The organism is Photorhabdus sp. CRCIA-P01 (genome assembly GCF_003545805.1).
Classification (GTDB): Bacteria; Pseudomonadota; Gammaproteobacteria; order Enterobacterales; family Enterobacteriaceae; genus Photorhabdus; species Photorhabdus antumapuensis.
This window is the reverse complement of the sequence record NZ_NMQR01000023.1, coordinates 1-57,671: the sequence shown is the minus strand read 5'-3', so window position 1 is coordinate 57,671 and position 57,671 is coordinate 1. Positions and strand designations below refer to the sequence as shown.

Here is a 57,671-nt window from a genome sequence, read left to right as displayed (position 1 = left end):
AACTATGCACGTTTTCTGTGCAACACAACGTTGCTATCTATCTAGCGGCGGATGAAACTTCACTTGAATCGCTGAATGAACCGCCGGAACCTTGGTATCAGGTAGGTGGCCTAAAACTGGTTTTCAGTCCAAGAGATTTTATTCAGGTTAACGATCAGGTGAACCAACAAATGGTTGCTCAGACGATGGAGTGGCTCGATTTACAACCGAATGACAGAGTACTCGATCTGTTCTGTGGAATGGGGAATTTTACCTTACCTATTGGTCGCATAGTGCAATCTGTGGTCGGAGTCGAAGGGGTTGCCACGTTGGTAGCGAATGGGCAATATAATGCCAGATTAAATAATTTGGATAACATATCTTTCTGCCATGAAAACCTGGAAGCTGACATACATCATCAACCCTGGGCGAAACTGGGGTTTAACAAGGTCTTATTAGATCCGGCGCGTGCTGGTGCGGTAGGCGTCATGTCACACATTGTTGAGCTGGCGCCGGAAAAGGTGGTCTACGTCTCTTGTAATCCAACAACATTGGCGCGGGACAGTAAGATTCTGCTTGAGGCTGGCTATCAAATTATCAGTGTGCGGATGCTTGATATGTTTCCGCATACGGGGCATCTGGAGTCAATGGTACTATTTAGTCGTTAGATCGTGGTTGGGTAGAAGCTATGAAGTCGTCGGGAGAGATTTATGGTTGCGGTAAGAAGTGCTCATTTAACCCCTGCGGGAGAGTTTGCAGTAAACAAGTGGATCGCGAGTTTAAATGTAGCGAATCTTCAATTGGGTGAAACATTAGCCGAAACCTGGCGTTATTGTCACGAAAAAGCGCAAAATCATCCTGATTCAGAACTTCTTTTATGGCGTGGTGTAGAGATGGTTGAGATCCTCTCCACGCTAAGTATGGATAATGACAGTATGCGTGCTGCGCTACTGTTCCCGCTGGTGGATGCCAAATTACTTGACGATCAAACCGTCACCGAGGCGTTTGGTAGTGTGATTACCAATCTGGTGAAAGGCGTTATGGAAATGGATGCTATTCGTCAGTTGAAAGCCACTCATCACGATTCAATCTGTTCCGTGCAGGTTGATAATGTTCGCCGGATGCTACTGGCAATGGTGGAAGATTTTCGCTGTGTCATTATCAAATTGGCAGAGCGGATTGCCCATTTGCGGGAAGTTAAAGAGGAGACTGAAGATGAGCGTGTATTGGCTGCGAAAGAGTGTTCCAATATTTATGCGCCGCTCGCTAACCGACTAGGTATTGGTCAACTTAAATGGGAACTTGAGGATTACTGCTTCCGTTATCTCCATCCTGATGAATATAAAAAAATTGCCAAATTACTGCATGAGCGCCGCATTGATCGTGAGCAGTATATTGATTACTTTGTCAATACATTACGTAAGTATACGCTCAAAGAGGGTGTCACCACTGAGATATACGGGCGTCCTAAACATATCTACAGCATCTGGCGCAAAATGCAGAAAAAATCGCTGGCATTTGATGAGCTGTTTGATGTTCGGGCTGTACGGATTGTAGTTGAACGTTTGCAGGATTGTTATGCGGCACTGGGGATAGTACATACTCACTATCGTCATTTACCGGATGAATTCGATGATTATGTGGCTAACCCGAAGCCTAATGGCTACCAATCCATTCATACCGTCGTGCTTGGGCCGGGTGGTAAGACACTGGAAATCCAGATTCGCACCCGTCAGATGCATGAAGATGCAGAATTGGGAATAGCCGCCCACTGGAAATATAAAGAGGGGGCAATGGCGGGCAGTCGTGCGGGATATGAAGGACGCATTGCATGGCTACGTAAATTGATCGCATGGCAGGAAGAGATGGCTGATTCTGGTGAGATGCTGGATGAAGTTCGCAGCCAGGTGTTTGATGATCGGGTATATGTATTTACACCGAAAGGGGATGTTATTGATCTCCCTGCCGGCTCTACGCCGTTGGATTTTGCTTACCATATTCACAGTGATGTGGGGCATCGTTGTATCGGTGCGAAAATTAGTGGTCGTATTGTGCCATTCAGCTATCAATTGCAAATGGGCGATCAGATTGACATCATCACGCAGAAACACCCGAACCCAAGCCGCGATTGGCTGAATCCAAACTTGGGTTATGTCACCACAAGCCGTGGTCGGGCGAAAATCCACAACTGGTTCCGTAAACAGGATCGGGATAAAAATATTATCGCGGGTCGTCAGATGTTGGATAACGAACTGGCCCATCTGGATCTCAGCCTAAAAGAAGCGGAAAAGTTGCTGATTGCCCGTTATAACGTCCATACACTTGATGAAGTGTTGGCGGGCATTGGTGTGGGTGATATCCGCATTAACCAGTTAACCAATTTCTTGCAAAGCAAATTTAATAAAACCACCGCAGAAGATGCAGATCGGGAAGCGCTTCGCAATTTAGAGAGTAAATCACATCCTCAGCGCAGTTCTGCTAAAAATGATGGGCGGATTGTGGTAGAAGGTGTGGGTAACTTGATGCATCACATTGCCCGTTGCTGCCAGCCAATTCCCGGCGATGAGATTGTCGGCTTTATCACTCGTGGTCGGGGTATCTCTATCCACTGGGTTGATTGTGAACAACTGGCTGAGTTGCAGGAAAATGCGCCGGAAAGGGTAGTAGATGCGGTTTGGGGAGAGAGTTACTCCAGCGGTTACTCACTAATTGTGCGTGTCGTTGCGAATGATCGCAGTGGATTATTACGTGATATCACCACGATCCTGGCGAATGAGAAGGTGAATGTGCTTGGGGTGAGTAGTCGCAGTGATGTAAAACAGCAGATTGCTACCATCGATATGAATATTGAGATTTATAACCTGCAAGTACTGGGACGGATCTTGGCGAAAACCAATCAGTTACCGGATGTTATTGAAGCCAAACGTCTTCATGGCAACTGACCGCAGGAAAATTTGGATAAAAAATGAAATCATTTGCTATATACCTAATAGATTTCGAGTTGCAGCGAGGCAGCAAGTGAACGAATCCCCAGGAGCATAGATAACTATGTGACTGGGGTGAGTGAAAGCAGCCAACAAAGCAGCAGCTTGAAAGATGAAGGGTATATACCCTATGGATTTCAAGATGCATTGCGACGGCAAGGGAGAGAATCCCCGGGAGCATAGCGAACTATGTGACCGGGGTGAGCGAGTGCAGCCAACAAAGAGGCAACTTGAAAGATGACGGGTATAAAACGGTTATTAGAGATTATGGCGCGGTTGCGCCATCCTCAACAGGGATGTCCCTGGGACAAACAACAGACATTCAAAACTATCGCACCTTATACATTAGAAGAGACTTATGAAGTCATTGATGCCATTGAGCGTGGTGATTTTTCTGATCTGAAAGAAGAATTGGGTGATCTATTATTTCAGGTGGTGTTCTATGCTGAAATGGGCAAAGAACAGCAGTTGTTTGATTTTGATGATATCTGCCATGCGATTAGCGATAAGCTGGAGCGCCGCCATCCACATATTTTCGGTCAGCAACAGAATATCAGCAGTGATGTCGCTACTAGTGGTTGGGAAAAACATAAGGCGCAGGAAAGAGCGCAAAAGGATCTGCATTCGGTCCTTGATGACATTCCGACAAGTCTGCCGGCATTGATGAAAGCGTATAAAATACAGAAACGTTGTGCCGTGGTTGGTTTTGACTGGGATACGTTGGGGCCAGTGTTGGGCAAAGTTTATGAAGAGATCGACGAAGTAATGGATGAAGCTCATCAGGCGGTTGTTGATCAGCAGCATCTGGAAGAAGAGATTGGCGATTTGTTGTTTGCCGTTGTGAACTTATCCCGTCATCTGGGATACAAACCGGAAATTGCATTGCAAAAAGCATGCAATAAGTTTGAGAACCGCTTTAGAGAAGTAGAAAAACTTATCCTGAACAAAGGCCACACCTTGGAAGCGGCGACATTGGAAGAAATGGAACAAATGTGGCAACAGGTTAAGAAGCAATAATCGCAAAACTGAGATTTTCAGTTTCTTGCAGTAAGGCGATTTTTCTTAAAGAAACTAACCTAATGAATTTAAATAATAATTAGGGGAGTTTCTTGATTAAGGCATGGTGGAAAATACCTGATTGCGTTCAGATTATTTGTGGCAAATTTAAGGTTCGGGTATACTGCTTTCCCGTCTTGGTTATATCCATCATCTTTAAACCTAAACTTTCAGGTTCAGCATGAAAACTAATTATATTTTTGTGACCGGCGGGGTCGTATCCTCTCTGGGTAAAGGCATTGCTGCGGCCTCTTTGGCGGCTATACTCGAAGCCCGTGGACTCAATGTCACTATTATGAAACTGGACCCGTACATCAATGTCGATCCAGGTACGATGAGCCCAATCCAACATGGGGAGGTCTTCGTTACCGAAGACGGCGCTGAAACTGATCTCGATTTAGGTCACTATGAGCGTTTCATCCGCACTAAAATGACTCGCCGCAATAACTTTACGACGGGGCGGGTTTATTCCGAAGTTCTGCGCAAAGAGCGCCGTGGCGACTATTTGGGGGCGACTGTTCAAGTTATTCCTCACATCACCAATGAAATCAAAGATCGCATCATCAGTGGTGGTGAAGGTCATGATGTGGTGCTGGTGGAAGTCGGTGGTACTGTCGGTGATATTGAATCTTTACCATTCCTTGAAGCGATTCGCCAAATGGCAGTAGAAGTTGGCCGTGAACACACTTTATATCTGCATCTGACACTGGTGCCTTACCTGGCAGCGGCTGGCGAAGTCAAAACTAAACCTACTCAGCATTCGGTAAAAGAACTGCTTTCTATCGGTATTCAACCGGATATTCTGATTTGCCGCTCAGATCGCGTCATTCCTGCTAATGAGCGTGCAAAAATTGCTCTTTTCTGTAATGTACCAGAGAAAGCGGTTATCTCCCTAAAAGACGTTGATTCCATTTATAAAATCCCAGGGCTATTGAAATCTCAAGGCTTAGATGATTATATTTGTAAACGATTCAGCCTCGATTGTCCGGAAGCAAATTTGTCCGAATGGGAGCAAGTCATTTACGAAGAAGCTAATCCTGCCGGTGAAGTCACTATTGGGATGGTGGGTAAATATGTTGAACTGCCTGATGCATACAAATCCGTGATTGAGGCATTGAAGCACGGTGGATTGAAAAATCGCCTGACGGTTAACATCAAACTGATTGATTCCCAGGATGTTGAAACTCGTGGTGTTGAATTATTGAAGGGGCTGGATGCGATTCTGGTTCCTGGTGGTTTCGGTGGCCGTGGTGTGGAAGGCAAAATCATGACAGCCCGTTATGCTCGTGAGAACAAAATTCCTTATCTGGGGATTTGTCTCGGCATGCAGGTAGCATTGATTGAGTTTTCTCGTCATGTTGCGGGCTTGGAAAAAGCCAGCTCAACAGAATTTGAACCTGATTGCCGGTTCCCTGTTATTGGTCTGATCACCGAATGGCGTGATGAAGACGGTAATTTAGAAGTGCGTAGCGAAGAGAGTGATCTTGGTGGAACGATGCGTGTGGGTGGTCAGCCATGTCACCTGACAAAAGATAGCTTGGTGCGCGCTTTGTATGGGGCAGATACGATTGTTGAGCGTCATCGGCATCGTTATGAAGTGAATAATTTACTGCTGAAACGTATTGAAGATGCTGGTCTGCGGGTAGCAGGTCGTTCAGTGGACAATAAATTAGTAGAAATTATTGAGATCCCAGACCATCCTTGGTTCGTGGCTTGTCAGTTCCACCCAGAATTTACTTCCACTCCTCGTGATGGCCATCCGTTGTTTACTGGTTTTGTTAAAGCCGCCGGTAAATACCAGAAAGGCCAGCTCAAATAAGATGTGCAGTGAGTGACGGTATGAAGTATTCCGTCACTTATCTGAAATGTAACTTGTACTGAGGAAAACCTAATGTCCAAAATCGTTAAAGTGATCGGTCGTGAAATCATTGACTCCCGTGGTAACCCAACCGTAGAAGCAGAAGTGCATCTGGAAGGGGGTTTTGTGGGTTTAGCGGCTGCACCCTCTGGTGCATCTACCGGTTCTCGCGAAGCGTTGGAACTGCGTGACGGTGACAAATCCCGTTTTATGGGTAAAGGTGTACTGAAAGCTGTTGATGCAGTAAATGGCCCGATTGCACAGGCAGTTATCGGTCAGGATGCTAAAGATCAGGTTAACATCGACAGAATCATGATCGACCTGGATGGTACTGAAAATAAATCTAAATTCGGTGCTAATGCGATTCTGGCGGTTTCTCTGGCTAATGCTAAAGCCGCAGCAGCAGCGAAAGGCATGCCGTTGTACGAGCACATTGCTGAATTGAATGGCACCCCGGGTAAATTCTCTATGCCATTGCCGATGATGAACATCATCAATGGTGGTGAGCACGCGGATAACAACGTTGATATCCAGGAATTTATGATTCAACCGATTGGAGCAAAAACGCTGAAAGAGGCGGTTCGTATCGGTTCTGAAGTTTTCCATAACTTGGCTAAAGTTCTGAAAGCAAAAGGCATGAGTACTGCGGTTGGTGACGAAGGTGGCTATGCGCCTAACCTGGAATCTAACGCTGCGGCGCTGGCTGCTATTAAAGAAGCGGTAGAACAAGCAGGCTATGTTCTGGGCAAAGATATCACTTTGGCTATGGATTGTGCCGCTTCTGAATTCTACAACTCAGAAACCGGTAACTATGAACTGAAAGGGGAAGGTAAAACTTTCACTTCTCAGGAGTTCACCCATTACCTGGAAGATTTGACCAGAAAATACCCGATTGTTTCTATCGAAGATGGATTGAATGAATCTGACTGGGAAGGCTTTGCTTACCAGACGAAAGTATTGGGCGAGAAAATCCAGTTGGTTGGTGATGACCTGTTCGTGACCAATACTAAGATCCTGAAAGAAGGTATTGAGAAAGGCATTGCTAACTCCATTCTGATTAAATTCAACCAGATTGGTTCTCTGACAGAAACACTGGCAGCGATTAAAATGGCAAAAGACGCAGGTTACACAGCGGTAATCTCTCATCGTTCTGGTGAAACTGAAGATGCGACTATTGCTGATCTGGCAGTAGGTACCGCGGCAGGTCAAATCAAAACCGGTTCTATGAGCCGTTCTGATCGCGTTGCTAAATACAATCAGTTGATCCGTATTGAAGAAGCTTTGGGTAATCGCGCTCCTTTCTATGGCCTGAAAGAAGTAAAAGGTCAGGCTTGATCGGTAATTAAGTATTAGTATTAAACAGGAGGGGTAAAACCCTCCTCAGATAATTGGCTACCAAGTCATATTTATAATCTTTTGACGTGTGGCTACAAAAAGGCTACGGTGTTCTAATCAAACACACAGGGGAGCATTTACTATGACTGATACTGTTGTCAGAGCCAGGGTGTCACCAGCCTGCAAAGCGGCGGCAATGGCAAATGCCAAAGCACTTGGGCTCGATTTATCTACCGTTATACGTATGGTTATTAATCGATTAGCCGCAGAAGGTCGGCTACCGGATGGGTTGCTGCAACCGAATAGCGAGACGTTACAGGCAATTCATGATCTAGAGAACGGGATAGGTGTTCACCGTGCCAACACGCTTGATGAATTAAAAAGTGATTTAGGCTGGTAACAGTGTTGATTTTCGTTTATCAGAGCCGATTTAAAAGGGATGCCAAAAAGTACGTCAACAATAAAAAAGCGCAAGAAATCATTATGAAAACCCTTGCGCTTTTGCAAACCGGCCAGCCATTACCACCGAAGTATAAAGAACACCGCCTGAATGGTAACTATATTGGTTATTTGGAATGTCATGGAGCACCGGATTTACTACTGATTTATCGACGTACGGACACTGAATTGATCTTGTATCGAGTTGGTAGCCATGCTGATTTATTCGGATAGTAAGAGGATAACTGATGGATTTTTAAATATGTTTGTTGAGCGGAGAGCTAGCTGTGATTCGAAGAGAAAAAATTAAGTTGAGCTGTGTGTAATAGGTTGATGTTTGAGCATGACAAACCTGAAATAATTTTATTCTTCCAAATGAAAGGCTAAAACCCTCCTTCATAAGGGTAATAGCCTGATAACTTCTACAACGTCAATTTTTGAGTTTTCCTGAGGCAGTCGGTCGGTGCAGCCATGTTTTCACATATGAAACTTTTCGCCGATGGCTTAATAGCGAGAATCCCCCCTTTAATGTTGCTGAGAAGATTTACCTTGATATAACGGATTTTAGTTAGCTGTCTCAACAACAGTTCGGACATATCCATACTTGGCAACTGGACCTTGTATTGGTGTGACAGAATTCCCCGGTAAACTGAGAGCGGGATGATGTCCGATGGTCTGGCTCGGAGCTACGGCTGCAAGGTCAAAAAGAAAAAATGTTTAAACAAGACGAAGATCTATTTTTTGATAAAAAAGATACGCTAACCTTTATCCAACTTCTTTTATGGGAATTATACCCTTGTCTAATATCATACATACTTGTTTTATAACCGGGATCGTAAGAGAAAAAGGTATTCAGCGTACGTGAAATTATAAAGATCTCCTTATATTCCATACGTTATATCAATCACTCTTTAAGAACTCCCCTGCTCCAAAAATTAATGGATCCTTCGGGCATCCTTATACATATGATCCATCATGGTAAAGGATATTGATGAAAATGAATCAGCGAGAAACTAACGTAAGTATACTGGCAGGGAATTCACGAGTTTATCTTAATAAGGATAGTGAGATAGTTGTCGAGGCTCAGTTGAAAGCCTTTGAGGCTGCTCTGATGTTCGCCAAGCGAAGCCAAGATGAATGTGGTCAATTACCGAGGATATCCGTGGCGTTCGATCATCATGGGATATTCCGCCTCCAGTTCCTGATAAATAACCTCACTAATTCTCAAAAACGGAATCCCCGTCTAAGTCATCTCCACGCCTCGATCGGGAATATCTTCTTGCCTGTAGCAGAAAAATATCAGATCCCGCTCAGTGAAATACGTGTTATTCACGAAGATTCAGCCAGGCAGCACCTTGTCCACATCCTAGCCTCCGGAGAAATACCCGAAACTATCACACGGCGGATGGTGTCCAAAAACCTCGCTGACGGCAAACCGCCGACATCAAATGTTTCTTACGAAGAGCCGACTCAGAAACTCACCTGTGCGGCAATTACGAAGGAGTATTTTGAGAAAGCCGCAGGTGATCACAAAGGCTCAGATGCTATTCTGGAAGTGTTTTTTGAGGACTGCGCTTGGTCGAGAGCTTTGGCATATGTGCGTGGGCTACAACTCAGCCATATGCTTGGTGTTTTAACTGCCATTCGTCTTAATCTTGTTAATGAAGAAGGGGAGGTGAGTAAAGGTGATGTAATTACTGCCTAGCAGATATAGTCAAGATAATAAAAAAATAACTTCATCTTTGTTTATTAAGGGGGAAAATTATGTACAACTTAACCCGGCCGATATATTTGGATAATAATGCTACAACGCTATTAGATCCCGACGTGCTCCAAACTATGATGCCCTATTTTACCTGCGCTTATGGAAATGCTTCCAGTAATAACCATGCATTTGGGTGGAAAGCTATGGAAGCTGTTGATAATGCAAGAAAATTGATATCAACATCGATAAATGCGACGAGTTATTCCGATATTATATTCACGTCTGGCTCCACCGAGTCGAACAATCTTGCAATCGCGGGCCTTCAACATCGGGGCAAAAAGGGGCATGTCATCACATCGACAATCGAGCATAAGGCTGTTCTTGATTGTTGCGGTAGGCTCGAATCAATGGGAACGGAGGTGACCTATTTACCGCCGCAAAGCGACGGCATCGTATCCCCAGACTCAATATCTCGTGCAATAAGAGATGATACCTATCTTGTTTCGATTATGGCCGCTAACAACGAGATTGGTTCAATACAAAAAATTGAAGAGATAGGCGCGATCTGTAAGGAACATGACATTCCTCTTCATACAGACGCCACGCAAGCGCTCGGCAAAATAAAATTTGATGTACAGCGCATGAATATAAGCCTTGCCTCATTTTCCGCGCACAAAATATATGGACCAAAGGGGGTTGGTGCACTTTATATTGATTCCCGCAATAAGAATATAACACTCGCTCCTCTCATTGTTGGAGGAGGACATGAGCGAGGCTTACGCTCTGGAACCCTTAACGTCCCGGGAATAGTAGGCTTCGGGCGCGCCGTCGAACTGTCTGTTAGAAACTTGCCTGATGAGTCGATGAGATTACGTTATTTACGGGATTTGCTTCGATTGTATATTATCGAGAATGTGGCTGACGTTCGGATAAATGGCCATCTCACCGAATGCCTTCCTGGTCTGTTAAATGTCTCCTTCAACGGCTTGGATGCTGATTCGCTGTTGCTGGAGCTCTCCGAGGTTGCGTTGTCCTCTGGGTCTGCATGCACATCCGCTAACAGAGCTCCGTCACATGTATTAAAGGCAATAGGGGTCAGTGATGCTCAGGCTCAAGCCAGTGTGCGCTTCGGACTGGGCAGATTTAATAATGAGGATGAGATACGGTATGTTTGTCTCCGTCTGGAAAAAGCGGTGAATAAACTGAGGTCGATGGCACCAAAGCCATTCGGCATCCTATAATATTTAAGATGGAGTTTGACTCATGCGAACAATGTCGGCACTTTTTCTCCTGTTCGGAACCCTGTTCACAGCGGGGGGATATGGCGCCACCTTTCTTATTTCCGCGTATTTTCGGTCACAAGGGGGGAGTGACATTGACACTGGGACAACCCTTGGCGTGGCTTTGGTCGGTACTTTGATTGGTGTTCCTTTGGTCGGATGGTTTGCCGGGCAACTGGAAGCATCGCGCCTTGCAGCCCTCGCGGCCTTGGCGATGTCTTGTGGTTATTTTCTTTTAGGCGGTTTCAGCGGTGAACTGAGTTACATCCCGCGTATCGCGGCGTTCTTGATTGGGCTCGGTTGGGGAATGTTCTATATCAGTGGGCCTATGGCATTGTCGGAGCGTGTCACTGACGCTGACAGAGGTCACTGGTTTACTCGTTTCAGCGCGTTTCAAATGGCTGGAATTTGCGGCAGTCCCATCCTCCTCGCCGCAGCGGTTGAACAGGCAGGAGTACCCATCCGAATAACGTTTCTCTTTGTTGGCGTCATTGGTATCCTCGCTTCACTACTTCTGGCGACTTTTGGGATCAAGGAGCCGCATGGTCAACGGGAGTTATCACTGAGACCTTGGGTGAAAAAAATAACCAAGATTGCTGCAAGTAGTGCGATCCGTCCCATTGTGATGGTAGGTCTGGGAGGCTGCGTATTCTCCGGAATGATGTCGTTCCAAAGTTCGCTTGTCGAAGGGACTCGAGCAAATGCAAGTACATTCTTTGCTGTACATGCAGCGACCGTGGTTGTGTCGCGGCTTTTGTTGGCCCGACATTTATCGATGATGCCCCGTATCCCGTTAGTCATCGCGCTGATGTTATTCTTAGTCATGGGCATTTTGGCTTTGCTAGGCATACCGGTTCACCCTATGTTCCAGATTGTGGCGGCCATGTTAACGGGGATAGGGTATGGATTGGTGTATCCCGTTATTCAAACATGGGCAGTAAACGACTCTGCGCTTGAGAATCGTCACGCTGCCCTCACCTGGTTTGTTGTCGCCTACTTTGTGGGTATATTTGGGTTTCCGGCAATAGGTGGATGGATATTAGTGGGTGCGGGCAAGACCTTGTTTATCCTAACTCTAGCTGCAATAGCTTCTCTTGAACTGGTGGTGGCATTCTTGGGAGGGCGGTGGTTTTATCGCATTAAGGACAGGCTAACGGCACAGAATTAAGCACGTTAACGGTTATTCAGCCAGTCGATAATTATCGACTGGCTGATTTGCCGTTGCACAAGCAATTTTTCGATGACCATAAAGTATTTAATTGGCGTCATTCCTCGTAATTGAAGTGCTTTTTTAGGGCATTTGCTAATGTATTTAATGCTGCTTACAACATTTCCCAAAATAACTAAACTTTTTGAATATTCCGGTATCTATAAAAGAATATTACTTAACAATTAAAGTTCATTTATGACCTTTTAATTGTCAGGTATAACATTTTCCTATTCGGAGAATATTTGGCTGTACTTAACGGGGTTTTACGTCTTGGGGCAGCTATTTTTAAATATTCCGCACCAGTGCGGACTCAGGGAAAAGCTGTAACAATATAAAAATATTAATTTTAAGAGAATATGAATATAGCACCTTGAATAACCAAACTGAGAGGAGAGTAAGGAATGATTGTAAAAAACGACTGGCACCCGGCTGATATTATTGCAGGGCTTAAAAAACGGGGAACGTCGTTAGCTGCTGTTTCAAGAGAAGCGGGGCTTGCATCATCTACTTTATCAAATGCTTTGCACCGTCCGTGGCCTAAGGGTGAACAACTTATTGCTATTGCTTTGAATTGTGAGCCTTTCGAAATATGGCCAAGCAGATATTCTAAATAAATTAAAATAAACTTCTCGAAAAAAAATCAATGAGAAGAGATTAAATGCCTGAAGCTTTTCTTCTGTCTTTTGGAAAGCTTCAGGCATGATTAAAATGGAGTTATTAACGTCACTCCTTGATGTTTATCATAATTAATTTTTTTGCATCAATTATTTAATCTTTTGTATTGTGTTGACACTTCTCTCTATATTTCTGTTGATTTCACGGATCGTCAGATAGGCGTAGTATTCCAAAATCGGGTAAACCAAAACTTTTTTGGCGGCGAGTAGGGTTCTGCTAGGCAGAACCTTAATAGAATAGTGAAAATAACGGTATGGTTCATCGTTATGCCAGAGTTATATAGGGATTAGGGTTAATAAATCGGGTAGGAGCATAATTATCGTACCCCTTACCCCTGCAATATTCTTTTAACTGGCTTAATGAGTTTATCCCTATTTTTTGGTAAATAAATTGTAACCTGCTTTGTACCGTTCTATATGTGATACCTAATTTTCTCGCTATATCTTTAGCACTGAGTGATTGCAACGCAAAAAATACGATATCGAACTCCCTATCTGTAAATAAATCAGTTGGTTTGCCAAAAGTTAATGACTCTGGATGAATGTTGTTTTCAAAATGATACATGGAGTAAATTTCAAGTTTTTTACCGTGCGACACAATCCCAATGCATTTTCCATCCTTCATTAGAGGAGTAACATTGACCAGAAATGGTTGGATTATTTTTTCTTTTCCGACATAAGTGAAGGTGTGTAGTACCGGAATGGTCTTTTGACTCGTCATTACATTGTTATCATTAGCTTGTATAATATCTGCAAATTCAGACCACGGTGCTGGACACTCACCATCAAGCCTCCCTTCTATATTAAAACCTTTAGGAAGCCCGCTGTAATAAATCATAATATCATTGGCATAGATGAATCGAGATTCGTTGTCTTTTATAACCCAAACATCGTTGCTGTTTTCCATATATGATATGAAGGTATCAAAGCTTTTTGAATGAATATCCAGATCTTTGTTTACAGAGAAACTCATCGTGTTATCTTTCATAATTTCACCCATTATGATTGAACTGTAAAACCGTGATAACGTCCATGTGAGGTATCCCACAAAACTCTTTTCGCGCTGTTAAGCGAGTTTTGGTCGGAGCATAGGGTTCTGTTAGACAGAACCTTAATGGAATAGTGACAATAACGATATGGTTCATCGTTATGCCAGAGGTATATAGGGATTAGGGTTAATAAATCGGGTCGGAGCATAGTTGTTATATCCTTTACCCCTGCAATATTCTTTTAACTGGCTTAATGAATTTATCCCTATTTTTTGGTAAATAAATTGTAACCTGCTTTGTACCGTTCTATATGTGATACCTAATTTTCTGGCTATATCTTTAGCGCTTAGCGATTGCAACGCAAAAAATACGATATCGAACTCTCTATCTGTAAAAATCTCAGTTGGGTTGCCAAATGATAATGATTCAGGAGGTTTATTAGTTTCCATATGATACATTGAAAAAACTTCTAGCTTTCTAGCCCTGCCTACTACGCCAATCGATTCTCCATTTTTTATCAAAGGCGCGACATCTGCCATAAATGGTTGAATAATTTTATCCCTACCACCATACATAAATGTAATCAAAGTAGGAATGACTTTTTTTTTCTCCATCACTCTATGGTCATTAGATTGAATGATATCAGCAACCTCAGACCAATAAACCGGACACTCACTATCTAGTTTACCTTCAACATTAAACCCTTTGGGTAGTCCGCTATGATGAAGTCCATAATCATTCATATAGATAAATCTCGACTCCTTATCTTTTATATACCAGAATTCATTACAGTTCTCCATATATGATATGAAGGCATCAAAGCTTTTTGAATGAATATCCAGATCTTTATTTATAGAGAGGCTCATCGTGTTATCTTTCATAATTTCACCTATCATGATTGAGCTGTAAAACTGTGATAACGTCCATGTGAGGTATCCCACAAAACTGTTTTTCGCGTTGTTAAGCGAGTTTTGGTTGGAGCATAAGGTTCTGTTAGACAGAACCTTAATGGCATAGTGACAATAACGATATGGTTCATCGTTATGCCAGAGGTATATAGGGATTAGGGTTAATAAATCGGGTCGGAGCATAGTTATCATACCCCTTACCCCTGCAATATTCTTTTAACTGGCTTAATGAGTTTATCCCTATTTTTTGGTAAATAAATTGTAACCTGCTTTGTACCGTTCTATATGTGATACCTAATTTTCTCGCTATGTCTTTAGCGCTTAGCGATTGCAACGCAAAAAATATTATATCGAACTCTCTGTCGGTAAATAAATCAGTTGGTGTGCCAAAAGTTAATGAATCAGGATGAATATTGTTTTCAAAATGATACATGGAATAAATTTGAAGTTTTTTGCCGTGTCCCACAACCCCAATGCATTTTCCATCCTTCATTAGCGGTGTAATGTCAACTAGAAACGGCTGGATCATTTTTTCTCTCCCGCCGTAAGTTAGAGTGTTTAGTACCGGAATGGTCTTTTGACTAATCCTTACGTTTCTTTCATTAGCTTGTATAATATCTGTAAACTCAGCCCACGGTGCGGGACATTCACTATCAAGCCTCCCTTCCATATTAAAACCCTTAGGGAGATTGCTGTAATAAAACGCAACATCATTAACATAGACAAATCGAGATTCGTTGTCTTTTATAACCCAAAAATCATTGCTATTTTCCATATATGATATGAAAGCATCAAAACTTTTTGAATGAACATCCAGATCTTTATTTATAGAGAAACTCATCGTGTTATCTTTCATAATTTCACCTATCATGATTGAGCTGTAAAACTGTGATAACGTCCATGTGAGGTATCCCACAAAACTGTTTTTCGCGTTGTTAAGCGAGTTTTGGTTGGAGCATAAGGTTCTGTTAGGCAGAACCTTAATAGAATAGTGAAAATAACGGTATGGTTCATCGTTATGCCAGAGGTATATAGGGATTAGGGTTAATAAATCGGGTCGGAGCATAGTTATCATACCCCTTACCCCTGCAATATTCTTTTAACTGGCTTAATGAGTTTATCCCTATTTTTTGGTAAATAAATTGTAACCTGCTTTGTACCGTTCTATATGTGATACCTAATTTTCTCGCTATGTCTTTAGCGCTTAGCGATTGCAACGCAAAAAATATTATATCGAACTCTCTGTCGGTAAATAAATCAGTTGGTGTGCCAAAAGTTAATGAATCAGGATGCCTGCTGTTTTCAAAATGGTACATGGAATAAATTTGGAGTTTTTTGCCGTGTCCCACAACCCCAATGCATTTTCCATCCTTCATTAGCGGTGTAATATCAACTAAGAACGGCTGGATCATTTTTTCTCTCCCGCCGTAAGTGAAAGTGTTTAGTACCGGAATGGTTTTTTGACTCGCCATTACGTTTTTATCATTAGCTTGTATAATATCTGCAAACTCAGCCCACGGTGCTGGACATTCATCATCAAGCCTCCCTTCTATATTAAAACCCTTAGGGAGACCGCAGTAATAAAACGCAACATTATTAACATAGACGAATCGAGATTCGCTATCTTTTATAATCCAGAAATCGTTGCTGTTTTCCATGTATGATATGAATGCATCAAAGCTCTTTGAATGAACATCCAGATCTTTGTTTACAGAGAAACTCATCGTGTTATCTTTCATAATTTCCCCATCATGATTGAACTGTAAAACTGTGATAACGTCCATGTGAGGTATCCCACAAAACTGCTTTCCGCACTGTTAAGCGAGTTTTGGTCGGAGCATAGGGTTCTGTTAGACAGAACCCTAATGGCATAGTGACGACAGCAATATTGTGCATTGTTATGCCAGAGGTATATAGGGATTAGGGTTAATAAATCGGGTAGGAGCATAATTATCGTACCCCTTACCCCTGCAATATTCTTTTAACTGGCTTAATGAATTTATCCCTATTTTTTGGTAAATAAATTGTAGCCTGCTTTGTACCGTTCTATATGTGATACCTAATTTTCTCGCTATATCTTTAGCGCTTAGCGATTGCAACGCAAAAAATACTATATCGAACTCTCTGTCGGTAAATAAATCAGTTGGTGTGCCAAAAGTTAATGACTCTGGATGAATGTTATTTTCAAAATGATACATGGAATAAATTTCAAGTTTTCTACCGTGTCCAACAATGCCAATGCATTCTCCATCCTTCATTAGCGGTGTAACATTGGTCAGAAATGGTTGGATCATTTTTTGTTTCCCACCATAAGTCAAGGTGTTTAATACTGGAATGGTTTTTTGATTCGTCATTACAACATCACAACTAGCTTGTATAATATTTTCAAACTCAGACCACGGTGCTGGACACTCACCATCAAGCCTCCCTTCTATATTAAAACCTTTAGGAAGACCGCTGTAATAAATCATTGTATCATTGGCATAGACGAATCGATGTTCGTTGTCTTTTATAACCCAAAAATCATTGCTATTTTCCATATATGATATGAAAGCATCAAAGCTTTTTGAATGAACATCCAGATCTTTGTTTACAGAGAAACTCATCGTGTTATCTTTCATAATTTCACCTATCATGATTGAGCTGTAAAACTGTGATAACGTCCATGTGAGGTATCCCACAAAACTGTTTTTCGCGTTGTTAAGCGAGTTTTGGTTGGAGCATAAGGTTCTGTTAGACAGAACCCTAATGGAATAGTGACAATAACGGTATGGTTCATCGTTATGCCAGAGGTATATAGGGATTAGGGTTAATAAATCGGGTAGGAGCATAATTATCGTACCCCTTACCCCTGCAATATTCTTTTAACTGGCTTAATGAATTTATCCCTATTTTTTGGTAAATAAATTGTAACCTGCTTTGTACCGTTCTATATGTGATACCTAATTTTCTTGCTATATCTTTAGCACTGAGTGACTGCAACGCAAAAAATACGATATCGAACTCCCTATCTGTAAATAAGTCAGTTGGTGTGCCAAAAGTTAATGAGTCCGGATGCCTGCTGTTTTCAAAATGGTACATGGAATAAATTTCAAGTTTTCTACCGTGTCCCACAACCCCAATACATTTTCCATCCTTCATTAGCGGTGTAATATTGACTAGAAGCGGTTGGATTATTTTTTCTCTCCCGCCGTAAGTGAAGGTGTTTAGTACCGGAATGGTCTTTTGACTCGTCATTACATTTCTATCATTGGCTTGTATAATATCTACAAACTCGACCCACGGTCCTGGACATTCACTATCAAGCCTACCTTCCATATTAAAACCTTTGGGTAGGTTGCAGTAATAATGTGTAACATCATTAGCGTAAACGAATCGAGATTCGCTATCTTTTATAATCCAGAAATCGTTGCTGTTTTCCATGTATGATATGAATGCATCAAAGCTCTTTGAATGAACATCCAGGTCTTTGTTTACAGAGAAACTCATCGTGTTATCTTTCATAATTTCCCCATCATGATTGAACTGTAAAACTGTGATAACGTCCATGTGAGGTATCCCACAAAACTGCTTTCCGCACTGTTAAGCGAGTTTTGGTTGGAGCATAAGGTTCTGTTAGACAGAACCCTAATGGCATAGTGACGACAGCAATGCTGTGCATTGTTATGCCAGAGGTATATAGGGATTAGGGTTAATAAATCGGGTAGGAGCATAATTATCGTACCCTTTGCCCCTGCAATATTCTTTTAACTGGCTTAATGAATTTATCCCTATTTTCTGATAAATGATATGCAGCCTGCTTTGTACCGTTCTATATGTGATACCTAATTTTCTTGCTATATCTTTAGCACTGAGTGACTGCAACGCAAAAAATACTATATCGAACTCTCTATCAGTCAATAAATCAGTTGGTGTGCCAAAAGTTAATGAGTCAGGATGCCTGCTGTTTTCAAAATGGTACATGGAATAAATTTGGAGTTTTTTGCCGTGTCCCACAACCCCAATGCATTTTCCATCCTTCATTAGTGGTGTAACATTGACCAGAAATGGTTGGATTATTTTTTCTCTTCCGCCGTAAGTGAAAGTGTTTAGTACCGGAATGGTCTTTTGACTCGTCATTACATTGCCATCACTAGCATGTACAATATCTTCAAGCTCAGACCACGGAGCTGGACACTCACCAACAAGCCTCCCTTCTATATTAAAACCCTTAGGAAGACCGCTGTAATAAATCATCGTATCATTGGCATAGACGAATCGATGTTCGTTGTCTTTTATAGCCCAAAAGTCGTTGCTGTTTTCCATATATGATATGAAAGCATCAAAGCTTTTTGAATGAACATCCAGATCTTTGTTTACAGAGAAACTCATCGTGTTATCTTTCATAATTTCACCTATCATGATTGAACTGTAAAACCGTGATAACGTCCATGTGAGGTATCTCACAAAACTGCTTTTCGTTCTGTTAAGCGAGTTTTGGTCGGAGCATAAGGTTCTGTTAGACAGAACCCTAATGGCATAGTGATAATAACGATGTGGTTCATTGTTATGCCAGAGGTATATAGGGATTAGGGTTAATAAATCGGGTAGGAGCATAATTATCGTACCCCTTACCCCTGCAATATTCTTTTAACTGGCTTAATGAATTTATCCCTATTTTCTGATAAATGATATGCAGCCTGCTTTGTACCGTTCTATAGGTGATACCTAATTTTCTCGCTATATCTTTAGCACTTAGCGATTGCAAAGCAAAAAATACTATATCGAACTCTCTGTCGGTAAATAAATCAGTTGGTGTGCCAAAAGTTAATGAGTCCGGATGTCTGTTGTTTTCAAAATGGTACATGGAATAAATTTCAAGTTTTCTACCGTGTCCCACAACCCCAATGCATTTTCCATCCTTAATTAGCGGTGTAAGATCGGCTAAAAATGGCTGGATCATTTTTTCTTTCCCGCCGTAAGTGAAAGTGTTTAGTACCGGAATAGTTTTTTGACTCGTCATTACGTTTTTATCATTAGCTTGTATAATATCTTCAAATTCGGACCACGGTGCCGGACACTCACCATCAAGCTTCCCTTCTATGTTAAAACCTTTAGGAAGGTCGCTGTAATAAAGCGCAATATCATTCGCATAGACGAATCGAGATTCATTGTCTTTTATAATCCAAAGATCATTGCTGTTTTCCATGTACGATATAAAAGCATCAAAGCTTTTTGAATGAACATCCAGATCTTTGTTTACAGAGAAACTCATAGTGTTAGTGTTATCTTTCATAATTTCACCCATCATGATTAAACTGTAATAACTTCCATGTAAAGTTATCACTTTTACGACACAATGAATAATTGTATTTATGAGTTTTGGGACACCTATTTGGTGCGGATGACTCTATAAAGGATAAATACCTTCAATATGCTAATATTTTATATTGTGTAAAATTTTTCTTGTTGATTATGTTATTAATGAAATATTTCAATATGAAATACGTTGGATGGAATATGTGAGAATTTACACCGTAGGACCTGACTCGTTCAGGTTAAATCATGTGAACTCTGGTTTTTCATACTATCTGAAAGAAAAGGATTATAAAAACTTTCACTTATTCAAGTATTAAAACTTTCCCCTCATGAAGTTATCAGTGAAAAATGAGAAAAAATTGGCTTTATTCGTGCTCATATAAAAAACACCATACTTTAAATACGTCAGTTTAAACTTGTTTTATTCTACTTTAACCTGTCAAACCTCTTGACGAATTAATTCGCTAGATTTTTAACCATCATTGATGCTAAAACACCCGCTCATTTTTTAAATAGATTTGTTAGCAACTTGAGGAGAAGTAAAACTCACCGGCTTTTGTGCCACAAAAAAACTGCATAAAACGTAGTGATTTCCTATACCTATAAAGGTGTAATAATGTGATGTAACAACAAAAACTTGTATAAAATACCATCTGTTACGATTTAATCGGCTGGTTCTCGCGCTTTAGATCCCAAAATTTAAAGAACGGCATTTGCTTCCTAGGGAAGACTCCTTATATTCACACGCCTTGTATTTTTTTAACAATTGTAGCAATGGTGGATCAGATATCACCGGCGCTAATGGAGTCACCATGGATGCTTCTGAATCTTTAACATTAGCCATGAAGCCAAATTTTTCTAATAAAAAAGGCTTAATTATTCTGGCTGCTGATATTGCATTACTATTTATTCTACTTAATACATTACCGTTTGGTGAAAAAGCTAATGCAGGTTTAGCACTAATGGTATTTGCTGGCGTACTGTGGCTTACCGAAGCTATTCACGTCACTATTACTGCATTATGTATTCCAATTCTGGCGGTTGGTATGGGATTGATGAATACGGGAGATGCGCTGAAATCTTTTGCTAATCCTATCATCTTCCTATTTTTTGGTGGTTTTGCTCTGGCAACCGCACTTCACATCCAAGGACTGGACAGACTGATTGCTAACCGTCTGCTGATGATTGCCCGTGGACGTTTGTCTGTAGCGGTGATGTTGTTGTTTGGTGTGACGGCTTGCCTTTCCATGTGGATCAGTAACACAGCGACTGCCGCGATGATGTTGCCATTAGTATTGGGTATTTTGTCGAATCTGGATGCGCGTTCTGAGCGTCATACGTTTGTATTTGTGCTGTTGGGGGTAGCTTATAGTGCAAGTATCGGTGGTTTAGGTACTTTGGTAGGAAGCCCGCCAAATGCAATTGCAGCAGCTCAACTGGGTATTGATTTCTTCAGTTGGATGAAATTGGGCATTCCTTTGGTTGTTATTTTGATGCCAATGATGGTGGGTATTATGTATCTGATGCTGCGCCCGAATTTGAATCATAAATTCGACATGAAGCTGGAAAAACAGGATTGGACTGGCAAGCGTCTGATGACCATGCTGATCTTCCTATTAACTGTATTTTGCTGGATCTTTAGCACGGTTATCAGTTCTGCCTTAGGGGGCGTGAAAGATCTGGATACCATTATTGCTGTCGGTGCTGCCGTTCTGATTGGTATAACGGGAGTGGCGAGTTGGTCCCAGATTCAGAACAATACTGAGTGGGGTGTGTTGATACTGTTTGGTGGTGGTCTGACTTTAAGCGCTATTTTGAAAAACTCAGGTGCTAGTGAAATCATGGCAAATGGTATGGCCGCTACTTTTGGCGCAAGCCACTGGTTTGTGATTATTGTTGCGGTCGCGGCATTTATTATCTTCCTGACTGAATTTACCAGTAATACAGCTAGCGCCGCTTTGTTAGTACCGATATTCGCAACCGTTGCGGAAGCGTTGGGTATGCCGATAATGACGCTGACACTCATTATCGGTTTCGGGGCATCCTGTGCCTTTATGTTGCCGGTTGCCACACCACCTAATGCGATTGTTTTCAGCTCCGGTCATATTAAACAGACTGAAATGGTCAGAGTGGGTATGGTGCTGAATATTGCCTGCATCGCGATTATCTCTCTGTTTGCTTGGTTATTCTGGTTATAACTGAAAATTTACTAAATCCTTCTGGACACAATAACTCATCAATATCCCCATCGAATGTACGGTGGGGATATTGTGCCGATGACCTTATCATGCATTCCTACTGATTTTGAGTAGCCTAAAGTCTTACGATTTAGTCGCTTCAATCTAAGGTGAGGTCTGCGGATAGAATAGGTATTTCACGTCAACTTTGATCATCAAGAATTCTCTAATAAATGACAGAATTTTATATGATGATCACCGCATTGAATACATGACCGAAAGAAATAATGACAATAAATTCAAATGATTACATAAAATAAACCTATTGGAAAGCATACCAAGTTTTAATACAATTATTATCACAAAAAGTAACAAATAATTTACAGTTTTTTCAATGAGTTATATTTTTAGTTGTGATGGAATTCACAAATATATTAACTATTACATAACTGAAATAATAAAAACTGTTAATATTACAACGCTGGATTAAATTTTAACCCGGTGTATTTGTTAAAAAAAATCCTATAGGAGGATAAAATGAGTGTGATAACAGAACAAGCATTTAGACCACTAACTAATGATGAAAAATTAAATTATGATAATGGTTTAATGAGTTCATCCCCTGATTTTATTTTGGTACAAATCGTGAATATATAAAGTATCATTTTCCCCAGAAATATTAGGGGCACTTTTATCGTCAGATTATGCAATTTATTCAGGCAGATTATTTGATGTAAAAAAGACAATAGCATATTTAGTTTGTAGCAGGATTAGAACCTTTAAATGATTTAGTACAAGGGATGGAATTTTTTTCAAAAAATGGCATAGTTCCAGCAGTAGCAGTCTTTCATCCCGATCATGGTTCTGAATATCAAAATCACCCTAGACCTATTTTTGAAGATATTTATAAAACATATGCTGAGATGCATAAGTTATATCAAAAATATGGATTTAAACCATTTATTATCGGTAGTGGTAGAAATTCACTTGATACTGAAGCGTACTACGGGGAAAAAAGAAATGATTAAGCGTGGTTTATTTATAGCTTTTGAAGGAAATGATGGTGCAGGTAAATCAACAATTTCACGGGAAGTTTATGATATTTTATCTTTAGATTATAATAATATTGTTTTTTTAGATAAAAATTATCCTTTATTACCATCTGGGTATAGTATGTACCATATGGGGAAAATACGAGATGTGCTTTGGGATTATGACATTTCAGCTCCATTGGGTGAACTGGGTGACCGGCATTGGATTCTATTGATAGCATCATGGTTTGCTGTTTTGGATAGTTTAATTATTCAACCTTGTTTATTGGAAGGTAAAATTATTATATGTGATAGTTGGTATTATAAATATTTAGCAAGGTTCTTACTTAAATCCACGGAATTAGCAGAATTAAGTAACTCGGTTTTATCTATAAACACAAAGCCAGACATGGTTATATATCTTGATGTTCCTCCAGGTACTGCTGAAAAGAGGAAGAAAATATTAAAGCCTAGTGAATCTGGAAAATTAGAGACAAATGAAAAATATGATTTTATAGAATATCAAAAACACGTTCTTAATCAATACCAGACGTTTTATGATGACACTTGGAAAATTGTTGATACCGACACCTTAACTAAAGATGCAGTCATTAAATTAACAGTGGATATTATTCAAGGGGAAATATTGAAAAAAATGTAAATACTGTAAGCACTATATTTACTAAATCTATTTTAGTTGGAGAGAAATAATGGAAAAAGAATTTCGCAAATTAATATTAGCCTCATCAGGAAATTCTTTCACCTTGTATTTGGAGATGATAATATCATTCACGCTAATCACATATCATTGGAATGGTGGAGCGATATACTCATCTTTATATACAATTTCATATGCTGCATCGTTACTATTTCTAACGCCCTATGTTTCGTCATTTGTAGATGAAAATATAAAACCCAAAAAGTGTATTATTATCATTTCGTTACTTTGCGGTGTTATTACCGCATTTCAATACAACATTGATGACGTTAATATATATATTCTTTATTCTTTTATTAAAAACATCCTTCGTTTATTTCTAGGACCTTCTAATTTTATAATATTAAAAAACATATCAACCAACCAATTTGAAAAAAAATTTAGTTATTGGCAGGTTTTATTTCAAATATATAAAATGGCGGCCCCGTTATTTTTAGGTTTTATTCTTATCTATTATTCAATAAAACAGACTATTATTTTAATATCAATGCTTTATTTTATTTCAGCAATCTTATATATTTTTGTTTCAGAACCATTGATTAATGTTAACCGCAAGAAAAACAAGATATCACTAACTAATTACTTCAATATAATGAAAGACAATAAAATATTGTTTCCATTTATTGTTATTTCTACTTTAACTTGTTTTGGCTATCTATCAGATAGCTTAATAGCGCTTAGCTTTATGGAACAGGGACTAAATGGAAGCCATTATAGTTTTGCCATGTGTCTTTCTGGTGTTTCAGGTGTTTTAATTGGTTTAGTATTTGGAAAATATAAGATTAACATATCTTTAAATATTATATTGTTTTCATTCTTTTTGTGGGGGACGGGGTATCTTTTAATAGGAATAACAAATCAATTTAATTATTTATCTCCTGATAAAATCAGTTTATTTTTTATATTTTTAGCAATGGTAATAATAGGAGTAGGATCGTCTATGAATAATATTATTATTACCATTTATATGCAGAAATTCGCAACTAATGATAATTCGGCTAAAATATTTGGCTTAACGTCAATTTCTGTTGGTCTTTCCATGTTTATTGGCCCTTTGATAGGTTCCACAATATTTTATTTTTCTTCCATAAGCATCGTTTTTTTTACAACATTTATAGGTATTTTTTTAACCATCATTGTGGTTATTTTAATAAATCGTAAATCTACGTCATGATACGGTTTTATCCTTTTACTATTCTGGGGATCCAGTGAACAAAAAACACAATTTTAGAAAGTTTAATTCCGGCAATAGCAATTATTATTAAATTCTTTCGAGTAAATGTAGGTCCTCAAACCCCATGTAACCCCATTGACCTTTTCTTTATTCGGCAAGGTTGTTTTTATGGCAGCCACACGGTATTTCAGATTGAATACCATTATTGTTGAAAGACAGCTTGACTATCAGAAATTCATTCTCATATGTCTGACGATTTGGTGAGTCTGAGAGGGATCGAGGTTCATATGCCGATTTAACCTGACAGATACCGATATAAAGGTATCTGTCAACTAAATCTGTGTTATGACCTCGATTTATTATGCAGAAAATATCTACAAAGCGTCATTATCATCATCGTATGTCCGATTCATTTCTTGGATAGTAAATTCTTTGACGGATTGAACTTTGATTGGGCCGTTGGGACCATATTTGTAGATATTTCCAGCCAGATTGCTGACTAAATACATGACATACGACATTCTATCGCGCTGTCGATTGCGTTCTGTACGAACAACGCCATGCACGTTAGCTCGAACATTCGGCATTAAATTTTCAGTCAGCACTTCTAGCGAACTACCAAAATTAATGATCAGGTATCCCGGAACAGGATCAATAGCCAAAAGCTCATCATTTATATAAGCCAATAGACCACGTTCAGTTGATCTTAGGACAGTTACCCATCCTGAATCCCGATGAAATTTAGAACCTCGGGTGGCTTTTTCTGATCGGAAGTGGTTAAACGATAACACTTGGTTTTCTAGCCCTTCGGAAATACCATTGGTGACGAGTTCCCAATCACGACGAGGAATACCAACATAAGTTAGCACAGAGCGTAGTATACATATGCCGACGTGTGTCATATGGTGGCCTAGTGTCGCGACCTCTGACGGCATAAGGTTCCAGTGTTTCCGTTCGAGGCGGAAATGTTCCCATTGATCATGTTCTCTGTCGAAATAACCTTCGTAACCATTGGAAAAAGTGCATGATTTGAATCCTGTATAGGGTCGAAGGTTACCTTCTGCGGTGGGTTCAAAGAAGTGGTGTGCAAATCGATCACCGTGTTCAAAATCCATATATGGTGGTGCTTTCAGGAGGAAAAAACCATCCCTGAGTGCTCGGTCAAAACCGTCGTTGTCAGTAAAAATAAGATTATCTCCCTCTAGATAGGAGCGCGCCATGTCTGCTGATTTATATGTTTTTGAGACTTCGCTTTCCGATGGCATTGGTGGTAGTTCGACTGGGGTTCGCATTGTTGATGAGGTTTTCATAGTCGTAGTCCTTAGGTATAGTGATAGAGTTTTTATTTTATTCGTGAATATCTTTGATTTTTGGATGAAATTTGCTAGCCATTTATAATATTATACAATTTTCTATTCTTATCAGTTCGAAATAAAAGAAGTTTGGAAATTGAACCCGATAAGTTGTATTCAACATAATGTATCTTCATCTTGTTTATTATTATAGTGTATTAATTCGTTTTTTCGTTGTGTTTATGTCTAAGTAATTGTATTTTTTATAAATTTATAAATGGAATCATTTGTATTTTTACAATTGTTATTAATTTTATTGTAATTATCTATATTGGGTAAAGTATATGAAATTAATCTGATGGTAATTTATAACAAAGAGTTTATATAACTGCTGTTTGTATCTGAAATTATGTTTTTCCTGAGTAATTAAGTATTAAAATCATCTTTTTCTTTATGACAGATATATTTATTGTTTTAGAGTTTATCCTTATGGGGGTTTATTCCAGACAATGAATCCATATACCGGGTGAAATATATTTTTTTATTTTTATATCATGGAGTAATCCTATTAATAAAGGTTTTTGGATGTAAAAATTATCTTTGCTTATAGGAAAAAATGTTCATCTACCTTATCTGTTCATTTTTCTTTTTAAAAAGATGCTTGAAAAACAATTTGTTACCTAATTATTCTAATCCAAGGCATAAAATTATTATCGTTTTGCGATAAGTAAGTATTGTTTTGCGGTAATTTTTGGCTATAGTGTGATCATGCTTGATGATGGGGGTTAGTATGACAGACTCTTCAAAATTGGATCGAATGGCTAATCTTAGCTTAGTCATGTCTAAATTTTCTCTGTTAGTCATCACGGTGACTATTATAATTAACATTTTTAGTTGGTTGAAACCAGAATTGATCCTGGAGAAGTACGGACTTGGGTTTTCTCTCACGGAGAGAATATTACCTAATTTTGATATATATTCTTTCAGTTGGTGGCAGCTTACCGGTGGAATTCTCATAACAAGTACCCCGTTGTCATCATTAATATTTAGTTTGTGGGCTTTACATCAACTGTTTAGAAGTTATAGCCAAAGGGATTACTTTTCAAAGAAAACAGCAAGGTATTTAGGATTTGCTGGTTGGGGAGTGATTGGTTGGAGTATGTTAGATATTCTATGTGAGCCTTTGCTAACTTTATGGCTAACGATGAATGAGTCACAGGGGGGGCATTTTATATCAATAAGTTTGACTACCGGCCATTTTGTCGCTTTTTTTATGTCGGCTTGCTTGGCCATAATTTCTCGTATTCTTTATCAAGCCTGTGATATATACGCTGAAAATCAGAGTATTATATAGGGGTACACTGTGTCAATTCATATGACTCTAGATGTAATGATGGCAAAGAGGAAGGTTAAATCTAAAGATCTCGCGTTATTAATAGGAATTACCGAGCAGAATCTGTCTTTATTAAAGAAAGGAAAGATTAAGGGAATTAGATTTTCCACTTTAAATGCTATATGTCAATATTTGGAGTGTCAACCTGGAGATATACTGGAGTTTAAAGAAGATTAGTTGGTTAGTGTTAGTTAGTATTGTTAATTGTTATGTCAATTTAGTAAATAAGGAAAAGAGATGAAATTTCTATCATATGCTTTATTGCTTGGTTTGGCTTATATCCCGTTTTCTTTTGCAGAAACATCAGTAAATGATGTTAATAATGAAATTCATACCAATGAAAAAGGTGCCTTGAGTAAATGTACGGATTTACTTCCCAAAGGGCATTCATACACAATTAGTGTTGTTGGAAAGTCAGATAAGAAAACGGCGAATGTAGATGGAAAATTTAAAGGAAGGTTTGATGTTTCCGATGAAACAAAAAAGCCTTTAGATAAAAAAAGAAGTGAAGAGGTAAAACCTTTTATTCAATGTGTAAAAGATACTGTACTGTGATCTAAGATTTGTTTAATAATAAAGTGCCTGGGGTATTATCAGAGTTTTTGCTGAGGCTTGTTGTTTGAATCCTCAGGCACAGTTAGTTTAAAATATTTTTCCCGTGATATCTTCCTCTATTTGATGCTAGTAATAATGAGCATGAATTATGCCGAAAAAATGATATCTAATTGGAATAGTGATATCTCTGAAGTGGCTATTTTTAAGCAAAGTCATAAAGAGCCTATTGTGCTTAATAGGCTCTTGTTATATTACCAGGAATTAAAATCTATATGAGTGTACATTGCTATTCCATGAAGGAATAGTTGCTGATTGTACAAGTTTTTCAACTTTATTAGAACGAATAGGTTTTCCTTGTAGTGAATTTGATTTTTTTCCGACACAATCTATAAGCGCTTTGTTCCAAGTTTTATTTTGGCTAGGTTTGCTAAGCTTTTTCATTTCTATTCTCCTATTTACAATAAAGTTATTTCTATAGGATGGTGCTTATTGCTTATATATGATTCTATATAAGCAGGTGTCCCTCCTTCCCTATGAAAAATTTGGTCAGTTCGGTGGACATATTATTTCAATTTCTAATGTGGCCGCTTCATATCAGGAACTAAAAAGCTACAGTAATTCCCCTATTATATCAAATACGATGACTAATCAATCCTACTATAAAGTCACTGCAATACTTGATGAAAATCGCTTTATTTATCAAGGCAGTTCTATGGAGATTAGTAGCAACATGCGTGCGCAAACGACGGTATTTTTGGAAAAACGCTATTTGTATCAATGGATGTTTACACCTTTCTATGGCATTAAATCAAGTCTTATGGAACAGGACATAGGGAAATAGATATGTTAAAAGATATCTACAAAAAATTAGATTTAGGTTTTAAAAAAAAGGTTCCTCAATTTATTCAAAATGGAGACTCAGAGAGTGGTTTAACATGTATTGCGATGGTGGGGTATGCTTTTGGTATTAAAATAGAATTGTCTTCTTTACGGCAGCGTTTTGGTTCCTTTAATATGGAGAGAAATATTTCAGGTTTGGCTGAAATAGTTAATAATTTAGGAATGCAGTCACGAGCGCTAAGTTTAGAGCTAGATGAATTACATAATCTAAAATTGCCTTGTATCTTAAATTGGGATATGAGTCATTTTGTAGTATTAGTCCGTATTCGATTTGGGCGATTTATTATTCATGATCCAGAGTTTGGTCGTAGAGTTATCGGGTTAAAAGAAGTTGCATCTCATTTTACTGGAGTAGCACTTGAATTATGGCCTAATAATGAGTTTAAAATTAAGGTTAAAACTATACGAAACCCGGTAAAACTTATAGAGTTGTTTAATAATGTTCAAGGAATTAAGGTATTTTTGGTGAAGTTAATTAGCTTATCTATCATTGTAGAGCTGGTTAATATACTCTTACCTATTGGAACACAGTTGGTCATGGACCATGTGATTTTATCAAAGGATAAAGATCTATTGGTTCTTATTTGTCTTGGACTTATTGTTTTTACACTCTTTCGGACTTTTGCCAGTTTAATTCGATCTTGGTTTTCTATTGTTATGGGGGCTTTGATTGAAATACAGTGGAAAAATGGCTTATTTAATCATTTAATGGGGTTGCCTTTAGTCTATTTTGAAAAACGCAAACTTGGGGATATTCAATCACGTTTTAATTCATTAGATGTTATTCGCGATACGTTTACTGATACTTTGGTAAGAGGAGTTATTGATAGTATCATGGTAACGGGTGTTTTTATAATGATGTTACTATATGGCGGCTGGCTATTATGGGTTGTGGTGGGATTTACACTTATTTATACTTTACTTAGGGTAATGACTTATGAATATTATCAACAGGCTTCCCATGAACAAATTGTAAAAAATGCTCGGTCAAATTCTCATTTAATGGAGACATTATATGGGATTACTACATTGAAAGTATTAGGTCTTATCAGACATCGTTCACAACAATGGTTAAATCTCAATATAGAAGCAAGCAACTCTCAAATTCGTCTTAATAAGTTTGATATGATTTTTGCTGAAGTCAATGCGTTAATCGTTACTTTAGAACAAATTACTGTTCTTGGATTGGCGACTAATCAAGTGATTAATGAGAGTATGACCGTAGGAATGTTTGTCGCATTTAATGCATATCGGGGGTTATTTGCAGATAGGACAGCTAATCTAATTAACATTGCTTTGCAATTCAGAATGTTGTCGTTACATAATGAGCGTATTTCCGATATTGCTTTATCTAAAACAGAAGAGCAAAAAGAATCACGTCGTATTGTGGCACCAGAAAAGGCATCATCTTTGGAGGTCAAGAATTTAACTTTTCGATATGATAAATATGGTAAGCCAATTATTAATAATCTCAATCTTTGTTTCGAACCTGGTGAGAGTGTTGCTATTGTTGGTCCTTCTGGCATTGGCAAAACGACATTGATGAAATTAATGGCAGGATTAATAGAACCCGCTCACGGTGAGATTATTTTTAATAATATCAATATTATGGATATTGGGTTAAATAATTATCGTAAGCATATTGCCTGTGTTTTACAGGAAGATAAACTTTTTTCTGGTAGTATTTCCGAAAATATTTCTGGTTTCGATGATAATAAAGACGAAACATGGGTTGAGAAATGTGCCATATTGAGCAATATCCATCAAGATATTCTTAAATTACCTATGAAGTATGAAACAATGTTAAGTGAGTTAGGTGGGAGTTTGTCCGGTGGACAGAAACAGCGTTTATTGATTGCCAGGGCCCTTTATCGTCGCCCAAATATTTTATTTATGGATGAAGCGACTAGTCACTTAGATATTGATAATGAAGCTTCTATTAATGCTGCGATTTCAGCTTTATCGATAACTCGGATAATTATTGCACACCGTCCGTCGACCATTGCCTGTGCAGATCGGGTGATAACTTTGTCTAATATGGAATCATAATATTGAGTAATAGTATGTTTAACATTCAGATATTAATCATGAGGCTTTTATGAATATTGCAATTTCAGCTTTATTCCATTGGATATAAAGGAAATGGCCCCAGAAGGGGGCCGTCTATTATTGTCATCCTTACACCACCTCTTGGGGAGGTGGTAGTTGTTTCAACAGTAAAATACCACCTGGAAAAGATTTTAAGCTTCATCAGAAAATTCATTGATATAAAGCGTTAACTCAATTCCTGGCTTGAACTCTGTTGTTTTTATACCATTGTTCCAGTTCATTAAATCCTTAATGTTGATACCGTGACGTTTAGCAATACTCGCAATTGAGTCGCCTTGGCGGACTCGGTAAATAATGGCATTGTCGTTATTTACCCTTAATACTTGTCCAATTTTCAACAATCTGGCGGTTTTCAGATTATTCATGCGTTGTAATTCACGGGTGGAAACATTAAACCGTTTTGCAATAGCGGATAATGTATCACCTGAACGAACTTTATATTGGCTTTGTTTACTCAGTCGGCGGTTGTTTTTAGCAACTTCTTGACGAATATTGCTCAGAACTGTTTTATTTGCCAGCGAGTTTTTAAATTGATCAACTTTTGCCTTTGGCAGCATGATGTAATGCGGGCCGTTAGGCGATGTGACTCCCCGTTTATATCCAGGGTTATAGGCTTTAATGGACGTCAGGGACATGCCAGCCATTTCCGCGGCTTGAGACAGTGTGATTTGCTGACCAACATCAATTTGATTAAGTGCTCGTTGATTATTGGATTTTGGCAGCGTAATGCCATATTTATCACTGTGACGGATGACATCACTGAGCGCTAGAACTTTAGGTACATAAAGCGCAGTCTCCCGTGGTAGTGATAATGACCAGAAATCCGTTGGCTTGCCTTTTATCTGGTTTTCTTTTATTGCGCGCATAACACGGCCTTCGCCGCTGTTGTAAGCAGCAATAGTCAATAACCAGTCACCATTGAACATTTTATTCAGACGTTGTAACAGATTCAGGGCGGCAGTTGTTGATGCGGCAACGTCCCGGCGTGCGTCATACCATTTATCCTGAGTAAGACCGTAATTGCGGCCCGTATCCGGGATAATTTGCCACAGACCAGCGGCCTTGGCGCGTGAGGTAGCATGCGGGTTAAAAGCACTCTCCACTATGGGTACCAGTACCAGTTCCATTGGCATATCGCGTTGCTTGATCTGCCTGACTATCCAGTACATATACGGTTCAGCCCGTAAAGTTACATCGTGGAGATAGCTCTTGTTTTTCAGGTAATAATTTCGTTGTTCACGAACCCTGTAATTATCAGGGATCTCCATCTTCAACTCATCACGGATGTATCTCCACAGCTCCTGTTGAGCGCTGGGATCACCATCCTTCCAGTAGGCAGCAAACTGATTGGTGTCATCAGTTGCTGCTATCTTGCCTGTTTTTAGACTCGTTGAAGACGAATTCTGTGCCCGTTGCCCGGCTGTCGTCGACCAATCAGGCCCGGATTGACAGCCAACCAGCAAGACAGATGCGAACAGAATCGCTTTTGTCTTCATAATTAATTTTTATAGTTGCTTAAAAGACGAGCAATAATACTTATCTTGGCTTGATATGGCAACTATTTAAATCAGAATTGGTCTTTTTGTATTCTTAGCTGACGGAAAACGCTAGAAAGCGGTTGAGAGTGAGGTGTGATTCCAATATTTCTTTGTAAATCAATATCATCGCATTTTAAGAAAACATTGATTTTTTTCTCGGTTTGTAACGTGGTTGGTACTGTTGGTTGATTATTTTCCCTCATTTTAGTTACTTTTTGCTGGTATTCGCTAATAGTCTGATGGGGTAAAACAGCATGTGCAAACTTCATATTGGAAACGGTATATTCATGGGCGCAACAGATAAGTGTGTCATCAGGCAATTCAGCTATTTTTCCGATAGATGTGTACATCTGTTCAGCGGTGCCTTCAAAGAGACGTCCGCAGCCACCAGAGAACAATGTGTCTCCACAAAAAAGGTAAGGAGCTTGATAAAAAGCAATGTGCCCCAGAGTATGGCCTGGAACATCGATGATCTGGAAAGAAAAATGACCGAAATTGATGATATCACCGCCACATACTATCATGGTGGCACCTTTGCTCTGGGTTTCTGCTGGGCCGTATACTAGTAGCTCAGGGAATCGATCGATAATTCCAGGGACGCCACCAACATGATCGTGATGATGATGGGTAAGTAAAATTGCATCGGGTATCCAGCCACGAGATTTCAAGGTATCAAGAACAGGTTGTGATTCTGCCGGATCAACGATGACAACATGTCTATTTTCGTCACAAAGTAACCAAATGTAATTATCCGAAAGGGCAGGAATACTGATAAGCTCCATTGTATACCTCTTATTAACAGCGGGTTATAAGGAAAAGAAGCCATGAAATCTGCACATACAATACAGAACATAAATCCCCCGGCTTCTTGGGCTGATTTACCTTGGGGGGAGTATTACCGTGCCGCTTTGGAGCGCCAATTACAACCCTGGTGGCCGAAAATATTTGGTTTCCACCTGTTGAAAGTCGGTAATTTGAGTGCTGAAATTGACAGTAATGGCTGTCCTATTTTTAATCAGATTAATGTAGGTAAGGAAGGCAAGAATATGCAGGTGATTAGCGATCCTTACCATCTGCCGTTTGAAGAAAAGTCCGTTGATGCTTGCTTACTGAGTCATATGCTGGCTTACAGCGCTGATCCCCATCGTCTTTTACGGGAAGTTGACCGGGTGATGATTGATGATGGTTGGCTCATTATCAGTGGTTTTAATTCATTGAGTTTGCTGGGTTTGGGGAAATTAGTACCGGGATTGTGGCGCCATCAACCCTATTGCAGCCGGATGTTCTCCCTGATGCGCCAACTTGATTGGTTGAGCCTGCTTAATTATGAAGTGGTGTATCGTAACAGCTTTCAAATATTGCCTTGGCGAAATGAAACAGGTTTTTCTAATCGGCACTTGTCTGTATTAGGCTGTGTCAGTCTGATTATTGCCCGCAAACGCACACTGCCATTAACACTAAACCAGAGAAAAGTGACGCGATTAAAACCTAAATTGGGCAATGCCGTTGGCGTAACAAAATGTTACCGAAAGCGTAATTAATCTCTATTTTCGAGATATCCAGAGTCGGTTTCTGTTGGTGAGTTTGCGGCGGCACGGGCCAATTCATCACAACGTTCATTTTCATCATGTCCGGCGTGGCCTTTGACCCATTGCCAATCAATGTCATGGCGACTAATGGCTTGTTCAAGACGCCGCCATAAATCGACATTGATGACAGGAGATTTATCGGCTTTACGCCAGCCACGTTTTTTCCAGTTATGAATCCATTGTGTAATGCCTTGACGCACATACTGGCTGTCGGTGGTTAAGATAATTTTGCAAGGGCGAGTCAGCGTTTCCAGGCCAATAATTGCCGCCATGAGCTCCATTCTGTTGTTTGTTGTATGATAAAATCCTTCGCTAAGGGTTTTTTCGTGTTGTTGATAACGTAATAACACACCGTAGCCCCCAGGCCCTGGATTGCCGAGACAAGATCCATCGGTGAAAATTTCTACCTGCTTGCCCATATCTGGTAGACTCTTCTTATTCAATTCAAAACCCTAAGTTTGACATAAAAAGGCATTATGAGCACGGCAATTACACGACAAGTTGTTCTTGATACCGAAACTACCGGTATGAATAAATTAGGTGTTCACTATGAAGGGCACAAAATTATTGAAATTGGGGCGGTGGAGGTTATTAACCGTCGTCTAACCGGTCGCCATTTTCATGTCTATATTCAGCCGGATAGATTGGTCGATCCTGAGGCATTTGAAGTTCACGGAATCAGTGATGAATTTTTGCAGGATAAACCGCTGTTTGCTGATATTGCAGATGAATTCATTGAATTCATTTGTGGCGCTGAGTTAATTATCCATAACGCTCCCTTCGATATCGGTTTTATGGATTATGAATTTGGGAAACTGGGCCGTGATATCCCACCAACGGCTGATTTCTGCAAGATTACCGATAGTTTGCAATTAGCAAGAGCGTTGTTTCCGGGAAAAAGAAACAACCTTGATGTGTTGTGTGATCGTTATGATATAGACAATTCTAAACGAACCTTGCATGGGGCGTTACTTGATGCCGAGATATTGTCTGATGTCTATTTGATCATGACAGGCGGGCAGACTTCTCTTGCCTTTTCAATGGAAGGGGAGATTGCTGGCGGTGCGAATGTTTCTGAAATACAGCGTATTACCCGGCCTCAAACGGCATTAAAAGTTATTTATGCAACGGATGAAGAGCTCGTCGCTCATGAATCTAGGTTGGATTTCGTGGAGAAGAAAGGTGGGAGCTGTTTGTGGCGTATAAATTCTGGACAAAGCTAACATAAAATTGCAGATAAATTACCTTTTTGGGTGAAAAGTTGATCAAGCGCGCCGCTTTGTTATAAAAAATATTGACGGAATGATCTTGGATTCGTAATATTTACCCCGTTCTCAACCAGAACACTGTGCGGTGCGGTAGTTCAGTTGGTTAGAATACCGGCCTGTCACGCCGGGGGTCGCGGGTTCGAGTCCCGTCCGCACCGCCAAAGATTCCGAAGCCCTGGGTAGTTGCCCGGGGCTTTTTTGATTATATCATGCAGTAGTCTCTTTATTGGCAATGATGAAATTGCATTGAAATAAGACATAGAGAAGCTACCAGCTTTCTATACTTCTTGTTTCTGTAACCTTTATTAGGAGCTTATTTTCTTTACCAGGTCTATAGCGTGATGGCCAAATAGCCGATGGATGTAAACCCAATTCGGTGGCGATTAACGCTTCTCCCTTTGGCCATGGACGATGCAATGCATTACTCAGTGTCGATGATGCCAAACCTGCTTTACGGGAAACTGCTGAAAGATTTGTCCCTTGTTTTCTTAAGGCTGCAATAATATCCGCTGGATGCCAATCTTGAATATTCATCATAATTTCCTGATTTTAATTATTAGAAAACATCGATAATAGATAAATTATCAATGTTTTTACCGTTTGGTAGGGTAGTCATTAAGTACAGATTATCGATGAAAGTTAATTAAAGAGGCTATCGGAATGATTACTTAATAATGGTATCGGTTAGTTTATAACAAAATAAGACCTATATATTGCAAGTGTTTTTGCCGGATGTAAAGGCCATAATTATTATCTTTTAAAAGTATTCTTAGTTTAATAGCTCAATTTACTAATAGTTTCTTGCTGGTACTTTTAAGGTATTTTTATATAGCTTAATATGAAATTTTTATTCCATTAGTGGTACATTTCTTGCTGATATCACAGTATAAGTAGGAAAATTATTTCCATTGCTCCTCAAAGACAGCACTTGTCCAGGGTAACTATCATATTATATAAACATTTTACTTCCAGGTTTTAAAAATCTCTCGGGAACATAGAGGTCAAAATCATTAAGGCGGCAATATTCAGCCAATTGTTGACCAGAGTTAATACCAATTTTCTTGTATATCCGTAATATATGCGTTTCTACTGTGCGATAAGAAATATTCAGTATTCGCCCGATTTGTTTACTGGTGTATTTCTGTAGAAATAGAAAAATGACATCCCATTCCCGTTGAGTAAATAGCTCGGAAGGTGGCTGAAACATGATGGAAGCCGGGAGCTTACCATAAAAAAAGCGTGTCAGAGAAAAGGCTTCGGCTTTCCAGGCATGGAAAATGACACCGACACATTGATTATCCTCATTATAAAATGGAAACTTTTCGAAGAAGTAGGAGGAAAGTAATTTTTCTTTACCGTATAAATGGGTTTCTAATGAACATATTCTTTGTTCTGCTTGCATTACCGCTCTGTCATGGATCTGAAATTGTTCCGCAAAAGCGGCACCTGCCCAAGGTAGATCATTGTCCAGACGTCCTTCTACATTAAAACCACGGGGAAGATCGCGCAACATAGCCATTGCCTTGTTTTCATAGACAAAACGAGAACTTTGATCTTTTATTCCCCAGGGTTCATGACTGGTTTCCATTAGATTGATAATTTGAGACGATACGGTTAATTTTTTATAGCTCACAATATAATTCCTATTATAGGTGAAGGCAATTCGTCCGTTGACAGTCCTGCAATATCGAAACCTTCAGGCAAATTGAACAGTTGGTAAAAAGCAGGGTTTGCATATATAAATTTTGATTGGCGATCTCTAGCGCCCCACGGTTCATTACTTTTTTCCCACATGTAAATTAATTGCGGAGTGATATTATTTGGTCTGTTTTTGATATTTGACATGAAGTGCCCTGGCGGTTAATTAAGTAATCATCTGTATGTCTATTTTATGTGTCCTATTTAAAATAACCCGATTATATAATGGATTGCAATAATTAATTCGCCAAAAAATAATATTTTTTTATTTTATCTATATCTGTTAATTAAATTGCTTATTATTTTAGGTAAAAACATCATCATATAATAAAATATAACTGTGAGTATTATTTTATTTTAAATTGTTTATTTTCTTAATCGATATTAAAATAATATTGGTTTTTGATTGGTGTTTTTTCTATGTGTTCACTATTGATAAATTAAATTATTAAGAGAACATTGTCCTATAATTGGGAAAAATATAAACAGTCAATTTAGTCACCGAAAATTGCCATGAATCAAAAATGTGTCGCCGCTTAATTGGCTATTTTATCTCTTGATTTATAACTAATATACCCAATGGATTTCAAGATGCATCGCGACGGCAAGGGAGCGAATCCCTGGGAGCATAGAGAACTATGTGACCGGGGTGAGTGAGTGCAGCCAACAAAGAGGCAACTTGAAAGATAACGGGTATAGCTGTGTTTATTTCATTTACCCCTTTATATGCACAATGAGTTTGTTTATTACTCTGATGATGCTGAAATTCATTATAGAACAGTAAGGCAAATCAAAGAATTGCCGTTCAGATGAAATTAAGATAGTTTCCTGGTATTTGGCTTTAAAGATTGCGGTTTGTACGCTGTACTGAGAAAATTATCCCCCTAACCGTTTTTATCCCACTTGGAGTAGAAAATGACCACTCGTAAAACCCTTGCTAATGCTATTCGCTTCCTGAGCATGGATGCTGTGCAGAAAGCAAAATCAGGGCACCCTGGTGCGCCTATGGGAATGGCTGATATCGCTGAAGTTTTATGGCGTGATTATTTGAATCATAACCCAACTGATCCACATTGGGTCGATCGTGATCGTTTTGTATTGTCTAACGGTCATGGTTCTATGCTGATTTATAGCCTGTTACATCTCACTGGTTATGATGTTTCAGTTGATGATCTGAAAAATTTCCGTCAGTTACACTCTAAAACCCCAGGCCATCCTGAGTATGGTTATACTCCAGGCGTGGAAACTACGACAGGTCCTTTAGGGCAGGGGATTGCCAACGCAGTAGGTTTTGCGATTGCCGAACGTACTCTGGCCGCGCAATTTAACCGTCCTGGTCATGAGATCGTTGACCATGATACTTATGTCTTTATGGGTGATGGCTGCATGATGGAGGGCATTTCTCATGAAGTTTGCTCTCTGGCGGGAACGTTAAAGCTAGGCAAGTTGGTTGCTTTCTATGATGACAATGGCATCTCCATTGATGGTCATGTTGAAGGCTGGTTTACGGATGATACGGCAAGCCGTTTTGAGGCTTATGGCTGGCACGTGATTCGCGGTGTTGATGGTCATAATGCAGATTCAGTCAACGCTGCTATTGAAGAAGCACGTAAAGTTGCTGATAAACCTTCTTTGTTGATGTGCAAAACGATTATCGGTTTTGGCGCGCCAACCAAAGCGGGTACCCATGATTCTCATGGCGCGCCATTGGGTGATGGGGAAATTGCCGCGACTCGTGAAGCTCTGGGTTGGAATTATCCGGCATTTGAAATTCCAGCGGAAATCTATTCTGAGTGGGATGCAAAAGAAGCTGGCAATGTGAAACAAGCCGCTTGGAATGAAAAATTCGCTGCCTATGAAAAAGCGTATCCTGAATTAGCGGCTGAATTCAAACGTCGTACTGGTGGCGAGTTACCAACAAATTGGGAAGCTGAATCAAAAGCATTTATCGAACAGCTGCAAAAAAATCCGGCCAATATTGCCAGCCGTAAAGCCTCTCAGAATGCCTTGGAAACTTTTGGTAAGGTGTTGCCTGAATTTATGGGGGGATCTGCTGATTTGGCACCAAGTAACCTCACGATATGGTCAGGTTCTAAGCCATTGAACGAAGATCAGGCAGGTAACTACATCCATTATGGCGTTCGTGAATTTGGCATGTCAGCCATTATGAACGGTATCGCTTTGCATGGTGGTTTTGTGCCTTATGGTGCAACTTTCCTGATGTTCGTTGAATATGCCCGTAACGCAGTGCGTATGGCAGCATTGATGAAAATTCGCAGCATCTTTGTTTATACCCATGATTCAATTGGTTTGGGTGAAGATGGTCCGACTCACCAGCCAGTAGAACAGCTTGCCAGTTTGCGTGTGACGCCAAATTTGAGCACATGGCGCCCATGTGATCAGGTTGAATCCGCGGTGGCGTGGAAATACGCTATTGATCGTAAAGCCGGCCCATCAGCACTTATTTTCTCTCGTCAGAATTTGGCACAGCAAGAACGTACTGCTGAGCAGTTGGCTAATATTGAGAAAGGGGCTTACATCCTGAAAGATTGTCAGGGTCAGGGGCAGCCAGAACTGATTTTGATCGCAACGGGTTCGGAAATTGAATTGGCGGTGGATGCTTATAACCAATTGACTGAGGAAGGTCGTCAGGTGCGCGTAGTCTCCATGCCGTCTACCGACGCTTTTGATAAGCAAGATGCCGCATACCGAGAAGCGGTTCTGCCTGCTGCGGTTTCTGCCCGTGTTGCAATCGAAGCGGGTATCGCCGATTACTGGTTTAAATATGTCGGTATGAATGGCGCTATCGTTGGTATGGATACATTTGGTGAATCAGCGCCTGCTGATCAGTTGTTTAAAACGTTTGGTTTCACTGTAGAGAATGTGGTCGCTAAGGCTAAAGCTCTGCTGAAATAATGAGTAAATTCATGAATGAGCGCACCTGAGGTAAACGTTGAGCGGGTGCGCTCTTTTTCTGCACGATGTCGTTATTGAAGATGGATTGCGACAGTTTTCCTCGGCTTATGCCACGCAAATTCCAGGGACGGCTACTTTTTGGAATACGTGAGGCGAACCGACAATCCCATCAGGATATTTGGCGAGTTTCTCCTTGAATTCAGGATCGGTGAACGCGGCGCGGAAACGCTCCAGATTCTCCCAAACGGCGTAGTTCATGAATGTGCCACTACCAGCGATGCCGCGATGTAATTGTGCGGAAATCAGTCCTACCTTAGACCGGAAATATTCTGCATCTTCCTGCCAGGTTTCTATTAGGGTGTCAGCCATTGAGGGATCGACATGAAATATGTTCACTAGCACGATGGAGCCATCGGTGTTCGAAAATAACTGTTCCCGCAGGGTTACGTGGGTGTCCATTTCTTCTAGCTTGACCATTTCTATCTCCTGAAAATTATGTGTTTATATTTATGTTTGTATTGCTATCTGTGGTGCTATCTATCGTGCTATTTGGCACCGGTGACTCTTCCAGCTTCGTCTCCAAGCTGATCAATGTGTTTAATGTCACTTTTAGCTCGTTAGGATCAGAGGATTGCACCAGTGATCCGACCCATTCAACTTCCAGCGATATCGCCGCATCAAAAGTACGCCAACCCAGCTCGGTCAGTTGATAGAGTGGTGAGCGTTCATGCCGAGGATTAGTGATGGCTTTCACCATTCCTGAATTCAGCCCGAGATTCAATTGTTTTTGCACTCCTTGGCGTGTGATACCCATTGCGGCGGCAATCTGAGGCGCGGTAAGTGGATGTGGTGCGTGCGCAATCGCACCGAGTACTTGCCATCTCGCACTCGTGATTCCCAACGGGGCAACGAGCTGATCCCCTTTAGAGAGCAATAGGGCGTTGAGCCGAAATACCGCCAATGTGATCTCAGTGAATACCTCAAACACCGAAGTTTTCTCGGTTGACACGATTTACTTCCTTTTCCTTAGCACCTCGAAAAACGACAACCAGTTTCCATTTATTGAGATTGAATGTCAATATTTCAACAAGTGATTAGAGGGATTAATGTGTTAGATGTGATTTGTGACAGATTTTTGTCCTACTGATGAAGACGAGTTTTAGCCTTTATTTGTAACAAGGCTGTCATTGAGCGGGTGGGCTGTTGGTAACTAACCGTGAAGGTGGCTGTAGTTACTTACAGGTATCTTTAATATGCTGAGTTTCTATAGCCACGGTTGCGATAAGGAGATGATCGTTATTCGAATCAGTTGCCTGGAATAGCTGCCATTGCGGGTTCAATCAAGTGTCTAAGTCGTTCAGGAGGTACTCCGTCACGAGCTTGGAATGAAATAGTTTGGGTCAGACCAAGGAAATACGACGCCAGCACATCCACGTTTGTATTGGATGGGAGATCACCGTCGGCGATTCCTCGCTCTAGGCGAACACGGATCATATCCAGGGTTTTGGTACGCGCATCCTTGAGATAAGCCCATACTTCCTTGTTCTCCGTTAGATTGTTCACAACACCCAGGACAAGGAGGCATCCTCCAGCCTGATGGGAAGAGGCAATATTGATGGTACTCTCCAACATCGCGCGTAACCCTGAGCGTACTGTTTTTGCTTCATTGAGCGCTTGCATCGACTGGACACCGATCGTCTTAATATAGAGGTCGACTGCTTTGTAGAAGGCGTTCTTTTTACTTCCGAAGGCTGCATAAAAACTCGGTGGATTGATATTCATGGCAGCGGTGAGATCGACTAACTGTGTACCTTCATATCCTTTTGACCAAAATACTTCCATCGCACGTTTAAGTGCGATGTCCCGGTCGAAGTTGGGGGGTCTTCCTCGTCGAGACATGCAATTTCCTCGTATAAGCTTCTATATTTTGTAGTCAATATAACATAAAGATCTTGATCAATTTTGGCAAGCGCGATAGATTTTTGTAGTAGGTTTTATAAAAATACGCTCAAGCGAGAAGATTCTGACTTTGAAGGTTCCACAGCCTTCATCAAGACTAGATCCACAGCGCCGTGAGGTGCTGTTGAGGACTTTATTACAGTGGAAGTAAATCCGTCATAATAATGAAACGAAGGATGGATTTTTATGCAACGAATAACAGAACGAGGCGAACAATCAGCTTCTTGTCTGAGAGCGATTAGAGGCGCGGTACAAGTTGTAGCCGATACCCCGGAGTTAATAGCCAAAGGTACTGTGGAAATGGTTAGTCGGATCATTGCCAGCAACGGCCTTCACCACACTGATTTAATTAGCATCTTTTTCACGATAACCCCCGATCTGACCAGTGAATTACCGCCACTTGCCGTACAAGAGGCTGGCTGGACGCAAATTCCCATGCTCTGCGCTGCTGAACTGCACAGTCAGATGATGATCCCTAGAGTGATCCGGATGCTCGCCCATGTGCATTGGACGAAACAGAATAGCGAGCCTTGCCATGTTTACCTGCCTGGCACTACACCCGTTCGGCCGATACAGATTGTCTGACTACCTACCCGAACACGCCTGATTCAGTTAGCTCTTAGTTTCAAGGGGATATTCATGAACCAAAGTAGTAGAAGTTTGCAGCCGGTAGATCATATGGCGCTGCGGCAAGCACTGGAGCGCGTAGCGTATCTGGTTGGAGAGGAAAATATTACCTGTTACGAACCGAATGCTTCGACAGCATCATCTGTGTGCTGGCGGAATGTTAGCCAATTTAGGCATCGTGACATTCGTGCTGTAATTCGGCCTGGAACGATCGAGGAAGTTCAGGAGATCGTTAGGATCTTTAATTGCTTCAAGACTCATGCTGGATTGCACGCTATCAGCACGGGGCGCAACTGGGGGTTGGGCTCGGCACAACCGGCAACCGACGGTGTGGTCACAATAGATCTTCGACGTTTAAATGCGCTTCGTGAGATCGACTGCTCATCAGGGTGGGCGGTGATTGAACCCGGCTTCACACAGGTAGAGCTTGCACGTTTTCTGGTCGGCACTGATCGGATGCTGAATGTGACGGCGTCCTCTGGCTACACTAGCGTAGTTGGGAATGCACTTGATCGTGGTGTTGGTCTGCGCCGTCAGCGGGTTGATGATCTCGCCGGGCTGGAGGTTGTGTTACCAGATGGTGAAGTAGTCAAAGTGGGGTGGTGGCCGGATGAATCCAGGAAAACTGCCGTCAACCCGTATGGGCTTGGACCTGCTTTATTGCATCTGTTCACACAGTCGAATCTTGGGATCGTGACTGCGGCTGTCATCAAATTGCTTCCACGGCCGGAAAAACAGTGTGTTCTGAGATTGACTTTTCCTCGGGAGAACCTTCGAGCAGCGATCGCGGAATTGCGGCGATGGGTAGCTCAAGAGCTTGTCTCTGGTGTTCTTAAAATTTATGACACCATTTCCACTGAGTCATATGGAGGTCGGCCTGGTCAACATCTGGTGCTTTTGTGTGTCTCTGGTACACCGCGGCGAGTAGATGCCATAACCAAAATATTGGTTGAAGAAGCCACTATTTGCGCACTTTTCACTAGTGTAACCCAGTCAGACTTGGCTCCGGCTGCATCCAACGACTTCGTGCTACAAGTTGTCGAACATGCTTATGCTGGGGATCCCTCGCAAAATGAGCACATGTTGAGATCAGCAGTTGGTCAAGATGCTGATCATGTGGATTCTGCCGGAGGCGGTTGGATATTTTTCCTGCCGTTCATCCCATTTAATGGTGAGGCGATTGCCCGAGCTTTTGAGTTGATAGATTTAATCTACGAAAAAACAGGTATACGTGCAGGTACTACAGTCAATGCACTTTCAGCAGACCTGATTGATTTAGTGGTATCGTTTAAATTTACTCCAAATTCTGAGGAAGTCACTCTGGCCCATCAAGCGTTGGATCTGGCATATGAGCTTTTTGCTAATGAGGGATTCTTTCCATATCGGCTTGATATTGACCACGCGCATTGGCGTGAAAAATTAGCTCTCGATCCTTTGGGATATCAATTAGTACGTCAATTCACTCAATTGCTCGATCCAGATTCGATCATTGCTCCTGGTCGATACGTATGACTCAAGGGCCATTCTCATTATGGGAGAAAAAATGCTATGTCCACTGTAAATATAAGTGCTTGCAATACTACAGCAGTTCCCTCTACTGCCGTCGATATTCTTAAAAGTGTGCGGAAGATTGTTCCTATCTTGCGGGAACATTCTACCTTGATTGAAGAAAAACGTTGTTTACCACAATCTGTCGTTAATTTGCTAAGGAGTGCGGGTGTTTTTCGTGCCGCCATGCCAAAGTCTTGGGGGGGACCAGAATTAACTTCAATGCAACAGACAGAATTGGTTGAAATTATTGCCACCGGTGACGTATCAGCAGCCTGGTGCAGCATGATTGGGATGGATTCTGGTATCTATTCCGGTTTTCTCCCGGAACATGTTGCTCGGCAAATATATTCATCGCTTGATATGGCAAATTCGGGTTGGATTCATCCGCAAGGGCGTGCAGAGAGAGTCACTGGAGGATTTAAGGTTAGCGGCAATTGGCGATTTGGTAGTGGAATAACGCACTGCGACGTGCTGGTTGCGGGTTGTCTTGTCTACAAAGGTGGTGTACTTGAGCCTGATCCAGAGACGGGTGCGCCAGAGCAATGGCGTGTAATGGTTGCTAAGCCTTCTGATTATCAGATCAAAGATACCTGGTACACCACCGGCCTTGCAGGTAGCGGTAGCTTAGATTATTCCGCTGATCAGTTGTTTGTTCTTGAAGAGCACAGTTTCTCGTTTTCAAAGCCCTATCGGTCTGGACCGCTTCATAGCGCCCCTGATGCGATACTCAGGAAAATGTCTGGTGTCCCGCTGGGTATGGCTCGTGCATGCCTGGATTATGTGCGTGGCTTGGCTGCTCAACGCATAGACCGGGAAACCAAAATCCCTTGGGTAGATGATGTGCGCGTACAATCAGCGATAGCGAGTGCAGAAATGGAACTGGCCGCTGTTCGTTCCAGCGTCTATGGCAGTCTGGAAATACAGTGGAACAAACTTGCCAATGGGGATGCGTTTTCTATCGATGATCGTGTGGCAACCGCGCTTGCACGATACAACGCATTCCGTACCTGCCGTAACATTATTCAAACGATGTATGACCTTGTTGGAGGGGCATCTGTTTATAAGAAAGCACCAATGGACCGATGGTTGCGAGATGCTGAAACGATTTGTCAGCATGCAGTTGCACAAGATTCCATTTTGCAACTGACTGGCAAGGTATTACTGGGAGGAAAATCCACTAGCCCATTTTTCTAATATAAAAAATAAAAATAATTAAATATCTTAATAATAACCAGGGGGAAGTATGTCTAATCGACTGAAAGTCGTGTTATTTTCGGAAATAAATTCGAAATTGGGATCTCCATTTCTTCGAGTTCTTTCTGCTCATCCTTTAATAAAACTGATTGCAGTTGTCACGTCGCCGGAGAATGTCCTCTGTTCTTACTTCGTCAATGACGACACGAAGGTTGATATAGAGATTGAAGCTAAAGCGCTCGGTATTAAAGTCTTACGTCCTGTGCGAGTAAGTGCTCCTGGCGTTGCGGATGAACTGGAGAAGCTTGAACCTGACTATTTGATAGTCGCTAACTTCCAGCAGTTGTTAAGCCCGGAACTTCTGGCAGTACCACGCATTGCCGCAATCAATTTTCATCCCAGTCCTTTGCCTCGTTACGCAGGTTTGGCGCCTTTTTTCTGGATGGTGCGTAATGGGGAGAGTCAAAGTGCAATCAGCGTTATCAAGATGGACGAAGGGCTAGATACTGGGCCTATCATTATGCAGCGGCAGATTTCATTGACTAACCAGGAAACGACTATCAGCCTGCGTACTTTTCAGGAGAAACAGAATGTCCTGATGTTGTTAGATTTGATCCCTTCGCTTGCAAATGGCGCATTTACTTGTGTACCACAAGATCTCAGTAAACGTACTTACTATGGTCGTCCACAAGAACAAGACTACCTGCTCGACTTCAACTTAGATGCGAAGACATTACAGCGTCATATCCGGGCAGGATATCGTCATCCTGGGGCGCACTTCTTCCTCCCCGATGGTACCAAGGTGGTTGTTTTATCTGCAATAGTGCCTCATGGCGTAGATATAGGCGTCCCTAATTTCCCAGGATGCATTGTTCAAACAGCGACAGGCATTTTCATTGCGACGGCTGATGAATGGCTTCAATTACTCACAGTTGAAGTGAATGGTGTCGAGAGTCCCGTCGTGCCTAATACTATACCCGCGATTTTCAGACTGGCCCGTCAAATGACTACCAAAGATGAAATAGCGTTCAACACACAAGACCAAATGGCTTGTGTTACAGATTTCTAACGAGAGAGATGATGATGGTGAGTACGACTGTGGAGAACCAACCATTGCAGGTTGTAGAAGATGTAAGGCACACCTATTTGCCGGCTGGGACAGGCCCTAAGGTTTGGATGAGTGGCGATGAGTACCACATTTTGCTCGATGCAAAGGGCAGTGGAGGCATGATGACACTGCTGGATGCTCTGGTGCCGCCGACAAGCGGCCCTCCCATACATGCCCATAAGGATGTTGATGAGCTGTTTTTTGTACTAGATGGTGAATTGGAAATTATGGCCGATGGAGTGTTGTATCAAGTCAAGGCAGGGGGGCGCGTGTTTGTCAAACGGGGCATCCCACACGCTTTCATCAACCGTACCAGCGACCCCGTGCGCATGCTGATCTTCTATACCCCAGGTGGGGTGGAAGAATTCTTTTTGGCTGCCGGCCGACCCGTTATCAGTGGTGTTGCGCCACCAGCAGCCAATGAGGAGAGTACTGCCAGGGAAATAGAAATTGCATCACATCACGATATTTCCTAGGCAATAAATATTGTTGAACATTCAACGTCCCTGACCAGGGGTTAAAGAGGTAAATATGGTTAGTTCCAAACTAAGCGCATCACGTAGGGCGAATACGGATAAGGCTAACGAACCGCTGCCTGCTGCAATCTATATACTGGGCTTCGGCATTTTCGCTATGGTGACAAGTGAGTTCCAGGTTTCAGGGATGATTCCGGTTATGGCCAGCGATTTGGGGGTTACTATCTCGCAAATTGGCTATCTTGTTTCCCTGTATGCGTTTGCCATGGCCTTCGGTGGCCCGCTTCTTGCTATAGGGCTGCTGAAGACTCCACCCAAGACAGCCCTCATCATCCTTTATCTGATTTTTATCAGTGGCGAGACGTTGGGTGCACTTGCTGAGTCGTATAGTGCACTCATGGGGGCAAGATTGATCACTGGCGCTGTTTCTGGGGCTTTCTTTGGTGTTGCTCTGGCGATATGCGTAGAACTTGTTGCAGAACAGCGGCGAGGGTGGGCGACTTCCATTGTGCTTGCTGGAATCATGATCGGGACGATTTTGGGGCTGCCGATGGCTAATCTAATTGGCTCCCATATCGGCTGGCGTGAGAGCTTTTGGACGGTAACAGGTTTGGCTGCCATTGCCGGTGTGGTAAGTGTGGTTTGGATCCCTTCCATGCCGAGGCAGTCTGCTATTAGCTTAAGAGGTGAATTGGCGGCCCTAAAGAATCCGAAGTTATGGAGTGCTTTTTCCACCAGCATGCTGATCATAGGCGCTACCTTCGCTGCATTCACTTACTTCACACCCATTCTTAAGGATATTACGGGTTACAGTGATGGGGCAGTAGCGAGTTTATTGTTTATCTATGGGGCCGCTACGGTGATCGGCAACATGGTCGTTGGGAAGTTGGCGGATAGCCATACGGTATCTACTTTGTCGATTGGGCTGGTATTGCTTTCCATGTTTCTGCTGCTGTTTGGTCTATTCGCGGACGACAAGTCAATAGCTGCATTAGCGCTGGTTGGCATCGGTTTGGTTGGTGTAACGATGAATCCAGCTATGGTTTCACGTGTGATGCGGACTGCTAACGGACGTCCTTTGGTAAATACGCTGCACACCTCGGTCATTACACTGGGCATTGTCGTTGGAGCTTTCCTTGGTGGCTTGTGTATTAGTGTTGGATATGGCTTGCGAGCGCCGCTATGGGTTGGATTTTTCATGGCTATTGCGGGTCTCGTGACTTTGATCCCTGAAATTCGTTCATTACGTCGCGTGAACCCGGTAACTAGATAATAAGATTAGAATTTTATTCTTGGAGGTTAGTATGTCTGGTCTCTTTGGAAAAGTAGCATTGGTTACTGGCGGTAGTCGGGGTATTGGCGCTGGTATTGCCCGTCGCTTGGCGCTTGATGGCGCCCATGTAGTAATTACATTTGCCAATAACACAATTGCAGCGAAAAGCGTTCTGGATGATATCCAGAAATGCGGCAGTCTTGGAGAGGCGATTCAAGCTGATGCGGTGAATGCAGCGGCCATTGCATCAGTAATCGATCAGGTAATTCGGCAGTTTGGCCGCCTTGATATTTTGGTTAATAATGCCGGATACATGGACTCAAGTTTCAGCCCACTGCCAGATATTCCTCTGGGTACGGTGGATCAGACCATATTGGTGAATATCAGAGCTGCTTTCCTGTTTGCTCAATCGGCTTCGTCGTATCTTGGAGAGGGGGGAAGGATTATCAACATTGGAAGTTGTATTGCTGGCCGAGTTCCAGGTGCTGGCTTCACCCTGTATGCGATGAGCAAATCGGCAATGACTGGTTTGACGAAAGGGCTGGCGCGTGATCTTGGCGGAAAGGGTGTCACGGTGAACCAGATTTCTCCAGGCCCTATTGATACGAACATGAACCCTGTCAATGGTCCTAATGCCGATTTCTGGCGCGGGCTAACTGTCCTTGGCCGATATGGTTCAACAACCGATATTGCAGCCGTCGTGAGCTTTTTGGCAAGTGAGGCGGCTGATTTTGTCACCGGTGCGGATATTGCGGTGGATGGTGGAACAAATATTTAATTTGGGCGGCTATGGGCGTGTAGTGACTCATATAGTAACTCATAGCCGCTCTCAATACACTTATGTCTGAGGGCCAATCTTTGAATGTTCTATTTAAATAACCCCGAATAAATAGGTCATTATTTTGTAATCTTTCATTGTGTGAGTTGATCACTTTTTACTATTGCTATCAATTTCCTTTTCCCGTAATCTCATTATTTATAGCTGAATCGTTTCATTTTGTTGTCCGACGCGGTTTTCCGTGCTCGGTTTTGGTAATTTTGTGATAGACAATCAGTACATCAGTGCTTGAGTCAGTTATTCTAAGCGGTTGCGTGGTAATAACTATATTCAGGGAGTAACATGACAATCAAGGTAGCAATAAACGGTTTCGGCAGAATAGGGCGCAGTATTTTACGTGCTCTTTATGAATCTGGGCGCCGGGCTGAAATTGCGGTTATTGCTGTTAATGAGCTGGCGGATGCCGAAGGAATTGCTCACTTGCTGAAATATGACTCTAGTCACGGCCGTTTTGCCTGGGATGTGCGTCTGAATAATGATGTGTTGCAGGTTGGTGATGATAATATTCGTTTGTTTCATCAACCTGATATATCGATGTTGCCTTGGCAAGAATTGGGGATTGATATTGTTCTTGATTGCAGTGGGATTTATGGCAGCAGAGCCGATGGCAAGGCACATCTTGCCAGTGGCGCCAAAAAAGTGCTGTTTGCTCATCCGGGGGGTAATGATTTAGATGCGACGGTGGTTTATGGTGTGAATCAGCACTTACTGACAGCAGAGGATCGCATTGTGTCCAATGCTTCCTGTACCACTAATTGCATTATTCCCATTATTAAATTATTGGATGATGAATTTGAGATTGAATCGGGTACAGTGACAACCATTCATGCCTCAATGAATGACCAACCGGTGATTGATGCTTATCACAAAGATTTACGGCGTACTCGGGCTGCCAGTCAGTCTATCATTCCGGTGGATACTAAGCTGGCCGCAGGGATAACCCGGATTTTTCCAAAGTTCCGTGACCGTTTTGAAGCTATCTCCGTGCGTGTACCAACGATTAACGTTACAGCCATCGATTTGAGTGTTACGGTAAAATCTCCAGTAACTGTTAAAAAAATCAACGAATTAATGCAAAAATCAGTAGCTACTTCATTTCGTGGTATAGTTGACTATACCGAATTGCCGTTAGTCTCAACGGATTTTAACCACGATCCCCACAGCGCGATCGTTGATGGCACACAAACGCGAGTCAGTGGGCAACATCTGATTAAGATATTAGTCTGGTGTGATAATGAGTGGGGATTTGCTAACCGAATGTTGGATACAACGTTAACAATGGCTGCTATGGGTTTCAAATGAGCTGTTGTTGATCGACGGTCCATAATAGATCCGCACACGGCGCAAGATTAAATAATTTAGAGAATCAATGAGAGGATTCACCATGTCTGTAATTAAGATGACCGATTTAGATCTGGCGGGTAAGCGTGTTTTGATCCGAGCTGACCTGAACGTTCCGGTAAAAGATGGCAAAGTCACCTCTGATGCGCGTATCCGTGCTTCCTTGCCGACCATTGAGGCAGCATTAAAACAGGGTGCCAAAGTCATTATCACTTCTCACCTTGGCCGCCCTACTGAAGGCGAATACAATGAAGAATTCTCACTGAAACCAGTAGTAGACTATCTAGAAGAGAAATTATCTTCCCCCGTTCGACTGGAAAAAGAGTATCTGGAAGGCGTGGATGTCGCGGAAGGTGAACTGGTTGTGCTGGAGAACGTTCGCTTTAATAAAGGTGAGAAGAAAGACGACGAAACCTTGGCTAAAAAATATGCTTCCCTGTGTGATATTTATGTCATGGATGCATTCGGTACTGCTCATCGTGCACAGGCTTCTACTCACGGCGTGGCTAAGTTTGCTCCTGTGGCTTGCGCCGGTCCTTTGTTGTCCGCGGAGTTAGAGGCATTAGGTAAAGCGTTGGATAATCCGGCTCGCCCAATGGTAGCTATCGTTGGGGGTTCTAAAGTTTCAACCAAGCTGACCGTTCTGGATACGCTGTCTAAAATTGCTGATCAATTGATTGTCGGTGGCGGTATCGCGAATACCTTTGTTGCCGCGGAAGGCCACAATGTCGGTCGTTCTCTCTATGAAGACGGCTTGATCCCGGAAGCGAAAAAATTGCTGATAAGCTGTGATATTCCGGTGCCAACTGATGTTCGTGTGGCGACAGAATTCTCTGAAACGGCCGAAGCAACCTTGAAATCCACCAACGATATTAAAGATGATGAGCAGATCCTCGATCTGGGGAATGAGTCTGCTCAACGGCTGGCGGATATCTTGAAAAGCGCCAAAACGATTCTGTGGAATGGCCCGGTTGGTGTATTTGAATTCCCTAATTTCCGTCAAGGAACGGAAATTGTCGCGCGCGCCATAGCTGATAGTGATGCCTTCTCTATCGCCGGTGGCGGCGATACGCTGGCAGCGATCGACCTGTTCGGTATTGCTGACAAAATCTCTTATATCTCTACGGGTGGTGGTGCTTTCCTTGAGTTCGTGGAAGGGAAAAAACTGCCTGCGGTTGTGATGTTGGAAGAACGTGCAAAACAGTAATTAAGTCATGGCGGGTAACGGCTGGTTGGCTGATTACCCGCTCTAAACAGGACCCACGTAACATGTCTAAAATTTTTGATTTCGTAAAACCGGGTGTCATCACTGGTGATGATGTTCAAAAAGTGTTCGCTATAGCCAAAGAAAACAACTTTGCTTTACCGGCGGTCAACTGTGTAGGTACTGATTCAATCAATGCCGTGTTGGAAACCGCTGCTAAAGTTTGTTCTCCTGTTATCATTCAGTTCTCTAACGGCGGTGCTGCTTTTATTGCCGGTAAAGGTTTGAAAGCTGAAGGTCAACAAGCGGCTATTCTGGGTTCAATTTCTGGTGCTCACCATGTTCATCAGATGGCTGAACACTATGGTGTTCCCGTTATCCTGCATACTGACCACTGCGCGCGTAAATTGCTGCCGTGGATTGATGGCCTGTTAGATGCGGGTGAAAAGCATTACGCAGCGACGGGTAAACCTTTATTCTCTTCTCACATGATCGATCTGTCAGAAGAGTCTCTGGAAGAGAATATTGAGATTTGCAGCCATTATCTGGCTCGTATGGCAAAAATCGATATGACGTTGGAAATCGAATTGGGTTGTACTGGTGGGGAAGAGGATGGGGTTGATAACAGCCATATGGATAGCTCTGCTCTGTACACTCAACCGGAAGATGTTGCTTATGCTTATGAGAAACTGAATGCTATCAGCCCACGTTTCACTATTGCGGCTTCTTTTGGTAACGTTCATGGTGTTTATAAGCCGGGTAACGTTAAACTGACGCCAAAAATTTTGTGTAACTCTCAAGACTATGTTTCTGAGAAATTCAATCTACCGCATAACAGTTTGAATTTTGTTTTCCACGGTGGTTCCGGTTCTACGGCGGAAGAGATCAAAGAAGCGGTCAGCTACGGTGTTGTTAAAATGAATATCGATACTGACACCCAATGGGCGACTTGGGAAGGTACTCTCAACTACTACAAAAAGAACGAAGGCTATTTGCAAGGCCAATTGGGTAATCCAGAAGGCGCCGATAAACCTAATAAGAAATTCTACGATCCACGGGTATGGCTGCGTGCCGGTCAGGTTTCTATGGCTGCCCGTCTGGAACAGGCTTTCAAAGAATTGAACGCGATTGACGTGTTGTAATTGGTGAAAGGGTTCCCTCTGAGTTTTCATTCAGAGGGAACGTTAGCCGCATTCAGTAAATGATATTATTTTCTATTTAAAGTTCTATTACCAAATTTATGAGGTTCTCCGCATTCCTAGATTCTCAGCGATAGCCGCGGAGCGAATATTAATAGCCTCTGTTGATATTCTATTGATCTTCTGTCCTTTCAATGATTTTTTAATTGCTTTCATTGTCAGGAATTTGCCAACGCCTTTGAAATTATATTCTCTATTTATTGCAATCGCGGGTTCTGTTTCTTGCAGTCGCGCTCTTTCTTCATTACTAAGTTGCGTATAGGGATGAGCCAGTGCATAGTTGACATGTAATTCTGATTGTTTATTTTTTAAATCATGATAAACCTTAACTTCCATTGCGGCATAAATTTTTCTCTCGCCTGAATAATCATTTTTTTCGCTTTTATCCATTAAAGCGAAGAAATCCGTTGCGGCATAAAAATCAGGATGATTGCTTCTGTATCTATGCCCTTCTGCATATTCTGATATCGTATCTCTTATTGTTCTTGCCATATAACCGGATATTTCAGATCCCAAAGAAAGATTTGTTTTTGATTTCTCTGAAAGGGATCTGTTTTCTTCAAGTCGGCTATATATTATTTGACTTTGTTCTATACCCTTTAACAATTCTTCATGACTTAGCAAATAACCTGATGGATCGGAATCACCAACACGAACCACTTTCAATGATTTATTTTTTGTATAACTGCTTTCTTTCTCGTTCCATTTGACAACATGTGAATTTTTGGCTGCCAATTTAAATTTTAATTCATCAAGAAGACTCACCTCTTTGGTATATTTTCCTTTTTCAGGTGCTAATCCATTTTCATCCTGCAAACTTACTGGATTATTTCTCACCATTCGGTATAGATTCAGACCATCAATTGTTCCTGCTGGATCTGTACTTAACCATCTGCCTGACCACGGTTGATAATAGCGGTAACCGTAATAATACAGCCCGGTGGCATCCCGCTCTTTGCCTGAATAGCGAATAGTTTTATAGTTGGCTTCTGTTTGGCTGCTTGCTGCCCACAGCGCTGTGCCGCCAAATGGATAATACTCTTCCTCACTGATAATTTGCCCTTGATTGTCCAGTTCAAGTTGGCTGGAGCCGATCAGATTATCGTAGCTGTAACGTAGTTGGTTGTTGCTGATACCTTCTGGTTTAGCGCTCTCCCAATGCAACACCCGTACCTGCGCCCGACCCGCTTCACCTAGTATGATAACGTGTAACTCTTCTGTTGTTGTGGCGTTATTCTGAGTTGTGCGTAGTTCCAGCCCCGGCAAATAGATTACCCGCTGTTGCTGCGTGGTATTCTGAGTTTGCTGTTCACTCACTTTCAGTTGTCTCATTCCGTTGCTGCCGTAGCGGTACCATTCATTTCCTGGACCGTTATTGACTTGCTTTAATTCTCCTCGTGATGTCCAGACCAGCATCTGGCCGGGTAATAAACTGGTTTGGTGGCCTCCGGCATCAAATAACCTATCCACTTGATTGGGATCTGTTGTCAGCGTACTGAGAACACCTCGGTTACTGCGATTCGAGATGGTGATAGCTATGGTGTAATTATTTTGGGTAGCCGGTGAGCTGTGCCGAATTTGCGTCAGATTACCGCTGTGATCATAGTTGTAGCTGCGAGTATAGTTAGTGTAGGTATTGTTGTCGGAAGGTAGCGCAGGGGAGGAAAGTTGGTTATTTTGCTGACCTATATTCGCCATCTCGCGCCCGGTGGCACTGATAAGCTGATACAAGGAATCGTAGGTATAGTTATTCTCCGGGACCACTTTCTGATTGCGCCAAAAGCGGGTAGCTTCCGCATCGTTACGGATACTGATGACATTGCCTACTGGGTCATATTGATAGCGTAAATCTTGCAACACTTTGGCGTCTGATGGACGGCGGGTAGTGATACTAATAAGCCGTTGGGTTTCCGGTGCATAGTTGTATTCGGTGATAACTCCGTTACCGTGTTCTTCACGTAATTTTTGTCCCGCGGCGGAATAGGTCAGCGATTTGATAATGACTTGTTCGGCTTGACCTTTGAGTGTTAACCAACAGCCTTTTAACTGCCCGGCCACGTCATAGGCCAGCCGCTGGATGTTGCCTTTGGCATCGGTCTGGATAAGTAAAGCCCTGGTGGCATCGGTTGTATTTTGGGTGGTATAGACATCACTGCTCAGTTTTTTCTGCCAGAGGCTTTGGTCTTCGCCTATCCAATCGGCATCCAGGTTATCGATGAGCAGTTGTTGAGATTGTGATAGCACAGCACCCGTCAGAGAAAGGCTGTTCAGTTGGGTGAGTCCTGCCGTATCGTAATGGCGAACACACTGACCAGCAAGGTTGTAGCCTTTTTCTTGCGGCGTGTTTCCGGCCCAGATCAAGCGCTCGGTGGTTTTCTCTTCGGACTGTACCTGTTCGGTGATAGTGAGCAGCCGACCGGGTAGGGTGTTATCTTCATAGGTGTGGTTTTGGCGGACACCGGTTGCATTGATGGTCAATACTGGACGACCTTCAATATCGTTGAGGGTGATAGTTCGGCCAGCATCAACACCTTCTTCACGTAGAACCTGACCAGCAAGATTAAAGACGCGAATGAAATTTGGGCCGCTCTGGTTTTTATTCTTACGCGGATCGGTACTTTTTACCTGAAATCCTTGAATATTGAACTCATGGAGTGTGATCAGTTCGTCACTGTTTTCACTAGCTTGGGTTCGTAGATATTCCAGCGTGCGTACATTTAACTTCCGGTTATCCAATACACTGATCGATGGTGTTTTTGGATCGATTGCAGAATGATAATTGCTCATATTTTAACTCCTTAGACGGTATTAATCTTCAAAATAATTTAAGTTATGGCAACAACCAAGCGACCTTATATCACTAAACAGGCAAGGAAAGCGATTTATCGTGATGCTATTAATGCAAACGCGTTGGTAATTCTTGAGAATGTATTGATGGTAATTAAAGTTTCAGATGGCGGGCGTTATCGGCCAACCATCAGGAAAACAAGTGGTTGGCCGATTTGATATGTCGATGGTGCTTAAATAATGAATCATTTGTATCTCATAGTTAAATACATAACGGCAATTTCACTATCATTTAAAGTGAGCATAAGGAGATAGATTGCAAGCATGACGGTTTTCGAATTCAAGCGGCTAGTGTGTCACGAATGCACCAAAGTGTAAGCTTCGGGTGCAATGCTGTATCAAAGATGAGGGCAGGTCCCTCGGGATCGGCGTACAGGCGCAGGTTCCAAACCACCTTGAGCTGCATCAGTAAAGAGCTGTTGTAGTGAGCGTCAAGGAAAAAGGCGCAGGTAAATGCGTCAGGTAGGTGCTCAGGAGACGAGTGCAAGCGAACCATCGTTGAGGTGTCGAAAGCATAAGATGTCGTCAAAACTGGAGACTAGCTGCATTCCAGGCTCAGCTTGGGGGATGCCCTGTTTACTGTCCAAGTGGCGACCGGCATAGAGATGGCGTGAACTGAGTACAGGCTTTGATACGGAACGTGAGAACCTGTCGCCTCGATGCTAAGGGAGCGATCCAAGCGGAGACCCCGTAAGGATCTGAGTACCGATGCGAGGCACAGGGGCGGAGCAGTCCGTAGTAGTGAGGAAGATCCTGTAATGGGATTGGAGCGAAGGGGCTGCATCGTTCAGCCTTCAAGACAGAACAACCAGCAATGGGAGGATTCCGTTGAAAAAGGTAAAGTCATTCAATATTTCCAAAGCCATCGTGTGGAAAGCATACCAATATATCAAAGCGAACAGGGGAAGTACGGGTGTGGATCGCCAGTCGATCACAGACTTTGAGATGAACCTAAAGGCAAATCTCTACAAACTCTGGAATCGAATGGCATCCGGGAGCTACTTTCCGCCCCCGGTACGGCGGGTAGATATTCCCCAAAACGGCGGTGGTACACGACCACTGGGCATTCCGACTGTTTCAGATCGAATTGCACAGATGGTCGTCAAACAGGTACTGGAGCCAGAAGTAGAACCTCATTTCCACCCGCACTCCTATGGTTATCGACCCGGTCGGGCCGCTACTGATGCTGTCGGCGCTGCCCGGCGTCGGTGTTGGCACTTCGATTGGGTTGTTGATCTGGATATCAAGGCTTTCTTCGACAGTATGGATCATGAATTGCTTATGCGGGCAGTACGGAAACATACATCGTGCCAGTGGGTGGTGCTGTACATCGAAAGATGGCTTAGTGCCCCCGTTCAGTTGCCGGATGGGACAGTTCAGTCTCGGGACAAGGGTACGCCACAAGGTGGGGTTATCAGTCCGCTCTTAGCCAATCTGTTTTTGAATTATGCGTTTGACAAATGGATGCAGCGCAACCACCCGAACAAGCCATTTGAGCGTTATGCTGATGACGGTGTGCCACGAAGGCATGCACCGGGGACGTAAGTCCCCGTGCAGCTATGCAACACAAGAGATGAGGGCAGGCCCCTCGGTGTCGGCGTACAGGCGCAGGCACCAAACCCCCCACTGCTGCTGCGTTTAAGAGACGTGGTGGTGAGCGAGATGGGAAAAGGTCGGGCATGATCCGATCAGGTAGGGATCGAAGAGACGAACGAAAGTGAACCGTTGATGATGTGTCGAAAGCGTATAGATGATGTCAAAACCATGGTGGAGTCGTTCCTGTGGGATAAGCGCAGGGGGCGACCTGTTTACTGCCTGCGCGGCATCCGGCATAAAGGCGGCGTGAAGTCGATTCAGGCTCTTGTGGGGAACGTGGGAACCTGTCACCCGGGGCGACCTGTTTACTGCCTGCGCGGCATCCGGCATAAAGGCGGCGTGAAGTCGATTCAGGCTCTTGTGGGGAACGTGGGAACCTGTCACCC

The 57,671-nt window shown here is 41.9% G+C and carries 56 protein-coding genes, 1 tRNA gene and 3 pseudogenes (1 of these 60 running past the window's edge); 37 read left to right on the top strand and 23 right to left on the bottom strand.

Features of this window, described 5'->3' with window-relative positions; all coding sequences use genetic code 11:
• The 11 genes from rlmD to D3222_RS14450 form a co-directional block, all read left to right on the top strand.
• Window positions 1–647, top strand: partial view of a 23S rRNA (uracil(1939)-C(5))-methyltransferase RlmD gene (rlmD, locus tag D3222_RS14500; protein ID WP_118986791.1) — the 3' end only. The gene continues 670 nt to the left of window position 1, outside the view; only the last 647 of its 1,317 coding nucleotides appear in the window; its start codon lies beyond the left edge, outside the window; the stop codon is at window positions 645–647.
• A gap of 42 nt (window positions 648–689) precedes the next feature.
• The gene (relA, locus tag D3222_RS14495) at window positions 690–2,921 is read left to right on the top strand and encodes a GTP diphosphokinase (protein WP_118986790.1); all 2,232 of its coding nucleotides are present in this window, start codon (window positions 690–692) and stop codon (window positions 2,919–2,921) included.
• A 279-nt stretch (window positions 2,922–3,200) separates the two neighbouring features.
• Window positions 3,201–3,980: a nucleoside triphosphate pyrophosphohydrolase gene (mazG, locus tag D3222_RS14490; protein ID WP_118986789.1), complete on the top strand. Its 780-nt coding sequence runs from the start codon at window positions 3,201–3,203 to the stop codon at window positions 3,978–3,980.
• A 220-nt stretch (window positions 3,981–4,200) separates the two neighbouring features.
• Window positions 4,201–5,838, top strand: coding sequence for a glutamine hydrolyzing CTP synthase (gene pyrG, locus D3222_RS14485; RefSeq protein ID WP_118986788.1), 1,638 nt, complete (start codon window positions 4,201–4,203; stop codon window positions 5,836–5,838).
• Between the two features lie 72 nt (window positions 5,839–5,910).
• Entirely contained in the window at window positions 5,911–7,212 is a 1,302-nt protein-coding gene (eno, locus tag D3222_RS14480) for a phosphopyruvate hydratase (protein WP_118986787.1), read from the top strand.
• Window positions 7,213–7,354: 142 nt separating this feature from the next.
• A complete protein-coding gene (locus tag D3222_RS14475; RefSeq protein ID WP_049583252.1) occupies window positions 7,355–7,612 on the top strand; it encodes a type II toxin-antitoxin system RelB/DinJ family antitoxin in 258 nt (85 codons plus the stop codon).
• A 2-nt stretch (window positions 7,613–7,614) separates the two neighbouring features.
• Window positions 7,615–7,884 (top strand): type II toxin-antitoxin system RelE/ParE family toxin, encoded by a 270-nt coding sequence (locus D3222_RS14470; protein ID WP_112876846.1) that lies wholly within the window; start codon window positions 7,615–7,617, stop codon window positions 7,882–7,884.
• A gap of 763 nt (window positions 7,885–8,647) precedes the next feature.
• Window positions 8,648–9,355 carry a hypothetical protein gene (locus tag D3222_RS14465; RefSeq protein WP_118986809.1) on the top strand — a complete coding sequence of 236 codons (708 nt, stop codon included), beginning with the start codon at window positions 8,648–8,650 and terminating at the stop codon, window positions 9,353–9,355.
• Window positions 9,356–9,414: 59 nt separating this feature from the next.
• On the top strand, window positions 9,415–10,596 hold the full coding sequence (locus D3222_RS14460) for a cysteine desulfurase family protein (RefSeq protein WP_118986786.1): 1,182 nt from the start codon (window positions 9,415–9,417) through the stop codon (window positions 10,594–10,596).
• Window positions 10,597–10,618: 22 nt separating this feature from the next.
• Window positions 10,619–11,803: an MFS transporter gene (locus D3222_RS14455; protein WP_118986785.1), complete on the top strand. Its 1,185-nt coding sequence runs from the start codon at window positions 10,619–10,621 to the stop codon at window positions 11,801–11,803.
• A 443-nt stretch (window positions 11,804–12,246) separates the two neighbouring features.
• Entirely contained in the window at window positions 12,247–12,459 is a 213-nt protein-coding gene (locus D3222_RS14450; RefSeq protein WP_118986784.1) for a helix-turn-helix domain-containing protein, read from the top strand.
• A gap of 325 nt (window positions 12,460–12,784) precedes the next feature.
• Here the strand turns inward: D3222_RS14450 and D3222_RS14445 are convergent, their stop codons facing one another.
• The 8 genes from D3222_RS14445 to D3222_RS14410 form a co-directional block, all read right to left on the bottom strand.
• Window positions 12,785–13,507 carry a helix-turn-helix transcriptional regulator gene (locus D3222_RS14445; RefSeq protein ID WP_118986783.1) on the bottom strand — a complete coding sequence of 241 codons (723 nt, stop codon included), beginning with the start codon at window positions 13,505–13,507 and terminating at the stop codon, window positions 12,785–12,787.
• Between the two features lie 159 nt (window positions 13,508–13,666).
• Entirely contained in the window at window positions 13,667–14,389 is a 723-nt protein-coding gene (locus D3222_RS14440; protein ID WP_118986782.1) for a helix-turn-helix transcriptional regulator, read from the bottom strand.
• 160 nt (window positions 14,390–14,549) lie between these two features.
• A complete protein-coding gene (locus tag D3222_RS14435; RefSeq protein ID WP_118986781.1) occupies window positions 14,550–15,272 on the bottom strand; it encodes a helix-turn-helix transcriptional regulator in 723 nt (240 codons plus the stop codon).
• 160 nt (window positions 15,273–15,432) lie between these two features.
• Complete coding sequence (locus tag D3222_RS14430) at window positions 15,433–16,155, bottom strand: helix-turn-helix transcriptional regulator (RefSeq protein ID WP_118986808.1); 723 nt, start codon at window positions 16,153–16,155, stop codon at window positions 15,433–15,435.
• 159 nt (window positions 16,156–16,314) lie between these two features.
• Entirely contained in the window at window positions 16,315–17,037 is a 723-nt protein-coding gene (locus D3222_RS14425; RefSeq protein WP_118986780.1) for a helix-turn-helix transcriptional regulator, read from the bottom strand.
• 160 nt (window positions 17,038–17,197) lie between these two features.
• A complete protein-coding gene (locus D3222_RS14420; RefSeq protein WP_118986807.1) occupies window positions 17,198–17,920 on the bottom strand; it encodes a helix-turn-helix transcriptional regulator in 723 nt (240 codons plus the stop codon).
• A 159-nt stretch (window positions 17,921–18,079) separates the two neighbouring features.
• Window positions 18,080–18,802 (bottom strand): helix-turn-helix transcriptional regulator, encoded by a 723-nt coding sequence (locus D3222_RS14415; protein ID WP_118986779.1) that lies wholly within the window; start codon window positions 18,800–18,802, stop codon window positions 18,080–18,082.
• A 160-nt stretch (window positions 18,803–18,962) separates the two neighbouring features.
• Window positions 18,963–19,691 carry a helix-turn-helix transcriptional regulator gene (locus D3222_RS14410; RefSeq protein ID WP_118986806.1) on the bottom strand — a complete coding sequence of 243 codons (729 nt, stop codon included), beginning with the start codon at window positions 19,689–19,691 and terminating at the stop codon, window positions 18,963–18,965.
• Window positions 19,692–20,526: 835 nt separating this feature from the next.
• On the opposite strand from D3222_RS14410, the gene D3222_RS14405 reads away from it, so the two are divergent.
• Window positions 20,527–21,912: an SLC13 family permease gene (locus D3222_RS14405; protein ID WP_118986778.1), complete on the top strand. Its 1,386-nt coding sequence runs from the start codon at window positions 20,527–20,529 to the stop codon at window positions 21,910–21,912.
• 38 nt (window positions 21,913–21,950) lie between these two features.
• On the opposite strand, the pseudogene D3222_RS14400 reads toward D3222_RS14405, so the two are convergent.
• A pseudogene (locus tag D3222_RS14400) lies at window positions 21,951–22,058 on the bottom strand (IS1 family transposase); the annotation flags it as partial.
• Between the two features lie 633 nt (window positions 22,059–22,691).
• Here D3222_RS14400 and D3222_RS14395 point away from each other — a divergent pair.
• The 3 genes from D3222_RS14395 to D3222_RS14385 are packed head-to-tail and all read left to right on the top strand — an operon-like array spanning window position 22,692 to window position 24,814.
• Window positions 22,692–22,919, top strand: coding sequence for a hypothetical protein (locus D3222_RS14395; RefSeq protein ID WP_232832529.1), 228 nt, complete (start codon window positions 22,692–22,694; stop codon window positions 22,917–22,919).
• Window positions 22,912–23,583: a dTMP kinase gene (locus tag D3222_RS14390; RefSeq protein ID WP_118986777.1), complete on the top strand. Its 672-nt coding sequence runs from the start codon at window positions 22,912–22,914 to the stop codon at window positions 23,581–23,583. The genes D3222_RS14395 and D3222_RS14390 overlap by 8 nt, the downstream gene beginning before the upstream one ends.
• Before the next feature lie 49 nt (window positions 23,584–23,632).
• Complete coding sequence (locus D3222_RS14385) at window positions 23,633–24,814, top strand: MFS transporter (RefSeq protein ID WP_118986776.1); 1,182 nt, start codon at window positions 23,633–23,635, stop codon at window positions 24,812–24,814.
• A gap of 374 nt (window positions 24,815–25,188) precedes the next feature.
• On the opposite strand, the gene D3222_RS14380 is transcribed toward D3222_RS14385, so the two are convergent.
• Window positions 25,189–26,034: a 2OG-Fe(II) oxygenase family protein gene (locus D3222_RS14380; protein WP_232832528.1), complete on the bottom strand. Its 846-nt coding sequence runs from the start codon at window positions 26,032–26,034 to the stop codon at window positions 25,189–25,191.
• Here D3222_RS14380 and D3222_RS26055 point away from each other — a divergent pair.
• The 4 genes from D3222_RS26055 (at window position 26,033) to D3222_RS25555 (ending at window position 28,054) form a co-directional block, all read left to right on the top strand.
• Window positions 26,033–26,212: a hypothetical protein gene (locus D3222_RS26055; protein WP_232832527.1), complete on the top strand. Its 180-nt coding sequence runs from the start codon at window positions 26,033–26,035 to the stop codon at window positions 26,210–26,212. The genes D3222_RS14380 and D3222_RS26055 overlap by 2 nt on opposite strands.
• A 684-nt stretch (window positions 26,213–26,896) precedes the next feature.
• Window positions 26,897–27,460 (top strand): DUF2975 domain-containing protein, encoded by a 564-nt coding sequence (locus D3222_RS14375; RefSeq protein ID WP_157975338.1) that lies wholly within the window; start codon window positions 26,897–26,899, stop codon window positions 27,458–27,460.
• Between the two features lie 9 nt (window positions 27,461–27,469).
• Entirely contained in the window at window positions 27,470–27,676 is a 207-nt protein-coding gene (locus D3222_RS14370; RefSeq protein ID WP_049583242.1) for a helix-turn-helix domain-containing protein, read from the top strand.
• 60 nt (window positions 27,677–27,736) lie between these two features.
• Window positions 27,737–28,054, top strand: coding sequence for a hypothetical protein (locus D3222_RS25555; RefSeq protein WP_192880992.1), 318 nt, complete (start codon window positions 27,737–27,739; stop codon window positions 28,052–28,054).
• 261 nt (window positions 28,055–28,315) lie between these two features.
• Here D3222_RS25555 and dynB read toward each other — a convergent pair whose 3' ends face one another.
• Entirely contained in the window at window positions 28,316–28,495 is a 180-nt protein-coding gene (gene dynB, locus D3222_RS14360) for a dynobactin A family peptide antibiotic (protein WP_036772053.1), read from the bottom strand.
• A 58-nt stretch (window positions 28,496–28,553) separates the two neighbouring features.
• On the opposite strand from dynB, the gene D3222_RS14355 reads away from it, so the two are divergent.
• Both D3222_RS14355 and D3222_RS14350 read left to right on the top strand, forming a co-directional pair.
• Complete coding sequence (locus tag D3222_RS14355; RefSeq protein WP_118986773.1) at window positions 28,554–28,895, top strand: hypothetical protein; 342 nt, start codon at window positions 28,554–28,556, stop codon at window positions 28,893–28,895.
• Between the two features lie 2 nt (window positions 28,896–28,897).
• Window positions 28,898–31,003, top strand: coding sequence for a peptidase domain-containing ABC transporter (locus D3222_RS14350; protein WP_118986772.1), 2,106 nt, complete (start codon window positions 28,898–28,900; stop codon window positions 31,001–31,003).
• Window positions 31,004–31,194: 191 nt separating this feature from the next.
• On the opposite strand, the gene mltD is transcribed toward D3222_RS14350, so the two are convergent.
• Together mltD and gloB are read right to left on the bottom strand one after the other, a co-directional pair.
• On the bottom strand, window positions 31,195–32,559 hold the full coding sequence (mltD, locus tag D3222_RS14345) for a murein transglycosylase D (RefSeq protein WP_118986771.1): 1,365 nt from the start codon (window positions 32,557–32,559) through the stop codon (window positions 31,195–31,197).
• Between the two features lie 71 nt (window positions 32,560–32,630).
• Window positions 32,631–33,383 carry a hydroxyacylglutathione hydrolase gene (gene gloB, locus D3222_RS14340; RefSeq protein WP_118986770.1) on the bottom strand — a complete coding sequence of 251 codons (753 nt, stop codon included), beginning with the start codon at window positions 33,381–33,383 and terminating at the stop codon, window positions 32,631–32,633.
• A gap of 42 nt (window positions 33,384–33,425) precedes the next feature.
• Between gloB and D3222_RS14335 the strand changes: the two genes are divergently transcribed.
• Entirely contained in the window at window positions 33,426–34,142 is a 717-nt protein-coding gene (locus D3222_RS14335; RefSeq protein ID WP_118986769.1) for a class I SAM-dependent methyltransferase, read from the top strand.
• Here the strand turns inward: D3222_RS14335 and rnhA are convergent.
• A complete protein-coding gene (rnhA, locus tag D3222_RS14330; protein WP_118986768.1) occupies window positions 34,139–34,609 on the bottom strand; it encodes a ribonuclease HI in 471 nt (156 codons plus the stop codon). The genes D3222_RS14335 and rnhA overlap by 4 nt on opposite strands.
• A 57-nt stretch (window positions 34,610–34,666) precedes the next feature.
• On the opposite strand from rnhA, the gene dnaQ reads away from it, so the two are divergent.
• Together dnaQ and D3222_RS14320 are read left to right on the top strand one after the other, a co-directional pair.
• Entirely contained in the window at window positions 34,667–35,413 is a 747-nt protein-coding gene (gene dnaQ, locus D3222_RS14325; RefSeq protein ID WP_118986767.1) for a DNA polymerase III subunit epsilon, read from the top strand.
• A 129-nt stretch (window positions 35,414–35,542) separates the two neighbouring features.
• Window positions 35,543–35,619: transfer RNA gene (locus tag D3222_RS14320), tRNA-Asp, on the top strand.
• Window positions 35,620–35,725: 106 nt separating this feature from the next.
• Here D3222_RS14320 and D3222_RS14315 read toward each other — a convergent pair.
• The 3 genes and pseudogenes from D3222_RS14315 to D3222_RS14305 all read right to left on the bottom strand — a co-directional run.
• Complete coding sequence (locus D3222_RS14315) at window positions 35,726–35,992, bottom strand: helix-turn-helix domain-containing protein (RefSeq protein WP_118986766.1); 267 nt, start codon at window positions 35,990–35,992, stop codon at window positions 35,726–35,728.
• A gap of 415 nt (window positions 35,993–36,407) precedes the next feature.
• On the bottom strand, window positions 36,408–37,091 hold the full coding sequence (locus tag D3222_RS14310; RefSeq protein WP_118986765.1) for a helix-turn-helix transcriptional regulator: 684 nt from the start codon (window positions 37,089–37,091) through the stop codon (window positions 36,408–36,410).
• Window positions 37,092–37,105: 14 nt separating this feature from the next.
• A pseudogene (locus D3222_RS14305) lies at window positions 37,106–37,303 on the bottom strand (PAS domain-containing protein); the annotation flags it as partial.
• 768 nt (window positions 37,304–38,071) lie between these two features.
• Between D3222_RS14305 and tkt the strand changes: the two are divergent.
• Window positions 38,072–40,072 (top strand): transketolase, encoded by a 2,001-nt coding sequence (gene tkt / locus D3222_RS14300; protein ID WP_118986764.1) that lies wholly within the window; start codon window positions 38,072–38,074, stop codon window positions 40,070–40,072.
• A 105-nt stretch (window positions 40,073–40,177) separates the two neighbouring features.
• Here the strand turns inward: tkt and D3222_RS14295 are convergent, their stop codons facing one another.
• The 4 genes and pseudogenes from D3222_RS14295 to D3222_RS26475 form a co-directional block, all read right to left on the bottom strand.
• Complete coding sequence (locus D3222_RS14295; RefSeq protein ID WP_118986763.1) at window positions 40,178–40,549, bottom strand: antibiotic biosynthesis monooxygenase family protein; 372 nt, start codon at window positions 40,547–40,549, stop codon at window positions 40,178–40,180.
• 16 nt (window positions 40,550–40,565) lie between these two features.
• Window positions 40,566–41,081, bottom strand: a complete 516-nt coding sequence (locus D3222_RS14290) for a MarR family winged helix-turn-helix transcriptional regulator (protein ID WP_118986762.1) — start codon at window positions 41,079–41,081, stop codon at window positions 40,566–40,568.
• A gap of 296 nt (window positions 41,082–41,377) precedes the next feature.
• Window positions 41,378–41,752 carry a TetR/AcrR family transcriptional regulator C-terminal ligand-binding domain-containing protein gene (locus tag D3222_RS26050; protein ID WP_232832535.1) on the bottom strand — a complete coding sequence of 125 codons (375 nt, stop codon included), beginning with the start codon at window positions 41,750–41,752 and terminating at the stop codon, window positions 41,378–41,380.
• Between the two features lie 66 nt (window positions 41,753–41,818).
• A pseudogene (locus tag D3222_RS26475) lies at window positions 41,819–41,914 on the bottom strand (TetR family transcriptional regulator); the annotation flags it as partial.
• A gap of 303 nt (window positions 41,915–42,217) precedes the next feature.
• Between D3222_RS26475 and aroH the strand changes: the two are divergent.
• The 10 genes from aroH (at window position 42,218) to fbaA (ending at window position 52,785) form a co-directional block, all read left to right on the top strand.
• Window positions 42,218–42,616, top strand: a complete 399-nt coding sequence (aroH, locus tag D3222_RS14280) for a chorismate mutase (RefSeq protein WP_198672819.1) — start codon at window positions 42,218–42,220, stop codon at window positions 42,614–42,616.
• Window positions 42,617–42,670: 54 nt separating this feature from the next.
• Window positions 42,671–44,170 (top strand): FAD-binding oxidoreductase, encoded by a 1,500-nt coding sequence (locus D3222_RS26040; protein ID WP_232832526.1) that lies wholly within the window; start codon window positions 42,671–42,673, stop codon window positions 44,168–44,170.
• Between the two features lie 36 nt (window positions 44,171–44,206).
• Window positions 44,207–45,403: an acyl-CoA dehydrogenase family protein gene (locus tag D3222_RS14270; protein WP_118986760.1), complete on the top strand. Its 1,197-nt coding sequence runs from the start codon at window positions 44,207–44,209 to the stop codon at window positions 45,401–45,403.
• A gap of 49 nt (window positions 45,404–45,452) precedes the next feature.
• Entirely contained in the window at window positions 45,453–46,472 is a 1,020-nt protein-coding gene (locus D3222_RS14265) for a methionyl-tRNA formyltransferase (protein ID WP_118986759.1), read from the top strand.
• A gap of 29 nt (window positions 46,473–46,501) precedes the next feature.
• Window positions 46,502–46,987: a cupin domain-containing protein gene (locus D3222_RS14260; protein ID WP_157975337.1), complete on the top strand. Its 486-nt coding sequence runs from the start codon at window positions 46,502–46,504 to the stop codon at window positions 46,985–46,987.
• Window positions 46,988–47,042: 55 nt separating this feature from the next.
• Window positions 47,043–48,260 (top strand): MFS transporter, encoded by a 1,218-nt coding sequence (locus D3222_RS14255; RefSeq protein ID WP_118986757.1) that lies wholly within the window; start codon window positions 47,043–47,045, stop codon window positions 48,258–48,260.
• A gap of 31 nt (window positions 48,261–48,291) precedes the next feature.
• Window positions 48,292–49,038 (top strand): SDR family NAD(P)-dependent oxidoreductase, encoded by a 747-nt coding sequence (locus D3222_RS14250; protein ID WP_118986756.1) that lies wholly within the window; start codon window positions 48,292–48,294, stop codon window positions 49,036–49,038.
• Between the two features lie 342 nt (window positions 49,039–49,380).
• Entirely contained in the window at window positions 49,381–50,400 is a 1,020-nt protein-coding gene (gene epd / locus D3222_RS14245; RefSeq protein ID WP_118986755.1) for an erythrose-4-phosphate dehydrogenase, read from the top strand.
• Window positions 50,401–50,482: 82 nt separating this feature from the next.
• Window positions 50,483–51,646, top strand: coding sequence for a phosphoglycerate kinase (gene pgk / locus D3222_RS14240; RefSeq protein ID WP_118986754.1), 1,164 nt, complete (start codon window positions 50,483–50,485; stop codon window positions 51,644–51,646).
• Window positions 51,647–51,708: 62 nt separating this feature from the next.
• A complete protein-coding gene (fbaA, locus tag D3222_RS14235; protein WP_118986753.1) occupies window positions 51,709–52,785 on the top strand; it encodes a class II fructose-bisphosphate aldolase in 1,077 nt (358 codons plus the stop codon).
• Between the two features lie 96 nt (window positions 52,786–52,881).
• Here fbaA and D3222_RS14230 read toward each other — a convergent pair whose 3' ends face one another.
• Window positions 52,882–55,629, bottom strand: a complete 2,748-nt coding sequence (locus tag D3222_RS14230) for an RHS repeat protein (RefSeq protein WP_118986752.1) — start codon at window positions 55,627–55,629, stop codon at window positions 52,882–52,884.
• A gap of 45 nt (window positions 55,630–55,674) precedes the next feature.
• Here D3222_RS14230 and D3222_RS25090 point away from each other — a divergent pair, with 45 nt between their 5' ends.
• Both D3222_RS25090 and ltrA read left to right on the top strand, forming a co-directional pair.
• Window positions 55,675–55,848: a hypothetical protein gene (locus D3222_RS25090; protein WP_157975336.1), complete on the top strand. Its 174-nt coding sequence runs from the start codon at window positions 55,675–55,677 to the stop codon at window positions 55,846–55,848.
• 708 nt (window positions 55,849–56,556) lie between these two features.
• A complete protein-coding gene (gene ltrA, locus D3222_RS14220; RefSeq protein ID WP_255417039.1) occupies window positions 56,557–57,234 on the top strand; it encodes a group II intron reverse transcriptase/maturase in 678 nt (225 codons plus the stop codon).
• A 211-nt stretch (window positions 57,235–57,445) separates the two neighbouring features.
• Here the strand turns inward: ltrA and D3222_RS25085 are convergent.
• Window positions 57,446–57,671, bottom strand: a 226-nt coding sequence (locus tag D3222_RS25085; protein ID WP_157975335.1) for a hypothetical protein, incomplete at its 5' end; no start/stop codon positions are given.

What these genes read in the sequence shown, in the direction of transcription:
- D3222_RS14350 (WP_118986772.1), top strand. Translation starts at nt 28,898, where the DNA reads ATGTTAAAAGATATCTACAAAAAATTAGATTTAGGTTTTAAAAAAAAG.
- D3222_RS14335 (WP_118986769.1), top strand. Translation starts at nt 33,426, where the DNA reads ATGAAATCTGCACATACAATACAGAACATAAATCCCCCGGCTTCTTGG.
- D3222_RS14455 (WP_118986785.1), top strand. Translation starts at nt 10,619, where the DNA reads ATGCGAACAATGTCGGCACTTTTTCTCCTGTTCGGAACCCTGTTCACA.
- tkt (WP_118986764.1), top strand. Translation starts at nt 38,072, where the DNA reads ATGACCACTCGTAAAACCCTTGCTAATGCTATTCGCTTCCTGAGCATG.
- D3222_RS14230 (WP_118986752.1), bottom strand. Translation starts at nt 55,629, where the DNA reads ATGAGCAATTATCATTCTGCAATCGATCCAAAAACACCATCGATCAGT.
- dynB (WP_036772053.1), bottom strand. Translation starts at nt 28,495, where the DNA reads ATGAAAAAGCTTAGCAAACCTAGCCAAAATAAAACTTGGAACAAAGCG.
- D3222_RS14250 (WP_118986756.1), top strand. Translation starts at nt 48,292, where the DNA reads ATGTCTGGTCTCTTTGGAAAAGTAGCATTGGTTACTGGCGGTAGTCGG.
- D3222_RS14390 (WP_118986777.1), top strand. Translation starts at nt 22,912, where the DNA reads ATGATTAAGCGTGGTTTATTTATAGCTTTTGAAGGAAATGATGGTGCA.
- D3222_RS14385 (WP_118986776.1), top strand. Translation starts at nt 23,633, where the DNA reads ATGGAAAAAGAATTTCGCAAATTAATATTAGCCTCATCAGGAAATTCT.
- D3222_RS14270 (WP_118986760.1), top strand. Translation starts at nt 44,207, where the DNA reads ATGTCCACTGTAAATATAAGTGCTTGCAATACTACAGCAGTTCCCTCT.
- D3222_RS14255 (WP_118986757.1), top strand. Translation starts at nt 47,043, where the DNA reads ATGGTTAGTTCCAAACTAAGCGCATCACGTAGGGCGAATACGGATAAG.
- D3222_RS25555 (WP_192880992.1), top strand. Translation starts at nt 27,737, where the DNA reads ATGAAATTTCTATCATATGCTTTATTGCTTGGTTTGGCTTATATCCCG.
- D3222_RS14425 (WP_118986780.1), bottom strand. Translation starts at nt 17,037, where the DNA reads ATGAAAGATAACACGATGAGTTTCTCTGTAAACAAAGATCTGGATGTT.
- D3222_RS14375 (WP_157975338.1), top strand. Translation starts at nt 26,897, where the DNA reads ATGACAGACTCTTCAAAATTGGATCGAATGGCTAATCTTAGCTTAGTC.
- relA (WP_118986790.1), top strand. Translation starts at nt 690, where the DNA reads ATGGTTGCGGTAAGAAGTGCTCATTTAACCCCTGCGGGAGAGTTTGCA.
- pgk (WP_118986754.1), top strand. Translation starts at nt 50,483, where the DNA reads ATGTCTGTAATTAAGATGACCGATTTAGATCTGGCGGGTAAGCGTGTT.
- D3222_RS14420 (WP_118986807.1), bottom strand. Translation starts at nt 17,920, where the DNA reads ATGAAAGATAACACGATGAGTTTCTCTGTAAACAAAGACCTGGATGTT.
- D3222_RS14315 (WP_118986766.1), bottom strand. Translation starts at nt 35,992, where the DNA reads ATGAATATTCAAGATTGGCATCCAGCGGATATTATTGCAGCCTTAAGA.
- pyrG (WP_118986788.1), top strand. Translation starts at nt 4,201, where the DNA reads ATGAAAACTAATTATATTTTTGTGACCGGCGGGGTCGTATCCTCTCTG.
- D3222_RS14395 (WP_232832529.1), top strand. Translation starts at nt 22,692, where the DNA reads ATGGAATTTTTTTCAAAAAATGGCATAGTTCCAGCAGTAGCAGTCTTT.
- D3222_RS14405 (WP_118986778.1), top strand. Translation starts at nt 20,527, where the DNA reads ATGGATGCTTCTGAATCTTTAACATTAGCCATGAAGCCAAATTTTTCT.
- D3222_RS14265 (WP_118986759.1), top strand. Translation starts at nt 45,453, where the DNA reads ATGTCTAATCGACTGAAAGTCGTGTTATTTTCGGAAATAAATTCGAAA.
- D3222_RS14355 (WP_118986773.1), top strand. Translation starts at nt 28,554, where the DNA reads ATGATTCTATATAAGCAGGTGTCCCTCCTTCCCTATGAAAAATTTGGT.
- mazG (WP_118986789.1), top strand. Translation starts at nt 3,201, where the DNA reads ATGACGGGTATAAAACGGTTATTAGAGATTATGGCGCGGTTGCGCCAT.
- D3222_RS14410 (WP_118986806.1), bottom strand. Translation starts at nt 19,691, where the DNA reads ATGAAAGATAACACTAACACTATGAGTTTCTCTGTAAACAAAGATCTG.
- D3222_RS14460 (WP_118986786.1), top strand. Translation starts at nt 9,415, where the DNA reads ATGTACAACTTAACCCGGCCGATATATTTGGATAATAATGCTACAACG.
- D3222_RS26040 (WP_232832526.1), top strand. Translation starts at nt 42,671, where the DNA reads ATGAACCAAAGTAGTAGAAGTTTGCAGCCGGTAGATCATATGGCGCTG.
- D3222_RS14475 (WP_049583252.1), top strand. Translation starts at nt 7,355, where the DNA reads ATGACTGATACTGTTGTCAGAGCCAGGGTGTCACCAGCCTGCAAAGCG.
- rnhA (WP_118986768.1), bottom strand. Translation starts at nt 34,609, where the DNA reads ATGGGCAAGCAGGTAGAAATTTTCACCGATGGATCTTGTCTCGGCAAT.
- fbaA (WP_118986753.1), top strand. Translation starts at nt 51,709, where the DNA reads ATGTCTAAAATTTTTGATTTCGTAAAACCGGGTGTCATCACTGGTGAT.
- D3222_RS14445 (WP_118986783.1), bottom strand. Translation starts at nt 13,507, where the DNA reads ATGAAAGATAACACGATGAGTTTCTCTGTAAACAAAGATCTGGATATT.
- D3222_RS26055 (WP_232832527.1), top strand. Translation starts at nt 26,033, where the DNA reads ATGTCTGCTGATTTATATGTTTTTGAGACTTCGCTTTCCGATGGCATT.
- D3222_RS25090 (WP_157975336.1), top strand. Translation starts at nt 55,675, where the DNA reads ATGGCAACAACCAAGCGACCTTATATCACTAAACAGGCAAGGAAAGCG.
- aroH (WP_198672819.1), top strand. Translation starts at nt 42,218, where the DNA reads ATGCAACGAATAACAGAACGAGGCGAACAATCAGCTTCTTGTCTGAGA.
- mltD (WP_118986771.1), bottom strand. Translation starts at nt 32,559, where the DNA reads ATGAAGACAAAAGCGATTCTGTTCGCATCTGTCTTGCTGGTTGGCTGT.
- D3222_RS14465 (WP_118986809.1), top strand. Translation starts at nt 8,648, where the DNA reads ATGAATCAGCGAGAAACTAACGTAAGTATACTGGCAGGGAATTCACGA.
- D3222_RS14450 (WP_118986784.1), top strand. Translation starts at nt 12,247, where the DNA reads ATGATTGTAAAAAACGACTGGCACCCGGCTGATATTATTGCAGGGCTT.
- D3222_RS14295 (WP_118986763.1), bottom strand. Translation starts at nt 40,549, where the DNA reads ATGGTCAAGCTAGAAGAAATGGACACCCACGTAACCCTGCGGGAACAG.
- D3222_RS14440 (WP_118986782.1), bottom strand. Translation starts at nt 14,389, where the DNA reads ATGAAAGATAACACGATGAGCCTCTCTATAAATAAAGATCTGGATATT.
- dnaQ (WP_118986767.1), top strand. Translation starts at nt 34,667, where the DNA reads ATGAGCACGGCAATTACACGACAAGTTGTTCTTGATACCGAAACTACC.
- D3222_RS14435 (WP_118986781.1), bottom strand. Translation starts at nt 15,272, where the DNA reads ATGAAAGATAACACGATGAGTTTCTCTATAAATAAAGATCTGGATGTT.
- D3222_RS26050 (WP_232832535.1), bottom strand. Translation starts at nt 41,752, where the DNA reads ATGCAAGCGCTCAATGAAGCAAAAACAGTACGCTCAGGGTTACGCGCG.
- D3222_RS14430 (WP_118986808.1), bottom strand. Translation starts at nt 16,155, where the DNA reads ATGAAAGATAACACGATGAGTTTCTCTGTAAACAAAGATCTGGATGTT.
- D3222_RS14380 (WP_232832528.1), bottom strand. Translation starts at nt 26,034, where the DNA reads ATGGCGCGCTCCTATCTAGAGGGAGATAATCTTATTTTTACTGACAAC.
- epd (WP_118986755.1), top strand. Translation starts at nt 49,381, where the DNA reads ATGACAATCAAGGTAGCAATAAACGGTTTCGGCAGAATAGGGCGCAGT.
- D3222_RS14415 (WP_118986779.1), bottom strand. Translation starts at nt 18,802, where the DNA reads ATGAAAGATAACACGATGAGTTTCTCTGTAAACAAAGATCTGGATGTT.
- gloB (WP_118986770.1), bottom strand. Translation starts at nt 33,383, where the DNA reads ATGGAGCTTATCAGTATTCCTGCCCTTTCGGATAATTACATTTGGTTA.
- eno (WP_118986787.1), top strand. Translation starts at nt 5,911, where the DNA reads ATGTCCAAAATCGTTAAAGTGATCGGTCGTGAAATCATTGACTCCCGT.